Origin of the sequence: Longispora sp. NPDC051575 (assembly GCF_040681875.1) — a bacterium.
Taxonomy (GTDB): Bacteria; Actinomycetota; Actinomycetes; order Mycobacteriales; family Micromonosporaceae; genus Longispora.
Genome location: NZ_JBFAZP010000018.1, coordinates 1 through 55733 on the forward strand (window position 1 = coordinate 1; position 55733 = coordinate 55733).

Annotated in this window: 49 protein-coding genes, 1 pseudogene and 1 riboswitch; of the genes and pseudogenes, 21 read left to right on the top strand and 29 right to left on the bottom strand. The window is 72.5% G+C overall.

Annotated elements, in window-relative coordinates:
* Positions 1-425: 425 nt before the first annotated feature.
* Positions 426-1688, bottom strand: a complete 1263-nt coding sequence (tyrS, locus tag AB0M43_RS36790; RefSeq protein WP_363731844.1) for a tyrosine--tRNA ligase — start codon at positions 1686-1688, stop codon at positions 426-428.
* 178 nt (positions 1689-1866) lie between these two features.
* Here tyrS and AB0M43_RS36795 point away from each other — a divergent pair, with 178 nt between their 5' ends.
* Complete coding sequence (locus AB0M43_RS36795; RefSeq protein WP_363731846.1) at positions 1867-2988, top strand: serine hydrolase domain-containing protein; 1122 nt, start codon at positions 1867-1869, stop codon at positions 2986-2988.
* A gap of 87 nt (positions 2989-3075) precedes the next feature.
* Here the strand turns inward: AB0M43_RS36795 and ssuE are convergent, their stop codons facing one another.
* Positions 3076-3621 carry an NADPH-dependent FMN reductase gene (ssuE, locus tag AB0M43_RS36800; protein WP_363731849.1) on the bottom strand — a complete coding sequence of 182 codons (546 nt, stop codon included), beginning with the start codon at positions 3619-3621 and terminating at the stop codon, positions 3076-3078.
* 724 nt (positions 3622-4345) lie between these two features.
* On the opposite strand from ssuE, the gene AB0M43_RS36805 reads away from it, so the two are divergent.
* The 7 genes from AB0M43_RS36805 to AB0M43_RS36835 are packed head-to-tail and all read left to right on the top strand — an operon-like array spanning position 4346 to position 13981.
* The gene (locus tag AB0M43_RS36805) at positions 4346-4684 is read left to right on the top strand and encodes a hypothetical protein (protein WP_363731851.1); all 339 of its coding nucleotides are present in this window, start codon (positions 4346-4348) and stop codon (positions 4682-4684) included.
* Complete coding sequence (locus tag AB0M43_RS36810; protein WP_363731853.1) at positions 4681-5628, top strand: hypothetical protein; 948 nt, start codon at positions 4681-4683, stop codon at positions 5626-5628. The genes AB0M43_RS36805 and AB0M43_RS36810 overlap by 4 nt, the downstream gene beginning before the upstream one ends.
* The gene (locus AB0M43_RS36815) at positions 5625-6599 is read left to right on the top strand and encodes an AAA family ATPase (RefSeq protein ID WP_363731855.1); all 975 of its coding nucleotides are present in this window, start codon (positions 5625-5627) and stop codon (positions 6597-6599) included. The genes AB0M43_RS36810 and AB0M43_RS36815 overlap by 4 nt, the downstream gene beginning before the upstream one ends.
* Before the next feature lie 3 nt (positions 6600-6602).
* Positions 6603-8435: a hypothetical protein gene (locus tag AB0M43_RS36820; protein ID WP_363731857.1), complete on the top strand. Its 1833-nt coding sequence runs from the start codon at positions 6603-6605 to the stop codon at positions 8433-8435.
* Positions 8432-9796, top strand: coding sequence for a hypothetical protein (locus AB0M43_RS36825; RefSeq protein WP_363731859.1), 1365 nt, complete (start codon positions 8432-8434; stop codon positions 9794-9796). The genes AB0M43_RS36820 and AB0M43_RS36825 overlap by 4 nt, the downstream gene beginning before the upstream one ends.
* Positions 9793-13569 (top strand): tetratricopeptide repeat protein, encoded by a 3777-nt coding sequence (locus tag AB0M43_RS36830; protein ID WP_363731862.1) that lies wholly within the window; start codon positions 9793-9795, stop codon positions 13567-13569. The genes AB0M43_RS36825 and AB0M43_RS36830 overlap by 4 nt, the downstream gene beginning before the upstream one ends.
* Complete coding sequence (locus AB0M43_RS36835) at positions 13559-13981, top strand: hypothetical protein (RefSeq protein ID WP_363731863.1); 423 nt, start codon at positions 13559-13561, stop codon at positions 13979-13981. The genes AB0M43_RS36830 and AB0M43_RS36835 overlap by 11 nt, the downstream gene beginning before the upstream one ends.
* Positions 13982-13995: 14 nt before the next feature.
* Here AB0M43_RS36835 and AB0M43_RS36840 read toward each other — a convergent pair whose 3' ends face one another.
* From AB0M43_RS36840 to AB0M43_RS36920, 17 genes are all read right to left on the bottom strand, one after another.
* Entirely contained in the window at positions 13996-14529 is a 534-nt protein-coding gene (locus AB0M43_RS36840) for a GNAT family N-acetyltransferase (protein ID WP_363731865.1), read from the bottom strand.
* Positions 14530-14728: 199 nt separating this feature from the next.
* The gene (gene argH / locus AB0M43_RS36845; protein ID WP_363731867.1) at positions 14729-16165 is read right to left on the bottom strand and encodes an argininosuccinate lyase; all 1437 of its coding nucleotides are present in this window, start codon (positions 16163-16165) and stop codon (positions 14729-14731) included.
* 76 nt (positions 16166-16241) lie between these two features.
* The gene (locus AB0M43_RS36850) at positions 16242-16760 is read right to left on the bottom strand and encodes an arginine repressor (protein WP_363731869.1); all 519 of its coding nucleotides are present in this window, start codon (positions 16758-16760) and stop codon (positions 16242-16244) included.
* Positions 16757-17668, bottom strand: coding sequence for an ornithine carbamoyltransferase (argF, locus tag AB0M43_RS36855; RefSeq protein ID WP_363731947.1), 912 nt, complete (start codon positions 17666-17668; stop codon positions 16757-16759). The genes AB0M43_RS36850 and argF overlap by 4 nt, the downstream gene beginning before the upstream one ends.
* Entirely contained in the window at positions 17665-18783 is a 1119-nt protein-coding gene (locus tag AB0M43_RS36860; RefSeq protein ID WP_363731870.1) for an acetylornithine transaminase, read from the bottom strand. Before AB0M43_RS36860 ends, argF begins: the two co-directional genes overlap by 4 nt.
* Entirely contained in the window at positions 18780-19628 is an 849-nt protein-coding gene (argB, locus tag AB0M43_RS36865) for an acetylglutamate kinase (protein WP_363731873.1), read from the bottom strand. The genes AB0M43_RS36860 and argB overlap by 4 nt, the downstream gene beginning before the upstream one ends.
* On the bottom strand, positions 19625-20779 hold the full coding sequence (gene argJ, locus AB0M43_RS36870) for a bifunctional glutamate N-acetyltransferase/amino-acid acetyltransferase ArgJ (RefSeq protein WP_363731874.1): 1155 nt from the start codon (positions 20777-20779) through the stop codon (positions 19625-19627). Before argJ ends, argB begins: the two co-directional genes overlap by 4 nt.
* Positions 20776-21789 (bottom strand): N-acetyl-gamma-glutamyl-phosphate reductase, encoded by a 1014-nt coding sequence (argC, locus tag AB0M43_RS36875; protein WP_363731876.1) that lies wholly within the window; start codon positions 21787-21789, stop codon positions 20776-20778. Before argC ends, argJ begins: the two co-directional genes overlap by 4 nt.
* A 235-nt stretch (positions 21790-22024) precedes the next feature.
* A complete protein-coding gene (gene pheT / locus AB0M43_RS36880; RefSeq protein WP_363731879.1) occupies positions 22025-24532 on the bottom strand; it encodes a phenylalanine--tRNA ligase subunit beta in 2508 nt (835 codons plus the stop codon).
* Between the two features lies 1 nt (position 24533).
* A complete protein-coding gene (gene pheS / locus AB0M43_RS36885) occupies positions 24534-25595 on the bottom strand; it encodes a phenylalanine--tRNA ligase subunit alpha (protein WP_363731881.1) in 1062 nt (353 codons plus the stop codon).
* A 279-nt stretch (positions 25596-25874) separates the two neighbouring features.
* Positions 25875-26708: an RNA methyltransferase gene (locus tag AB0M43_RS36890; RefSeq protein WP_363731884.1), complete on the bottom strand. Its 834-nt coding sequence runs from the start codon at positions 26706-26708 to the stop codon at positions 25875-25877.
* A gap of 8 nt (positions 26709-26716) precedes the next feature.
* Complete coding sequence (rplT, locus tag AB0M43_RS36895) at positions 26717-27097, bottom strand: 50S ribosomal protein L20 (RefSeq protein WP_363731887.1); 381 nt, start codon at positions 27095-27097, stop codon at positions 26717-26719.
* 65 nt (positions 27098-27162) lie between these two features.
* Complete coding sequence (rpmI, locus tag AB0M43_RS36900) at positions 27163-27357, bottom strand: 50S ribosomal protein L35 (protein WP_363731889.1); 195 nt, start codon at positions 27355-27357, stop codon at positions 27163-27165.
* Between the two features lie 33 nt (positions 27358-27390).
* Positions 27391-28011: a translation initiation factor IF-3 gene (infC, locus tag AB0M43_RS36905; protein ID WP_363731950.1), complete on the bottom strand. Its 621-nt coding sequence runs from the start codon at positions 28009-28011 to the stop codon at positions 27391-27393.
* A gap of 247 nt (positions 28012-28258) precedes the next feature.
* Complete coding sequence (locus AB0M43_RS36910; RefSeq protein WP_363731891.1) at positions 28259-28690, bottom strand: PH domain-containing protein; 432 nt, start codon at positions 28688-28690, stop codon at positions 28259-28261.
* A gap of 122 nt (positions 28691-28812) precedes the next feature.
* Positions 28813-29655, bottom strand: coding sequence for an ATP phosphoribosyltransferase (gene hisG, locus AB0M43_RS36915; protein ID WP_363731893.1), 843 nt, complete (start codon positions 29653-29655; stop codon positions 28813-28815).
* 38 nt (positions 29656-29693) lie between these two features.
* Positions 29694-29957, bottom strand: coding sequence for a phosphoribosyl-ATP diphosphatase (locus AB0M43_RS36920; RefSeq protein ID WP_363731896.1), 264 nt, complete (start codon positions 29955-29957; stop codon positions 29694-29696).
* Positions 29958-30326: 369 nt separating this feature from the next.
* On the opposite strand from AB0M43_RS36920, the gene AB0M43_RS36925 reads away from it, so the two are divergent.
* From AB0M43_RS36925 to AB0M43_RS36940, 4 genes are all read left to right on the top strand, one after another.
* The gene (locus AB0M43_RS36925; RefSeq protein WP_363731899.1) at positions 30327-31874 is read left to right on the top strand and encodes an NAD(P)/FAD-dependent oxidoreductase; all 1548 of its coding nucleotides are present in this window, start codon (positions 30327-30329) and stop codon (positions 31872-31874) included.
* A gap of 127 nt (positions 31875-32001) precedes the next feature.
* The gene (locus tag AB0M43_RS36930) at positions 32002-32199 is read left to right on the top strand and encodes a hypothetical protein (RefSeq protein WP_363731902.1); all 198 of its coding nucleotides are present in this window, start codon (positions 32002-32004) and stop codon (positions 32197-32199) included.
* 64 nt (positions 32200-32263) lie between these two features.
* Complete coding sequence (locus AB0M43_RS36935; RefSeq protein ID WP_363731904.1) at positions 32264-32812, top strand: sigma-70 family RNA polymerase sigma factor; 549 nt, start codon at positions 32264-32266, stop codon at positions 32810-32812.
* Between the two features lie 5 nt (positions 32813-32817).
* Entirely contained in the window at positions 32818-34944 is a 2127-nt protein-coding gene (locus tag AB0M43_RS36940; RefSeq protein WP_363731906.1) for an adenylate/guanylate cyclase domain-containing protein, read from the top strand.
* 173 nt (positions 34945-35117) lie between these two features.
* Here AB0M43_RS36940 and ribH read toward each other — a convergent pair whose 3' ends face one another.
* From ribH to AB0M43_RS36955, 3 genes are read right to left on the bottom strand one after another with little or no spacing between them, the layout of a single operon-like run.
* Positions 35118-35588 carry a 6,7-dimethyl-8-ribityllumazine synthase gene (ribH, locus tag AB0M43_RS36945; protein WP_363731908.1) on the bottom strand — a complete coding sequence of 157 codons (471 nt, stop codon included), beginning with the start codon at positions 35586-35588 and terminating at the stop codon, positions 35118-35120.
* Positions 35588-36811, bottom strand: coding sequence for a bifunctional 3,4-dihydroxy-2-butanone-4-phosphate synthase/GTP cyclohydrolase II (locus AB0M43_RS36950; RefSeq protein WP_363731911.1), 1224 nt, complete (start codon positions 36809-36811; stop codon positions 35588-35590). Before AB0M43_RS36950 ends, ribH begins: the two co-directional genes overlap by 1 nt.
* Entirely contained in the window at positions 36808-37398 is a 591-nt protein-coding gene (locus tag AB0M43_RS36955; protein ID WP_363731952.1) for a riboflavin synthase, read from the bottom strand. Before AB0M43_RS36955 ends, AB0M43_RS36950 begins: the two co-directional genes overlap by 4 nt.
* A gap of 83 nt (positions 37399-37481) precedes the next feature.
* Positions 37482-37610, bottom strand: a riboswitch (FMN riboswitch).
* A 104-nt stretch (positions 37611-37714) separates the two neighbouring features.
* On the opposite strand from AB0M43_RS36955, the gene AB0M43_RS36960 reads away from it, so the two are divergent.
* The 3 genes from AB0M43_RS36960 to AB0M43_RS36970 all read left to right on the top strand — a co-directional run bounded on the left by AB0M43_RS36960 (position 37715) and on the right by AB0M43_RS36970 (position 42242).
* Complete coding sequence (locus tag AB0M43_RS36960) at positions 37715-38488, top strand: ABC transporter permease (RefSeq protein WP_363731914.1); 774 nt, start codon at positions 37715-37717, stop codon at positions 38486-38488.
* Positions 38485-39669 carry an ATP-binding cassette domain-containing protein gene (locus tag AB0M43_RS36965; RefSeq protein WP_363731916.1) on the top strand — a complete coding sequence of 395 codons (1185 nt, stop codon included), beginning with the start codon at positions 38485-38487 and terminating at the stop codon, positions 39667-39669. The genes AB0M43_RS36960 and AB0M43_RS36965 overlap by 4 nt, the downstream gene beginning before the upstream one ends.
* A 308-nt stretch (positions 39670-39977) precedes the next feature.
* Positions 39978-42242, top strand: coding sequence for a family 20 glycosylhydrolase (locus AB0M43_RS36970; protein WP_363731919.1), 2265 nt, complete (start codon positions 39978-39980; stop codon positions 42240-42242).
* Between the two features lie 20 nt (positions 42243-42262).
* On the opposite strand, the gene AB0M43_RS36975 is transcribed toward AB0M43_RS36970, so the two are convergent.
* The 7 genes and pseudogenes from AB0M43_RS36975 to AB0M43_RS37005 form a co-directional block, all read right to left on the bottom strand.
* Positions 42263-42733, bottom strand: a complete 471-nt coding sequence (locus AB0M43_RS36975) for an SRPBCC family protein (protein WP_363731922.1) — start codon at positions 42731-42733, stop codon at positions 42263-42265.
* Between the two features lie 57 nt (positions 42734-42790).
* Positions 42791-43372 carry a GGDEF domain-containing protein gene (locus AB0M43_RS36980; protein WP_363731924.1) on the bottom strand — a complete coding sequence of 194 codons (582 nt, stop codon included), beginning with the start codon at positions 43370-43372 and terminating at the stop codon, positions 42791-42793.
* Positions 43369-44031 carry a ribulose-phosphate 3-epimerase gene (gene rpe / locus AB0M43_RS36985; protein WP_363731927.1) on the bottom strand — a complete coding sequence of 221 codons (663 nt, stop codon included), beginning with the start codon at positions 44029-44031 and terminating at the stop codon, positions 43369-43371. Before rpe ends, AB0M43_RS36980 begins: the two co-directional genes overlap by 4 nt.
* Positions 44032-44098: 67 nt before the next feature.
* Positions 44099-45517, bottom strand: a complete 1419-nt coding sequence (locus tag AB0M43_RS36990; protein ID WP_363731929.1) for a transcription antitermination factor NusB — start codon at positions 45515-45517, stop codon at positions 44099-44101.
* Positions 45445-46395: a methionyl-tRNA formyltransferase gene (gene fmt, locus AB0M43_RS36995; RefSeq protein WP_363731931.1), complete on the bottom strand. Its 951-nt coding sequence runs from the start codon at positions 46393-46395 to the stop codon at positions 45445-45447. The genes AB0M43_RS36990 and fmt overlap by 73 nt, the downstream gene beginning before the upstream one ends.
* 491 nt (positions 46396-46886) lie before the next feature.
* Complete coding sequence (locus AB0M43_RS37000) at positions 46887-48131, bottom strand: MFS transporter (RefSeq protein WP_363731934.1); 1245 nt, start codon at positions 48129-48131, stop codon at positions 46887-46889.
* Positions 48132-48673: 542 nt separating this feature from the next.
* Positions 48674-48916: pseudogene (locus AB0M43_RS37005) on the bottom strand (winged helix-turn-helix domain-containing protein); the annotation flags it as partial.
* Positions 48917-49106: 190 nt separating this feature from the next.
* Here AB0M43_RS37005 and AB0M43_RS37010 point away from each other — a divergent pair.
* From AB0M43_RS37010 to AB0M43_RS37035, 6 genes are read left to right on the top strand one after another with little or no spacing between them, the layout of a single operon-like run.
* A complete protein-coding gene (locus AB0M43_RS37010; RefSeq protein WP_363731937.1) occupies positions 49107-50642 on the top strand; it encodes an amino acid permease in 1536 nt (511 codons plus the stop codon).
* A gap of 43 nt (positions 50643-50685) precedes the next feature.
* Positions 50686-51396 (top strand): FCD domain-containing protein, encoded by a 711-nt coding sequence (locus AB0M43_RS37015; protein WP_363731939.1) that lies wholly within the window; start codon positions 50686-50688, stop codon positions 51394-51396.
* A gap of 17 nt (positions 51397-51413) precedes the next feature.
* Positions 51414-52733, top strand: a complete 1320-nt coding sequence (locus AB0M43_RS37020) for a glutamine synthetase family protein (protein ID WP_363731941.1) — start codon at positions 51414-51416, stop codon at positions 52731-52733.
* Entirely contained in the window at positions 52730-54097 is a 1368-nt protein-coding gene (locus AB0M43_RS37025; protein WP_363731943.1) for an aldehyde dehydrogenase family protein, read from the top strand. The genes AB0M43_RS37020 and AB0M43_RS37025 overlap by 4 nt, the downstream gene beginning before the upstream one ends.
* Positions 54091-54861, top strand: coding sequence for a 3-oxoacyl-ACP reductase (locus AB0M43_RS37030; protein ID WP_363731954.1), 771 nt, complete (start codon positions 54091-54093; stop codon positions 54859-54861). The genes AB0M43_RS37025 and AB0M43_RS37030 overlap by 7 nt, the downstream gene beginning before the upstream one ends.
* On the top strand, positions 54858-55529 hold the full coding sequence (locus tag AB0M43_RS37035) for a gamma-glutamyl-gamma-aminobutyrate hydrolase family protein (protein WP_363731945.1): 672 nt from the start codon (positions 54858-54860) through the stop codon (positions 55527-55529). The genes AB0M43_RS37030 and AB0M43_RS37035 overlap by 4 nt, the downstream gene beginning before the upstream one ends.
* Positions 55530-55733 lie beyond the last annotated feature (204 nt).

The window sequence follows — 55733 nt, forward strand, 5'->3', positions numbered from 1 at the left end:
ACACCAGAACCAAAGTCCCAGTGCCGACGGGGTAAATCATAATTGGCACTAACTTTCCGACACCCTGTTGAGTTCTCAAAGAACAAACACACACCGTCTGACCGCTCTTTCGAGCTGATCTTCTGGGGTTTCTCTAACCTACCAGATCGGTTTCGCGGATCTTCACCAGGGCTTCACCCCGGCGGCCGCACCGCTCTGTCTTGCTCGCTGTACTCTACCCGGTCGGTTTCTGCGGCTCGCACCGCCCCCCACCCGAGCTGCCCGGTCCCGTTGCGCCCCGGTTTGTTCTTTCTTTCCGGTTTGCCCCGTTCCTCGCTGGCAGAGAGAAATTTACGCGACCGTTCACCCCTGGGTCAAATCGGGGGTCCCGAAACGCTCTGACCAGCGAAAAGGGCCCGAGACAGCGCCTCGGGCCCCTCGTACCGCTAGAGGTATTCGACTCCGGCGATCGTCTTCTTGCCGCGGCGGAGGACCAGGAACCTGCCGTGCAGCCTCCGGTCGGCCGGGACGGGGGCGTCGGCGTCGGTCACCCGCTCGTTGTTGATGTACGCGCCGCCCTCGGTCACGGCCCGACGCGCCTCCCCCAGGCTCGCGCACAGCCCGGACTCCTTGAACAGGACGGCCACCGACAGCGTGGGGTCGCCGACCTGCGCCAGACCGGCCTCGGCGAGCGCCGCCCGCATCGTGGTCGGGGCCAGCTCCTCCAGGGCGCCGCGCCCGAACAGCGCCTGGCTGGCGGCGATGGCCTGCTCGGTCTCCGTCTTGCCGTGCACGAGCGTGGTCACCTCGCCGGCCAGCCGCTTCTGGGCGGCCCGCGCGAACGGCTTCTCCGCGGTCTCGGTCTCCAGCCCGGCCAACTCCTCGCGGTCGAGGAACGTGAAGACCTTGAGCAGGTTGACCACGTCGGCGTCGCCCTGGTTGATCCAGAACTGGTAGAAGGCGTACGGGGACATCAGCTCGGGGTCGAGCCAGATGGTGCCGCCCTCGGTCTTGCCGTACTTGGTGCCGTCCGCCTTCGTGATCAGCGGCGTGGCCAGCAGGTGGACGGACTCGCCCGTGACCCGGCGGATCAGGTCGCTGCCCGCCGTCAGGTTGCCCCACTGGTCGCTGCCGCCGGTCTGGAGCCGGCAGCCGTAGCGCTGGAAGAGTTCGAGGTAGTCCATGCCCTGGAGGATCTGGTAGCTGAACTCGGTGAAGCTGATCCCCTCCTCCGACCTCAGCCGGGTGGCCACCGCGTCCTTGGTGATCATCTTGTTGACGCGGAAGTGCTTGCCGATGTCGCGGAGGAAGTCCAGGGTCGACAGGCCGGCGGTCCAGTCGAGGTTGTTCACCATCTTCGCGCCGTACTCGCCGTCGAAGTCGAGGTACGGCTCGATCTGGGTGCGGATCCGCTCCACCCACTCGTGGACGAGCTCCTTGGAGTTCAGCGTGCGCTCGGCGGACTCCTTCGGGTCGCCGATCAGGCCGGTCGAACCGCCGACCAGGGCCAGCGGCCGGTGGCCGGCGAGCTGGAGCCGGCGGAGCACGAGGATCTGGACCAGGTTGCCCATGTGCAGGCTCGGGGCGGTCGGGTCGAACCCGCAGTAATAGGTCATCGGTCCCTTCGCCAGCTCAGCCGTCAACGCGTCCGCGTCGGTCGACTGATGGATGAGGCCCCGCCACTGCAGTTCGTCGAGAACACTGGTCATACCGGAGATTGTCCCCTACGGGGCACTCGGTTTTCCGACCCGGCTCCCTCGTTGGGAAGTCGGGGTGCCCGTCCCTCGGAGGGAGTACCCCCGTGTCGTCCCACGGCCCGATTCGGTAACCCGGCATCTTCGGCAGACTCATCGGGGAAATGCCTCAGATTCGCCGAAGGAGTGGGATATGAGACTTCGAAGAACAGCCTCCGTGGTACTGGTGGCGGCCGTCGTCCTGGCCGTGCCCGTCGCGGCGGACGCGGCCGACGCGCGCCCCGCCCGGCTGAAGGCGGCCCTCGACGCGGTGGTGGCGGCCGGTGCGCCGAGCGCGCAGCTGGAGTTCAGGGACGGCCGGTACACCGAACGCGACGCGAGCGGGGTGGCCGAGCTGGGTCGCAACCGGCCCGCGCCGGAGAACGGCCGGTTCCGGGTCGGCAGTGTGACGAAGACGTTCACCTCGACGGTGGTGCTGCAGCTGGTCGGCGAGAAGAGGGTGCGGCTCGAGGACACGGTGGAGCGGTGGCTGCCGGGGCGGGTGCCGAACGGGGACCACATCACGGTGCGCCAGCTGCTGAACCACACCAGCGGGCTCTACAACTACACCGACGACATCATGTCGGCCGAGGACGTGGTGCGCGACCGGTACAAGTCGTGGACTCCCGACCAGATCGTGGCCACGGCGGTGGCGCACCCGCCGCTGTTCCCGCCGGGGACGTCGTGGTCGTACTCGAACACGAACTACATCCTGGCCGGGCAGATCATCGAGAGGGTGACCGGGCGGTCGTACGCGTCGGAGGTGCAGCGGCGCATCATCGGGCCGGTCGGTCTCCGCGACACCTCGCTGCCGGGGAACCTGCCGTTCATCGTCGGGCCGCACGCGCACGGCTACATCGAGGTCTCCGGGGCGCCGCTGGACATCACGGTGTTCAACCCGTCGATCGGGGGCGCGGCCGGTGAGATCGTGTCCACCCCGACGGACCTGAACAAGTTCTACGCGGCGGTGCTGTCCGGGCGGCTCCTGAAGCCCGCGCAGCTCGCGGAGTTGAAGGCGCCCGCGACGGCCGACGTGCCGTACGGGCTCGGGATCTACGAGCAGCCGCTGCCGTGCGGCATCTCGGTGTGGGGGCACACGGGCGGCATCCCCGGGTACAGCACGTACTCGTTCCAGACCGAGGACTCGTCGAAGCGGCTGACGCTGTCGGAGACCGTGTACAAGGCGGACACCACGCCGGCGGTCGAGCAGTTGCTGGTCACGGCGTTCTGCCCGGCGGGCACGACCGGGCGCGCGCAGGTGCGCTCTTTCGCGTAGGACGAAGGAGGGCCCGCTCCCCCATCGGGGAGCGGGCCCTTTCGTGTGCGCCGCGGACGCGGGGTGCCCGTACCCGGATGATGCCCTTCAGGCGGGGGTGGCGACCGGGAGGCCGGCGAGGAAGGCGGTGACCACGCCGTCGAGGCCGGCCTGTGCGGTCTCCGCGAGCGCGATCGAGCCGTCGGGGGCGGTGGCGATCAGGGTGTCGAGCAGGAAGTAGCCGGGGACGACGTGCGCGGCGCCCATCGAGGTGAGCACGGGCCGCAGGGCGTAGTCGATGGCGAGCACGTGGGCGACGCTGCCGCCGGTGGCCAGGGGCAGGACGGTCTTGCCCGCGAGCGCGTACTGCGGCAGCAGGTCGAGGAGCGCCTTGAGCACCCCGCTGTAGGCGGCCTTGTACACCGGGGTGGCGATGATGATCCCGTCGGCGGCGGCGACGGCCTCCCCGACGGCGAGGATGGCGGGGTGGTGCACGTCCGCGCCGATCAGGGCCTCGGCGGGCAGGTCGCGGACGCCGAGGATCGTGACCTCGTGCCGGCCGGTGTCGGTGAGCCGGGCGGCGAGGTGGTCGAGGACCCGGGCGGTGCGGGAGGTCGGGGACGGCGAACCGGAGATGGCGAGGATGCCGGGCATGAGGGGGCTCCAGGGTGGCGGGGGGCGAACGGGACGACTAGACGCGCGTCGTCGCCGGACAGCCGCTGCTGCACACCCGGAGGAGGTCGATGTGGCGGCGCCGCACGAGGGTTCGACTCCGGTTCATGGGTGGAACGTAGCGGGCCGCCGGGGCCGTGTCCAGATTCCCGTGGGACCTGTCACATCGTTAGCCTATGAAACTAATCGGAATAGTAGGAAAACCAGCTCAGAGCGTTTTCCGGGTACCGGGGCCGCGCGGTTTCGGCGGTCGCGGGCGACCCGGGCGCGGCACGGGGCGTCGGCGGGCCGGTAGCGCCACGGGGTGTGCCCGCCGCCGGCCGCGCCGACCCAGGGCCGATGGCGATCAGGGCCGGGCGGACCGGGCCGGCGGCGGGGCGAGCGGGGCCCGGCGTTCTCCGACTCCGGTCCGGCCGGAAACTCCGCCATTCCGTCGCGCGGGCCCCCATGCCATCGGAGCGGACGCGTATTCCGGGAAAGGTGTACCGGCCGCTCGGAACAAGTACCCGGAAAGCGTGAATGCTCTTCGGATTGTTTATCCCACGAATGGTTCGGAGGCCAGTCCGGAATCTGACTGTGGGATGCGCGCGACTTGTCGTCTCCCACATGCTGAATTTCGTGGATCGCAGGCATCATGGACAATAATGTGGACGCTGTTCGAGAATCCTTCGCACCCATTCTGGTGCCGCACATCCGAGAACACGTGGTGCGTTCGCCCGGTGTGGACGTCGTGAACGACGCGCTGTTGTCCGCGTTCCGCGAACACCCGACCCTGGCCGCGATCGTCCTCGTCGACGAGGACGGCCGCTACATCGGGACCTGCACCCTCCGCACCCTCGAACGCGCCGCCGGAACCGCCGGCGTCACCTCCGAACCGGGCGCCGCCGACCACGCGTCCCAACCCGCCGCGTCGACGGCCTACCGCGCCGTCCGGTTCGCCTGCGGGACCTGCGGCACGACCGCCGTCCGCTCCTTCTACGACGACCGGGACCTCCCGGTGTGCGCGCCCACTGTGGAGCACGGCCCGATGGCGCTGGTCCGGTGAACCTCGACGGCGTCATCGAACCCCCGACCACCCTGGGCTCGGCCCGGTACTTCCGCGTCAGCTACCTGCCCACCTACGCGGCCCTGCTCCTGCTCCTCGTCATCGTCTGGGCCGGCGGCCGCGCCTGGTGGACCACCGACCGGATCAGCTTCAAGGCCGCGTGGAAGACCGCCTCCGGACTCGGCGCCGGCGAGGTCGTCGTCCTGTTCGTCGCGGTGACCCTGGCCGCGCTCGTCCTGTTCCACCTCCAACCGCCGCTCGTCGCCGTCCTGTCCGGCGGGTGGCCCCGCTGGCTGGGCTCCGGCCTGGCGCTGCGCCTGCAACGCCGCCGGTACCGGTCCTGGCGCCGCCGGACGCTCCTCCCCCAGCGGGAAGCGGAACTCACCGACGCCGTCGTCCAACGCGCGGGCCAGGCCGCCGCGCGCCTCCGCCGCCGGTTCCCCCTCGCCGAGCACCTGCTGCGGCCCACCGCGCTGGGCAACGCGCTGGCCGCCGCCACCGACGGCGCGGGCCGCGCGTACGGGATCGACGCCGCCGCCGTCTGGCCCCGGATCTACCCCGTGCTCGGCGACCCGGTGCGCAACCTCGTCGACGACCGGCGCGACGCGCTCGACAGCACCGCGCGGCTCGCCGCCACCCTGACCGTCACCGGCCTCGGCACGGCGCTGCTGCTCGGCTGGTCGGGATGGTGGGCGCTGCTCGCGCTCGCCCCCCTCACCGGCGCGGCCGCCTGCTACGTCGCGGCGGTGCGGGCCGCCGAGGCGTACGGCGAGCTGGTGCACGTCGCGTTCGACCTGCACCGGTTCGAACTGCTCGACGCGCTGCGGGTCCGGATGCCCGATACCGCCGCCGCCCAGCACGCCGCGTTCCGACAACTCAGCGACCTGTGGCGGCAGAACGTGCCCGCCACCCTGGAATACACCGAAGGACGGGTCGCCTCATGACCAAGGCGCTGATCCAGCCCCTGCTCCTGCCGTACTCGATGATCGTCGGCCAGGACGACCTGAAGACCGCCCTGGAGGTCGCGTTCGTCAACCCCATGGTCGGCGGCGTCCTCGCCACCGGCCAGCGCGGCACGGCCAAGTCGACCACCGTGCGGTCGTTCGCGATGATGGCGGCGGGCGAACTGCCCGTCACCCTGCCGATCGGCGCCACCGACGACCGGGTGCTCGGCGGCTGGAACGTGGACAAGCTCATGCAGGGCGAGTCGACCTGGCAGCCCGGCCTGCTGGTGGAGGCGTCGACGAGCGACGGGCGGACCCTCTACGTCGACGAGATCAACCTGCTGGACGACTACCTGGTCAACATCATCCTCGACGTGGCCTCCACGGGCATCCTCAACCTGCAGCGCGAGAACCACAGCGAGGAGAACCAGATCCGCTTCACCCTCGTGGGGACGATGAACCCCGACGAGGGCGGACTGCGCCCCCAGCTCCTGGACCGCTTCGGCCTGGTGGTGCCGATCTCCGCCCTCGAGGACCTCGACGAGCGGGGCCGGATCGTCGAGGCCGTCCTCTGCCTCGAGGAACAGGCCGAGTCCCCGGGTACCGAGAGCGCCGCGCACGTCCGGGTCCGGAAGGCGTGCGCGCTCGACAGCACCCGGCGCGACCAGTTGACGGCCGCCCGGGACACGTTGCCGGCGGTGGTCCCGGGCAAGGCGGCCCTGGTGGCGTGCGTCAAACTCGCGTCCGAGTTCGAGGTCGCCGGCCACCGGGGCGAGATCGTCCTGATCCAGGCCGCCCGGGCCCTCGCGGCGCTGGAGGGACAGCTCCAGGTCGGGGCCGAGCACATCCGCAAGATCAGCAAGCTCGCCCTCGTCCACCGCCGCCCCGGGGGCGAGTCGGGGACGCTCCCGGAGTGGACGGACGAGCACGACGCGCTGGTCAACCGCATTGTCGACGCCTGCGACTGGTGACGGATGTCCTCCCTTCCAGATCCCCTGGAGCGCGGCCTGACGCTGCTCCGGTGTCTGGCGTACGAACCGGCGCTCGGCGGCATCCTCTTCGTGGACCTCGACCCCGCGCTGCTGGTGCCCCTGGCCCGGTGGCTGGCGGGCGGCTCCGCCCTCGGTACGACCGCGCCGCACGTGGTCACCCTGGGCGCGTCGGCGTCGGAGGACGACCTGTGGTCCGGCCAGGCCCCGCGGTTCTCCCGGGACGCCGCGGACACGTCCCCCCGGGGCCTCCTGCGGTGGGAGCCCACGGACCACGCGCCGGTCGTGGTCGTACCCGACCTGGCCCGCGCCGGGCTGGCCACCGTCCGGGCGGCGATCGCGATGATCGGTTCGGACATCCACCCCCATGACCCGGGGCGCACCTCCGGCCGCACGCGGTGGATCGCCGGGTGCGCCCGCGACGACGCCCAACGGCTGTCGGCGCACCTGCTCGACCGGTTCCCCGTCCGGGTCGACGGGGCCCCGATGTCCGCCGAGTGGGTGTCCCGGGCCAACCTGGTCGAGATCAACGACCCGGAAGGGGAAGCCCCGGCGCTCGCTTCCGTGCTGGGGATCCCGGCGGTCACGGGGGTCCCGACCCGGCGGCCGGTACCCGCCGACGGCGTCGCGGCCCGGATCGTGGCCCTGACCGGCACGGTCACCAGCCGCCGCCGCGACCTGGCCCTGGGCCGGGTGGCCCGGGCGCTGGCCACCCACGCGTCGGCCCCGGAGTTCACCGTCCAGGACGTCGACCTGGCCGCCGCGCTGATGGGGCCCGCGTCGGCCGAGCCGCCGCCCCCCGTGCCGGAGCCGACCGTCGTCCACCACCCGCCGGGCGCCGAACAGGGGGACGAGCCCGGCAAGGACCTGGTCCTGGGCTCCGACCCCACGGGCGACACGACGGTCGGCCCCCACGTGGCCGCCGAGGGGACGGGCGCCCGTCGCGAGGCCGCCGAGGCGCTGGGTCCGGAGGCACCGTCGCTGTACCCGGAGGACCAGGCCATGCACCTGCCGCCGGCGTCCTCCCTCCGGTTGCCGGGGCAGAACCGCCTCCTGGCCCGCCGGTTGCGCGGCCAGGCCATCGGGGTGATGCCGTTCCGGGGCGACGTGCGGGACCTGGCCGTGGTCGCCACGCTGCTGGAGGCCGCGAAGTACCAGTCGGTGCGCCGGGCGAACCGGAAGGAGTCCGGCCGCCGCCTGCTGATCAGCCCGGTCGACCTGCGGGTCCGCCGCCGCCAGCCGGAGTCGGGGCGGCTGTTCGTCGTCGTCCTGGACCACACCTGCCCCCGGGGCGAGGGCTGGGCCCAGGTCGTCGCGCCCTACTTCCGGTGGGCGTTCCAGGAGGGCGCGCGGGTGTGCCTGATCGAGTTCGGGCACCGCGACTCCGCCCACGAGCTGTCCGCGACCCGGACCCGCGCCGAGTCGCTGTTCGACCCCCGGGTACTGGCGGCGTTCGAACGCGAACCCGGCCGCGCCAGTCCCCTCGCCCACGCCCTGGACCTCGCGGTGCACGAACTGCGGCGCTTCCTCCGCCGGGGCCGCGCCGCGACGGACGAGGCCGTGGTCGTCGTCGCCACCGACGGCAGGGGGAACGTCCCGCTCGCGGCGAGCCTGAGCGGCCGGTTGTCCGGTCCCGTCGGGCGCGACGGCGTCACCGACGGGCTGCCGCTCGCGATCGCGATCGGGGCCCTGCACCGGACCACGACCGTGGTCGTCACCCCCGACGTCCACCAGCAACGCCACCTGCCCGTCGAACTGGCCGAGGCGATGGACGCGACGGTCGCCGTCGTCCCCGACGAGGAGGACCTGACACCGTGACGCGCGACCAGCTGCACGGCATCCTCGGCGCGGCCGGACCGCCCGGTCCCCGGTCCCCCGTGACGCCGGGCCACCGCGGCCCCGTGCCGGCCCGTCAGCACCGCACCCCGGCCGGCCCGCCCGGTCAGCGCGGCCCCGGCGGAGTCGGCCCGCCCGCCACGGACGCCGACGCGGCGGTGCGGCACGGCAGCGGCGCGCAGTCCTCGGAGACGACCACGGTGGACGGCTTCGACGCGGTCGTGGACAGGAAGCAGGGGCCCGACATCGCCCTGCTGTACGTGACCGCCACCCGGGTGGACGACCGGCCGGCGTTCTCCCTGCGGCTCCGCTGGGGCGACCGGGAGTTCGTGGCCGATCAGGAGATCCACCTCCGGAGGCAGCGACCGCTCCCGGCCCAGCTGACCCTGCCCGCCATCGTGAAGGCCCAGGAGGGGTTCGACGGCAGCTACTGGCGGGACACGTTCGTCGCGCTGCGGCAGTGGTGGATCGGCCAGCAGTACCTCATGCGGTGGCTGCGCGAGATGATGGAGACGAACGAGCGGCCGCACCTCGTCGTCTGGGACAACACCCCCTTCGAGATCCCCTGGGAACTGGCGTACTCCACCGCGCCCGCGCACACCGGGTGGATCGGGACGTTCCTCACGGTCAGCCGGTGGATGTCCGTGCTCGACGGGCGCGATCCCGAGGAGTACTCGGCGGAGCGCAGGTCGGTCGACGGGCGGCTGATGGTGCTGCACGACCCCGACTTCGACAACGAGGCGAACGGTTTCGCGAAGTTCGAGGTGTCCCGCAGGTTCAAGGTGATGGAGGAGCTGCTCGGGTACCTCGACGAGCGCGACGTGGAACGCTTCGGCACGCTCCTGATCCGCTGCCACGGCACGATGGGCGCCGAGCCGGCCACGACGACCCTCGGCGGCCTGGCCATGCACCGGCTCGACGACTACACGGGAAGGGCGATCCGCGAGTTCGGTCCCCTGGTCATCCTCAACGCCTGCGTGTCGGCCAGAACCGTGTTCCCCACCGACAACGACGGCGTCGTGGCGCACAGCTTCACGGAACACTTCCTCCGGTACGGCGCCGCCGGGGTCGTGTCCGTCGTCGGCGAGGTGGACAAGCTCCAGTCCCACGACTTCGTCATCACCCTGCTGAACCTCTCCGCGAAGGACGACGTGGCGCTCGCGCGGCAGTTGCAGCGGCACCGGCAGGCGTACACGGCCCCGCTGCCGCAGTCGTCGGGCGGGCAGAGCAAGGAGGACGAGCAGACCTACCGGCGGTTCTTCCACGCGCACCTCTTCCAGTACTACGGCCACCCGTACACGGTGCTGCGCACCCGACGCCGCCCGGCGGGGGACGCGCCGTGAGCGTGGAGTCGGTGCACCTGACGCCGATCGTCAGCTGGCCGCGCGAGGTCCGGTCGGAGGTGCGGTACTGGGTCACGGTCGACCTCACCTCGTCCGGCGAGCTGGACGAGTGGTCGTACGACCGGGAGGAGTACCCGGTGCACTGCATGCTCGAGGGCGGCCCCACGCTGGACGTGGAGTCCTTCGGCGACACGGCCGTGGTCCTGCACCGGTTCGGCGGCACGTACGGCCCGGTCCGGTTCGTCGTCACCCTCCGGGCGGGCGTGACCCCCGGCGACCGCGACCACGCGCTGAACCTGAGCCTGATCACCGCGGGCGGCGTGACGATCCAGACGATCTCCCTCGGGTACCGGGTGGTGGCCCCGGCCGACGAGCCCGTCGAACCACCCGAACTGGTCACCCACCGGCTGCTGGAGTTCCCGCTGCCCCTCGCGGTCCTGAGGGTGCGCAACGCGTCCCTCGTTCCGGGGGAGGCGGGCTGGCCCCTCGACGCCGAGCCGACCGCCGGCGGGCCCGCGCCGTACGAGCTCGAACCGTACCCGTCGGCACCGGCTCCGCTGCCCGCCGACACCACCCCCAGCCGGCTCCTGATGGCCCGGTGCCAGGTGATGCCGTTCCTCGGGCGGGCCGCGGAGATGCGGGTCCTCTCCCACTGGCTGGAACGCGGGGAGCCGCAGGTCTCCGTCCGGCTGGTGGACGGCGCCGGCGGGCAGGGCAAGACCCGGCTGGCCGCCGAGCTCGCGTACCGGGCCATGGCGCGCGGCTGGACCGTCCTGGCGGCTCGGCACGTGCCCGCCGCCGGGTCGGTCGCCGACCGCCGGGCGGCCGTGGACTCCGACCGGCTGCTCGTGGTCATCGACTACGCCGAACGCTGGCCGCTGGGTGATCTGCTCGCCCTGGTCCGTGACCACCGCGACGCGGCCGGCACGGTGCGCTTCCTGTTCCTCGCCCGGCCGGCCCGGGGCTGGTGGGAGGCGGTGAAGGAGGAACTGACCGCGCTGGGCGTGGCCGCCGCCGACCTGAGGCTGGAACCGTTGGCGGGCACGCACCGGCAGCGGGTCACCATGTTCCGGGAGGCGATGCTGCGGTTCGCGTCGGTCCTCGGCGTCCGCGACCACGACGGCATCCCGGCGCCGGAGGTGTTGCGCGGCGCGGCGTACGGGTCCATCCTCGCGCTCCAGATGCTCGCCCTCGCCACCATCGACGCCCACAGCCGGGGGGTGGCGCTGGGCGCGGGGACCGCCGCCCCGTCGGCGTACCTGTTGGAGAGGGAACGCTCGCACTGGCACACCGACGACCCCCGGCGCACCCCGGCGCACGTCATCGAGAAGGTGGTGCTGGTCGCCACGCTGCTCGGCCCGATGCCGGCCGCCGACGCGGTGACCCTGCTCGGCCGGCTCGGCATCGCCGAACCCGGGGCGGCCCTCGCCGACCACTCCGCGTACTACCCGTCGTTCGACGAGGACGCGGCCCTCGAACCGCTGTATCCCGACCGGCTCGGGGAGGACTTCCTCGCGTCGACCTTCCAGGCCCCCGACGAGCCCCTCCCCGACGAGGGCCCCGCGTGGCAGGACGTGCTCGACATCGTCGGCGACGAGCCCCGGCACGCGCGGACGGCGCTGGCGGTCCTCACGGAGACCGCCCGGCGGTGGCCGCACGTGGTGGCCGGACTCCTCAACCCGCTGCTGGAGGCCCGGCCCTCGGTGGCCATCGCCGCCGGCGGGACCACCCTGGCCGCGCTGGCCGACATCCCCGGCCTCACCCAGCAGGCCCTGGAGGGCGTCGAGTCGCTGTTCCCCGACCACCGCAACGTCGACCTGGACGTGGGCGTGGCCGCCTTCACCCAGCGCGTCGTCACCGCCCGGACGACGACCGCGACCGCCCCCGAGGTCCGCGGCTACCAGCAGCAGGTCCTCGCCCGGCGGATGGCCAACGCCGGTTTTCACCAGAACGCGCTCGAGGCCGCCCACCAGGCCGTCGTCGGCTACCGGCAGATGGCCGCCAAGGACCCCTGGTTCGAGTCCGAACTGGCCCGGGCCCTCGTCAGCCTCGGCGCGGCCCACACCCACCTGGACACGCCCCAGAAGGCCCTGGAGGCGGCGGAGGAGGCCGCCACGATCTACCGGCGGCTGGCCGCCCGCCGCCCGGGGGACTTCGAGGCGTCCCTGGCCGGGGTGCTCAACAACCTGGCGATCGTCCTGGCCGGGTTCGACCGCCAGGACGAGGCCCTCGCGACGGCGCAGGAGGCGGTCGGCATCCGCCGGCGGCTGGCCCACGCCGACCCCGGCCGCTACGAGCCCGAACTCGCCGTGTCGCTCATCAACCTCAGCGCCCGGCTCCGCAAACACGGCCGGTGGCAGCAGGCCCACGACATCGCCCAGGAGTCGGTGGGCGTGTACCGGCGCCTCACCGCGCAGGACCCGGCCGCGTTCGCCCCCGAGTTCGCCACCGCGCTGACCAACCTGAGCGTGTCCCTCACCGACCTCGGCCGGCTGAGCGACGCGCTGCCCACCATCCAGGAGGCGACCCGGCTGTGCCGCCGGCTGGTGGCGACCAACCCGGCCGCGTTCGCGCTGGAACTGGCGACGATCCTGTCGATCCTGGGGGCCACGCTCACCGACCTCGGGCAGGCCGAGCCGGCGGTGGCCGCGTTGCAGGAGGCGACCGACATCCACCGGCGGCTCACGGACTCCGGCCAGTCCGGCGCGAGCGCGGCGTACGCCATCTCCCTGACCAGCCTCGGCAGCGCACTCATCGACGTCGGCCGGTACGACGCGGGGATCCGCAACCTCCAGGAGGCGGTCACGGACCTGCGGCAGCGGACCCATCGGTACCCGGAGGCGCACCGCGCGGCGCTCGCGCTGACCCTGTCCCGGCTCGGGGCGGCGCTCTGGGAGCGCGGCGACCGGGAGGAGGCGCTGTCCCCGGTGCAGCAGGCGGCGGAGCTCTACACGACGCTCACCGACGCGGTGCCGGACCTCTTCGGGTTCCGCCGGGCGTTCGGGCTGAAGAACCTGGCCGCCACGCTCGCGTACCTGGGGCGCTGGCAGGAGGCCGACCGGTACTGCGTCGAGGCCACCCGGTGCTTCGAGGGGCTGGCCGTCGAGGCGCCGCAGACCTTCAACGTGCACCTCGCCGAGACCTGCGCCGACCACAGCCGGGTACTGCGCCGGATGTCGCACCCCGAGGAGGCCGTCACCGTCCTGTCCCGGGCGGTCGACGTCTACCGTCCACTGGCGAGGGCCGACCACGCGCGCTACGGCCACCGTCTGGACCAATATCTGACAGATCTCGCCGGCCTGCTGATGTACCTCGACCGGGACGGGGAGGCGGCGGCCGTGACGGAGGAGGCTACGTCGATCCGGTTGGGCTCCGCCGAACAGGACCCGGTGCCCGGCGCGGACCCGTCCGGTCGGGCACAGCTCATCGCCACCATCGCGAACCTGCTGGTCAACGCCATGGACTCCCCCACCTGGGCCGAGGTCCGGCAGCGGTTCGCCGGCACGCTGCCGCGCGGCGCGCCCGACGCGGAGCGCGCGATGACCATGCTCGACTCGGACGCGAAGAGACTGGCGCGGCTCACCGACGCCCCGTTGCGGGGGTCGCGTCGCGCTGTCAGGTTGGCGTGGTCGACCCGTCTCAAGGACCTCCTTTCTGAGTATCCTGAAATGACGGAGCCGCTGCGAGCCATCGCCACCCACGGGCGCCCGTCTCAGCGGGTCGAGCCCGGCCAGGCTGGGAGCAGACCAGAAGGAGACGTCCGTGGTGAGTGACGAGTGGATCGCCGCAGCCGCGGCCTCCTCCCTGATGTCCGCCGCCGCCACCCAGACCTGGGAGCCGGTCCGGCGGCAGATCGCCGCGCTGTTCACGCACGGCGGCGACCGCGACGAGGGGTCCATCCTCCGCCGCCTGGACGAGAGCGCCTCGGACCTGGAGGCCATCTCCGCCGACCAACGCGACCGGGCCCGGCTCCGGCTCGCCGCCGACTGGCAGGTCCGGATCCGCGACCTCCTCGACACCCATCCCGACCTCGCGGGTCACCTGCGCGACATCATCGACGAGCTGCGGTCGAGTGAACCCCGGCACTGGAACGTCACGGCGGTGACGGTGCACGCCCAGAGCGTCGTGCAGTACGGCGCGGTGTACGGCGACGTGCGCGTCACCCAGCAGACCGAGGCGGAGTAGGGCCCGCTCCCCCGCTACGGCCTCGGGAGGGGCTTGGCCAGGGTCTCGAAGCGCAGGTCGGGGCGCAGCGGGATGCCGAACCGCTCGTCGCCGTACGGGAACGGGCTCAGGACTCCGGTGCGGTGGTAGCCCCGGCGTTCGTACCAGGCGATGAGGTCCTCGCGGATCGAGATCACGGTCATCTCCATGTCCGCGCAGCCCCACACCTCGGCCGCGTGCCGTTCCGCCTCGGCCAGCACCGCGCGGCCGATCCCGCCGCCCTGGAGGGTGGGCCGCACGGAGAACATGCCGAAGTACGCCGCCGGGCCGCGCCGTTGCAGCTCGCAGCACGCGAGGAGTTCGCCGTCGCGCTCGGCGACGAGGACGACCGTCTCCGGGCGGGCCAGGACCTCGGCGACCCAGTCGGGGTCGGTGCGCTGGCCGCCGAGGATGTCGGACTCGGTGGTCCAGCCCTGCCGGCCGGAGTCGCCCCGGTAGGCGGAGTTGACGAGGTCGACGAGGGCGGGCACGTCGGCGGCGGTGGCCGGCCGGAAGGCGGGGGCTGTCACCGGGTCACCCTATCGGGCGCGCGGACCGGCCTCAGTGGTCACCGCCGGGGCGCGGGGATCACGCGCGGCGCGGGGCCACGCGACGGCTCGCGTGGCACTCCGCGAGCCAGGCCGCGGCTCCCGCCGGGAACGCGGACCGGCGCGCACGCCGTCCCCTCCGTGGAGAGGCGACCTGCGCGCCGGTACCCGTCACAGGGTTCTAGCGGGGCACCACGTGGGCCGCGCCCCATTCGCGGAAGGTCTCCAGCCGGTCGGACAGCGCCGACAGCTGCTCGGCGACGGCCCGCGGCCCGGTGGAACCCGGCGTGGTGCGCGCCTCCAGGGCCCCGCGCACGTCGAGCACGGCCCGCACGTCGGCGGTCAGGTGTTCGGAGGTGGCGGTCAGCTCCGCGTCGGTGAGCTCGTCGAGGCCTCGGCCGGTGGGCGCGCACAGGGCCACCAGGGCGCCGGTGATCTCGTGCGCCTCGCGGAACGGGACGTGCCGGCGGACCAGCCAGTCGGCGATCTCGGTGGCCAGGGTGTAGCCCTTCGGGGCTGCGGCGGCGAGCACCTCGGTGTTGACCGTCATCGTGGCGATCATGCCGGTCATGGCGGGCAGCACGAGTTCGAGGGTCTCCACGGCGTCGAAGACGGGCTCCTGGACCTCCTGCATGTCCCGGTCGTAGGTCAGCGGCAGGCCCTTGAGCATGGTGAGCACGTTGACGAGCCCGCCGATCAGCCGGCCGGACTTGCCCCGGGCCAGTTCGGCGATGTCCGCGTTCTTCTTCTGCGGCATGATCGAGGAGCCGGTGGCGAAGGCGTCGTCGAGTTCGACCCAGCCGAACTCCTGCGAGGTCCACAGCACGATCTCCTCGCCGAGCCGGGACAGGTGCACCCCGGCCAGGGCCGCGACGAACAGGAACTCGGCGGCGAAGTCGCGGTCGGCCACGGCGTCCATCGAGTTGGCGGCCGGCGCGGTGAAGCCGAGTTCGCGGGCGACGGCGACCGGGTCCAGCGGCAGGGACGAGCCCGCGAGGGCGCCGGAGCCCAGCGGGCAGATCGCGGCGCGGGTGTCCCAGTCGGTGAGCCGGTCGAGGTCGCGGGCGAACGCCTGCACGTGCGCGAGCAGCTGGTGCCCGAACGACACCGGCTGGGCGTGCTGCAGGTGCGTCATGCCCGGCGCGGGGGTGTCGATGTGCTCGGCGGCCTGGGCGACCAGGGCCCCGCACAGTTCGACGAGGCGGGTGGCGACGCCGCGGGCGTGGTCGCGCAGGTACAGCCGCAGGTCCGTGGCCACCTGGTCGTTGCGGGACCGTCCGGCGCGCAGCTTGCCGCCGAGGGTGCCGAGCCGTTCGATCAGGCCGCGTTCGAGGGCGGTGTGCACGTCCTCGTCGTCGATGGTCGGCCGGAAGTCGCCGGACGCGCAGGCCGCCTCCAGGTCGTCGATGGCGGCGAGCATCGCGCCCAGTTCGTCGGCGTCGAGCAGGTCGGCGCGGGCCAGCACCCGGGCGTGCGCGCGGGACGCGGCCAGGTCGTAGGGGGCCAGGCGCCAGTCGAACTGCACGCTCACGGACAGGCGGGCCAGCGCCTCGGCGGGACCGCCGGTGAACCGGCCGCCCCAGAGGCGGGTGGACTCGGACGTCTGCTGTTCGGTCACAGGGAAAGCCTAACGAGACGGCGGTGGCCGGGCAGGGGCCACGCGGAAAGGAACAAAGAGCACACGACGACGGGTACTAGGTGAGCCGGGCGCTGTCGTCCCCCGGCGCGTCCAGGCCCGCCCAGCCGAGCAGCCGCTTCGCCAGCGCCGCGCCGCCCAGGTCCTCGGGCGCGACGACCAGGATCGTGTCGTCCCCGGCGATGGTGCCGACGATCTCGGGCAGGCCGGAACGGTCGAGCGCGCTGGCCAGGAACTGCGCGGCCCCGGGCGGGGTGCGCAGCACGACCAGGTTCCCGGAGGAGGTGGCGCCGGTGGCCAGTTCGCGCAGGAGCCGGACCAGGCGCGCGGAGGCCTGCTCGGACGGCCGGAGCGCCGGGTTGCCGTCCTCGGGGATCATGTACGCAGCGTGCCCCGAGCCGCCGCGCACCTTCACCGCGCCCATCTCGTCGAGGTCGCGGGACAGGGTCGCCTGGGTGACGACCACCCCGTCGGCGGCGAGGAGTTCGGCGAGTTCGGTCTGCGAGCGCACCTGGTGCTCGCGGATCAGCGCCGCGATCCACGCGTGCCGGGCGGTCTTGGAGATAGCCGTGGTCATCGGTTCACCAGCCAGGAGAGGAGGGCCTGTTGCGCGTACAACCTATTGGTCGCCTGCTCGAAGACCGCACTCGCTGGGCCGTCCATGGCCTCGTCGGTGATCTCCTCGCCCCGGTGGGCGGGGAGGCAGTGCAGGGTGATGACGCCGGGGGCGGCGAGTTTGATGAGTTCCTCGTTGACCTGGTACGGCCAGAACGGGGTGCGCCGGTCCTTGCCGTCGTCCTCCTGGCCCATCGAGGTCCAGGCGTCGGTGGCGAGCACGTCCGCGCCGGCGGCGGCCTCGCGCGCGTCCCGGAACAGGGCCACGGAGCCGCCGGTGGTGGCCGCGATCCGCTCCGCCTTCGCCACGATCTCGGGGTCGGGGTCGAAGCCCTCGGGGGACGCGATCCGCACGTGCGCCCCGGCGGTGGCGCCGGCGAGCAGGTAGGAGTGGGACATGTTGTTGGCCCCGTCGCCCAGGTACACCAGGGTGACGCCCTGGGTCTGGCCGAAGTTCTCCGTGATGGTCAGCAGGTCCGCGAGCAGCTGGCAGGGGTGGAACCCGTCGGTGAGCGCGTTGACCACGGGGACGCTCGCGCCGGCCGCGAGGGCCGCGATCCGTTCGTCGCCGAAGGTGCGGATCACGATCGCGTCGGCGTAGGAGGACAGCACCTTCGCGGCGTCGCCCATCGTCTCGCCCCGGCCGAAGTGGGTGCTGCCGCCGTCCACGATGACCGGGTGCGCGCCGAGCCCGGCGATCCCGGCCTCGAAGGACACCCGGGTGCGCAGCGAGGGCTTCTCGAACACGACGACCACGGTCTTGTCGACCAGGGTCTTCATCCGGAACCGCTTGAGCGAGCCCGCGATGGACAGCACCTCGGCCTGCTCGGCGGGGCTGAGGTCGTCGTCGCGGAGGAAGTGCCGGATCATGACGGCCACGCCTCGATCAGGGCGTCGACCTGGTCCTCGCCGATGTTCAGCGCCGGGGCGAGCCGGATGACGTCGGGCTGCACCGGGTTGACGAGGAAACCCTTGTCCTGGAGCCCCTTCGCGTTGTCGGCCGCGCCGTCGCCGACGACGCCCAGCAGCAGGCCCGCGCCCCGGACCGTGCCCGGCAGGCCGTCGCGGAGCCGCTCCCCCATGGCCTTGGTGTGCTCCAGCAGCCCCTCGGCCTCGATGGTGGCGAGAACCGCGAGCGCGGCGGCGCACGCGATGGGGTTACCTCCGAAGGTGCTGCCGTGCCCACCCGGCCCGATGAGCTCGGCGGCACCTCCGAAGGCGATCGTGGCCCCGATGGGCAGTCCGCCGCCGAGCGCCTTGGCGAGGGTGATCACGTCGGGCGCGACGCCCTCGGCCTGGCAGGCGAACCAGTGGCCGGTCCGGCCGATGCCGGTCTGGATCTCGTCGACGACGAGCAGCGCGCCGTGCCGGGCGGTGATCTCCCGGGCGGCGGCCAGGTACCCGGCGGGCGGGACGACCACGCCCATCTCGCCCTGGATGGGCTCCAGGATCAGCATGGCGGTGTCGGGACCGACGGCGGCTTCCAGGGCCGCCACGGAGCCGTAGGGCACGTGCGTGACGTGTCCGGGCAGCGGCCGGAACGGGTCGGACTTGGCCGGCTGGCCGGTGAGGGCGAGCGCGCCCATCGTCCGGCCGTGGAACGCGCCCACGGTGGCGACGACGCCGGTGCGGCCGGTCTTCCGGGACAGCTTGAACGCGGCCTCGTTGGCCTCCGCGCCGGAGTTGGCGAAGTAGACGGCGCCCTGCCGGCCGGTGAGCGCGAGGAGCTTCTCGGCGAGTTCGACGGCGGTGGGGTGCGCGTACAGGTTGGAGACGTGCCCGAGCGTGCGGATCTGCCGGGACACGGCCTCCACGACGGCCGGGTGCGCGTGGCCGAGGGCGTTGACGGCGATCCCGCCGACGAAGTCCACATAGGTGCGGCCGTCCTCGGCGGTGAGCACGGAGCCCGCGCCGGAGACGAGGCCGAGGGACGGGCCGCCGTACGTACCCATGATGGCGGTGTTGAACCGGTCCACGAGAGTCATGACTGCACCACCATGGTTCCGCTGCCTTCCGAGGTGAGGAGTTCGAGGAGGATCGAGTGCGGGGCGCGGCCGTCGATGACGTGCGCCTCGGGCACCCCGGCGCGCACGGCCCGCAGGCAGGCCTCCATCTTCGGCAGCATGCCGGTCTCCAGCGTCGGGAGCAGCTTCTCCAGCTGGTCGGCCGTGAGCTGGCGGATCAGGCTGGCGCGGTCGGGCCAGTCGGCGTAGAGACCCTCGACGTCGGTCATCATGACGAGCTTGCGGGCGTCGAGCGCGGCGGCCAGGGCCCCGGCGGCGGTGTCGGCGTTGAGGTTGTGCACCACGCCGTCCGCGTCGGGGGCGAGGGTGGAGATGACGGGGATCCGGCCGACGCCGAGCGCGTCGAACACCCAGTCGGGGTTGACCTCGGCGACGTCGCCGACGAGGCCGAGCGCGGGGTCGCGGCAGACGGCGGTGAGCAGCCCGCCGTCCTCGCCGGAGCCGCCGACGGCCAGCGGGCCGTGCGCGTTGATCAGGCCGACGATCTCCCGGTTGACCTGGCCGACGAGCACCATCCGGGCCACGTCGAGCACCTCGGGGGTGGTGACCCGCAGGCCGTCGCGGAACTCCGTGGCGATGTTGAGCCGCTTGAGCATGGCCGAGATCTGCGGGCCGCCGCCGTGCACGACGACGGGCCGCAGCCCGGCCTGGCGCAGCAGCACCATGTCGGCCGCGAACGACGCCTGCAGCAGCGGGTCGACCATGGCGTTGCCGCCGTACTTGACCACCACCACCGCGTCCCGCAGCCGCCCGAGCCAGGGCAGCGCCTCGGCGAGGACGGCCGCCTTGGTGTCCCGGGGGATCATGACGAGTAGGCCGAGTTCTCGTGCACGTACGCCACGGACAGGTCGTTGGTCAGGACCGTGGCCCGCGCGTCGCCGGCCCCGAGGTCGACGGTGATGGTGATGGCCCGCCCCGACAGGTCGACCTTGGACCGGTCCTCGGCCGCCGCGCCGTTCCGGCAGATCCACACGCCGTTCATGGCGACGTCGAGGCTGTCGGCGTCGAACAGGGCGTCGGTGGTGCCGATCGCGGCGAGCACCCGGCCCCAGTTGGGGTCGTTGCCGTACAGCGCGCACTTGAGCAGGTTGTTGCGCGCGATGGACCGGCCGACGGTGACCGCGTCGTCCTCGGAGTCGGCGCCCTGCACGTCGATCGTGATGTCCTTCGTGGACCCCTCGGCGTCGGACAGCAGCTGCGCGGCCAGGTCGGCGCACGCGGCCGTCACGGCGACGGTGAGTTCCTCGACGGTCGGCTGGATGCCGGAGGCCCCCGAGGCCATCAGCAGCACGGTGTCGTTGGTCGACATGCAACCGTCGGAGTCGAGCCGGTCGAACGTGACCCGGGTGGCCTCCCGCAGCGCCTCGTCGAGGTCGGAGGAGCCGACGACCGCGTCGGTGGTGAGCACGACGAGCATGGTGGCCAGGGACGGGGCGAGCATGCCGGCGCCCTTGGCCATCCCGCCGACCGTGTACCCGTCGCCGGTGACGGTGACCGTCTTCGGCTTCGTGTCGGTGGTCATGATGGCCTCGGCGGCCTGCGCCCCGCCGTCGCGGGCGAGCGCCCGGGCGGCGCGGTCCAGGCCGGGGAGCAGCTTGTCCATCGGCAGGTGCTCGCCGATCAGGCCGGTGGAGCACACGACGACGTCGCCGGCGCCCATGCCGCCGAGCAGGGCCGCGACCCGTTCGGCGGTGGCGTGGGTGTCCTGGAAGCCCTTGGGGCCGGTGCAGGCGTTGGCCCCGCCGGAGTTGAGCACGACGGCGCGGGCCATCCGGGCCTTGAGGACCTGCTGGCTCCACAGCACCGGCGCGGCCTTGACCCGGTTGGCGGTGAACACGGCGGCGGCGGTGGCGTCGGGCCCGTCGTTGACGACGAGGGCCAGGTCGGCGGCTCCGGCGGCCTTGAGGCCGGCGGCGACGCCAGCGGCCCGGAAGCCCTTCGGCGCGGTAACCGTCATGGAGCTACTCCGTTGATCGGGAGACCGGTGGTCTCGGGCAGGCCGAGCATGAGGTTGGCGCACTGCACGGCCTGGCCGGCGGCGCCCTTGCCGAGGTTGTCGAGCGCGGAGGTGACGATGATCCGGCCGGAGTCCAGGTCCACGACGGCCTGGAGGTGCACGGAGTTGCTGCCGTAGGTCGCGGCCGTGTGCGGCTGCTGCCCCTTGGGCCGGACAAAGACGAAAGCCTCGTCCTGGTACGCCGCCAGCAGCACCGCCCGGACCTCGTCCTCGCTGACCCGGTGCATCGGCTTCGCGGTCACGGTCGCGAGGATGCCCCGGGGCATCGGGGCCAGGATCGGGGTCATGGACAGGCTGCGCGCGCCGGTGGCCTGCTTGATCTCGGGCACGTGCTGGTGCGCCCCGACCTTGTACCCGGTCAGGTCGCCCATCACCTCGCTGCCGAGCAGGTGCTTCTTCGCGGCGGTCCCCGCGCCGGACGTGCCGGAGGCGGCCACCACCACGACGTCGTCGGGGCTGGCGGTCCCGCTGGCGAGCAGCGGGTCGAGGGCCAGGATGATCGTGGCCGCGTAGCAGCCGGTGGCCGCGACCCGGTTCGACGCGCCGATCAGGCTCCGCTGGCCGGGCAGCTCCGGCAGCCCGTACGTCCAGGCGCCGGCGTGCGGGCCGCCGTAGTAGGCGGCCCACTGGGCGGGGTCGGTGAGCCGGTGGTCCGCGCCGAGGTCGACGACCTTGACGTCGGCCGGCAGCTGGGCGGCGAGCGCGCCGGACTGGCCGTGCGGCAGGGCGAGGAACACCAGGTCCGCGCCGGCGAGCGACTCGGCGGTGGTGGGGGCGAGCACCCGGTCGGCGAGGGTGGCCAGGTGCGGGTGCACCTCGGTTACCGTCGAACCGGCGGTGCCGTGCCCGGTGATCGCGGCCAGCTCGAACTCGGGGTGGCTGGCGAGCAGGCGCAGCAGCTCACCGCCGGCGTACCCACTCGCGCCGGCCACGGCGACCCGGAACCCCACGACCCATCACCTCCCGCATGTCTATGCAGAGAACCGTATCACAATACGGAGGACTGCATAATGTGACGGGGCACTCAGTACGGCGCAGAGTGCCCGGGGGTGGCCTCCCTCCAGCTTCCTCCGGGGAGGGCGGGCGGGCAGGCGTACCCGTCGAAAGGCCCTCGCGGGTTTCGGCCCCGGACAGGCCGATGGCCCGGTACCCCGATGACAGGGGTTCCGGGCCATCGGCGGAGTGCTACGCGCCCCGCAGGACCGCCCCGTGCCGCCGGACCGCCTCGGCCACCGCCGCGTCGCGCACCGCCACCGACTCCTCGCCGGTCAGGGTCCGGTCCAGCGCCCGCAGGGTCAGCTTGTAGGCCAGCGACTTGCGCCCCTCGCCCAACTGCTCCCCCTCGAACACGTCGAACAGTCGCAGCGACTCCAGCAGCTCCCCGGCACCGGCGGTCAACGCCTCGCCCAGGTCCGCCGCCGGCACCGCGTTCTCCACGACCAGGGCGACATCGATCAGAGCCGGCGGGTACGTCGACACGGTCGGCGCCCCCGGAGCCCCCGGCAACGGCAGCGCGTCGAGCTCCAGCTCCATCGCGCAGGTCCGCTTCGGCAGCTCCAGCGCCGCGCACACCGCCGGGTGCAGCTCACCGGCGTGCCCGACGAGCGTGTCCCCGACATACAGCGCGGCACACCGCCCCGGGTGCCACGGCGCGTACTGCGCCGCGCGCACCGTCACCGGCGCGCCCGCCGCGTCCGCGACGATCCGGGCGGCCTCGACCGCGTCCGCCCAGTTCCCGGCACGGCCCTTGCCCCACCAGCCGGTCGGCTCGACCTCGCCGCTGAGCACGGCCGCGACCCGCCACGGCTGGGCCGGCAGCAGGGCGTCGACGGCGGCGAGCTCCTCGGCCGACGGCCGGGCACCCACCCCCAGCTCCGGCGAGGGCCGACCGGCGGCGGCCGACGGGTGGAACACCCGGCCGACCTCGAACAGCGCCAGGTCCCGGTTGCCCCGGCCCAGGTTGCGGGTCAGCGCCGCCAGCAGCGGGGGCAGCAGCGTGGTCCGCATCAGCGGCTCCTCGTCGCTGATCGGGTTGCGCAGCGCCACCGCGGACCGGCGCGGGTCGTCGGCGTCCAGCCCGAACGCCTCGGCGAAGTCCGCACCGACGAACGGGTAGTTCTGCACCTCCACGTACCCGGCCTCGGCCAGGGTCCGGCCCACGGAACGGCGGCGGCGCTGCTCGGCGCTGAGCCCCCGGCCCCCGGGCGGCGCGCTGGGCAGCACGCTGGCGACCTGGTCGTACCCGTGCAGCCGGACGACCTCCTCGGTCAGGTCCGCCGGGTCGGTCAGGTCCGGGCGCCAGCTCGGCGGGACGACCCGCAGCGCGCTGTTGTCCTCGACCGCGCAGCCGACCTGTTCGAGCAGCCGGACGACCGCCGCGCGGGTGTAGTCCACTCCGGACACCCGGTTGGGCAGGTCGGCGGCCATCGTGATCGGGGCGCGGGGCAGCAGGTGGTCCACGTCGCCGATCGCCTCGTCGGGCACCCCGCCGCCGTACTCCACCAGCAGCGACACCGCCCGCTCGATCGCGACCAGGGGCAGCTGCGGGTCCACGCCGCGCTCGAAGCGCTTGGACGCCTCGCTCGGCAGCTTGTGCCGGCGGGCCGCCCGGGCCACCGTCACCGGGTCCCAGTGCGCGGCCTCGAACAGCACGTTCACCGTCGCGTCCGACACCTCGGTCGACGCGCCGCCCATGATCGCGGCCAGCGAGACCACGCCACCGGCGCTGTCACCCGCGAGCGGGCTGGGCAGGCCGGAGTCGGCGATCACCAGGTCCTCGGCGTCGAGCTTGCGGGTCACCCCGTCCAGGGTCACCAGGGTCTCCCCCGGCATCGCCCGGCGCACGACGAGGCCGCCCCGGACGCTGTCGGCGTCGAAGGCGTGCATCGGCTGCCCGAGGTCCATCATCACGTAGTTGGTGATGTCCACCGCGAGCGAGATCGGCCGGACACCCGCGTGCACCAGCCGGGTCGTCAGCCACCCCGGCGACGGCCGGGTCGGGTCCACCCCGCGCACCACCCGGGTGCCGAACCGGTCGCAGCCCACCGTGTCGCGCACCGTCACCGACACCGGCTCGCCGCGCCCGCCGGGGGCCTTCGCCAGGCCCGGGTCGCGGAAGTCCACGCCCAGCGCGCCGGCCAGCTCCCGGGCGATGCCCCGGGCCGAGAAGCAGTAGCCCCGGTCCGGGGTGATCGCCAGCTCGACGACGACCTCGTCCAGGCCGACGACCGGCCGGGCGTCCTGGCCGATCCTGTCCGCCAGGTCGGGCGACAGCACGATGATGCCGTCGTGGTCGTCGCCCAGCCCCAGTTCGCGGGCGGAGCAGATCATGCCGTGCGACATCCGGCCGTACGTCTTGCGCGCGCCCACGGCGAAGTCGCCCGGCAGCACGCCGCCCGGCCGGATCACCACGACGAGGTCGCCCTCGGCGAAGTTGCGCGCGCCGCACACGATGCTGGTGGGCTCGGCCTCGCCGACGTCGACCATGCAGTACCGGATGGGCTTCTTGAACTCGGTCAGTTCCTCGATCGACAGCACCCGGGCCACGACCAGCGGCCCCTGGACCGCCGCGCCCAGGTCGGACAGCTCCTCGACCTCCAGGCCCACGCTGACGAGGGCCTTCTCCAGCTCGTCGGCGGTGATGCCCGCCGGGATGTCGGCGTGCTCGCGCAGCCACGACAGCGAGATCCGCATGTCAGACCTCCATTCCGTAGGCGCGGGTGAACCGGACGTCGCCCTCGATCATGTGCCGCATGTCGGCGATCCCCGAGCGGAACATCAGGGTGCGCTCGATGCCCATGCCGAACGCGAAGCCCGAGTACACCTCGGGGTCGATGCCGCAGGACCGCAGCACCCGGGGGTTGACCATGCCGCAGCCGCCCCACTCGACCCAGCGCGGGCCGTCGCGGTGCTGCGGGAACCACAGGTCCATCTCGGCGGACGGCTCGGTGAACGGGAAGTACGACGGCCGCAGCCGGGTCCGCGCCTCGGGACCGAACATCGCGCGCGCGAAGTGGTCCAGCGTCCCCTTCAGGTGCGCCATCGTGATGCCCTTGTCCACGACCAGACCCTCGAACTGCGAGAACACCGGGGTGTGCGTCGCGTCGAGCTCGTCGGTGCGGTAGGTGCGCCCCGGGGCCACGATGTAGATCGGCGGCTCCTGGCCGAGCATCGTGCGGATCTGCACGCTGGACGTGTGCGGACGCAGGATCAGCTCGGGCGCGTCCACGTGGAACGTGTCCATCATCGTGCGCGCCGGGTGGTCCTTGTGGATGTTCAGCGCGTCGAAGCCGAACCAGGTGTGCTCGACGTCGGGCCCCTCGGCCACCTCGAAGCCCATCCCGACGAACAGGTCCTGGACCCGCTCGGACAGGGTGGTCAGCGGGTGCCGGGCCCCGCGCGGCCGCCGGTCGTACGGCAGCGTCACGTCCACGGTCTCCTCGACCAGGGCGCGGCGGTCCCGCTCGGCGACCAGCTCGACCTCCCGCGCCTCGTACGCGGCCTTCACGGCCTGGGCGGCGGCGTTGACCCGCTTGCCCGCGTCGGACTTGGCGGCCGGCGGCAGGGCGCCGATCTCCCGGCGGGCCAGCGAGACCGGGGACCGGTCACCGAGGTGCAGGTGCTTGCCCGCCGCCAGCGCGTCGAGGTCACCCGCCTCCGCGAACGCCTTCTCCGCCGAGGCGACGGCCTCGGCGAGCGCGGCCGGATCGAGCAGGGCGACCTGCTTGGGGTCGTAAGGATCATTGCGGTAGGTCATGACACTCCCAGAAGACTGCGACGGAAGGAGTCTAGGCGGGTACCGCGCCGGGCTTGGAGCCGGCGGGGCGGGGCGGGCCGGGGCGCATCGTGCTCCGGGTCACACCCCGGGCCGGGTCCCTGGTCGGGGATCGTCCCGCGTCGGGTCGGGGCACGGCACGCCCGGGCGGCACCCGGAAACGGCCTGGAGGGGTCGCGCGGCTGGGCCGCAGCCCGCCGATGTCAGGGGAGGTCCGGGACTACGCCCGGAGCCCGCGCACGGCGGGCCGGCTAAACAGGTTCATGAAGCGGCCTCCTTCCGGCGCTGGTGACTCGCTGAAGCATACAGACACACCGCCGCGGCGGCAGCCAGGTTCAGGCTCTCCGCCCGGCCGTGCACGGGCACCCGGACCCGGGCGTCGGCGGCCTCCAGGAGTTCCGGGGGCAGGCCGTGCGCCTCGCTGCCGAACAGCCAGGCGGTGGGCGCCGCCAGCCGGCCACCGTCGGCCAGGTCGTCGAGGTTCTCCGCGCCGTAGCCGGTGGTGGCGAACACCTGGAGCCCGGCGGCCTGGAGCGCGGTGACGGCCTCCAGCGGGGAGCAGCCCCGGACCACGTCGACGTGGAACAGGCTGCCGGCCGTGGAGCGGACGCACTTGCCGTTGTACGGGTCCACGCTCGCGTCCGTGAACAGCACCGCCCCGGCGCCGGCCGCGTCGGCGGTCCGCAGCACGGTACCCGCGTTGCCGGGGTCGCGGATCTCGGCGAGGACGGCGACGAGCCGGGGGGCGGGGTCGAGCGCGGCGGCGAGCGGGACGTCGACGTAGGAGCAGACGGCCACGACGCCCTGGGGCTGCACGGTCTCGGTGAGGGAGGCCAGGCCGGCGTCGGTGACGAGGGAGACCCGGGTGCCGGGCAGGTCGCCGCCCGGGGCGGCGTCGAGCCCGAGCCGCTCCAGCCCGGCGGCGGTGCCGAACAGCTCCACGACCACCCCGGCCGTGAGCGCCTCGCGCACCGCCTGCGGCCCCTCGGCGAGGAACTGCCGCACACCGTCGGCGTGCCGGCGGCGGAGCAGTTTGCGGGCAGCAGTAACCCGGGGGGTCCGCTCAGTGAACGGAGTCCCCCCGGGTGTCGTCATGCTGGTGATCAGGCGGCCTTGGCGGCCTGCTGGGTCGGCGACGCCGCCCGGGCGACCTCGACGATGGCCGAGAACGCGACCGCGTCGTGCACGGCGATGTCGGCGAGGACCTTGCGGTCGACCTCGACACCGGCGAGGCGCATGCCCTCGATGAAGCGGTTGTAGGTCATCCCGTTCGCGCGCACGGCGGCGTTGATACGGGTGATCCACAGCTTGCGGAACTCGCCCTTGCGCTTCCGGCGGTCCCGGTAGGCGTAGGTCATCGAGTGGAGCATCTGCTCCTTGGCCTTGCGGTACAGCCGGGACCGCTGACCGCGGTAACCCTTCGCACCCTCAAGGATCGTACGACGCTTCTTGTGGGCGTTGACCGCCCTCTTAACGCGTGCCACGGGTCTACAAACTCCTCATGTTGCGGGCCCTCGCGTCGGCGAGGGGTGGGTAAGACGGTGAAGGGTTAGCGACCCAGCAGCTTCTTGACGCGCGGGAGGTCGGCCTTGGAGACCTCGACCGAGCGCGACAGGTCACGGGTCTCCTTGGAGGACTTGACCTCCAGCCGGTGACGGAGGCCGGCCTGCTGGCGCATGATCTTGCCGCTGCCGGTCACCTTCACTCGCTTACCCATGCCGCTGTGGCTCTTCTGCTTCGGCATCGATGTTCTCCCCTGGTGCTTAAAGAAAGATGGTTATTCGGTCGGCGTCGCGTCGGCTGTGGGGGCCTCGGCCTCGACCGGGGCGTCCACACCGAGCTCGTCGGTCTCGTCCTCGGAGCCCGACTTGATGGCGGCTGCCTTCACCGCGCGGTGCGGCGCGATAACCATGATCATGTTCCGCCCGTCCTGCTTAGGGGCGGATTCGACAAAACCCTGGTCCGTGATCTCCTCGGCGAGCTTGCGCAGCAGCCGGAAACCCAATTCCGGACGGCTCTGCTCACGGCCGCGGAACATGATGGTGACCTTGACCTTGTCTCCGGCCTTCAGGAACCTCACGACGTGACCCTTCTTGGTCTCGTAGTCGTGAATGTCGATCTTCGGGCGGAGCTTCATCTCCTTGATGACGGTCTGCTGCTGGTTCCGCCGAGCCTCACGCGCCTTCAGCGCGGCCTCGTACTTGAACTTGCCGTAGTCCATGAGCTTGCACACGGGTGGGCGAGCCATGGGTGCGACCTCGACCAGATCCAGGTCGACATCCGAAGCCAGCTGCAGTGCCTGCTCCAGCGGGACAATGCCCACCTGCTCACCCTGCGGACCGACCAAACGGACCTCTCGTGCGCGGATCTGCTCGTTAACGCGGACGTCGGCGCTGATGGGGCCTCCTCGAATCCATACCTAGTCAAGAGCGTCGGCCGCCAAACGCGAAAAGCCCCAGCGCATGCTGGGGCCCCACTGCCGATCGTGTGTCCATGGGAGGACACGAAAGTTAACCCCCAACTGTGGGGGCTATCTCTCTGACCGGACCCGGACGCCGTGGGCGACTCGGGTGGGAGCGGGGCTCCGCTTTGACTGCCGGCCGCTCGATCTACGGAGAACGAGAGGGACGGCGTGGTCGACTGAGCTAGCGTACCAGAGCGGCGGAGTGCAGTGCGCGCAGGCCACGGACCGCCTCGACGGCCCGGCCCTTGTCGGCGGCCTGCACCGCCATGATCGCGACCACCTCGTCGTCGACCAGCTCCAGGCTCGCCCACGGGTTGCCCTGGTCGAACCGGATCTCCCGGACCAGGTCCCACGGCAGCTCGTAGGAGCCGAAGAGGTTGCGGATCCGGATGCCCTCGGCGTCGGCCCGCACCCGGGGCCGGGTGAACCACAGGATCGCCACCGCGCCGAGCAGGCCCAGGACGATCATGGCCACCTGGTCGCCGACCCCGAACACGGCGACGCCCTCGCTCTGGCCGCGCAACCCGACCGCGACGACGGTGAAGATGACGGCCACCGCGACGGCGGCCGTCCAGCAGACGAACTTGACGCGGTAGGGCTGGGCGGTGATCACGGGACCGACCCTACAGCCCGGAACGCGGGGCACGGCGGTGGCATCGGCGGGGCCCCGGATGTCCGGCACCGGGCCGGGCGGCCGGCCCCGCGGTCAGAGCCGACCAGGCCGCCGGCCCGCGGTCAGAGCCGGCAGGCGTGGATGCTGGTCACCAGGATGCCCCGGGCCCCCAGCTCGTACAGCTCGTCCATGATCCGGTGCGAGTCGGCCAGCAGGACCATCGCCTGCACGGCCACCCAGCCCTCCCGGTGCAGCGGCGAGATCGTCGGCGACTCGATGCCCGGGGTGAGCGCGCACGCGTCCTCGAGCATGTCGGCGCGCACGTCGTAGGCGAGCATCACGTACCGGCGGGCGACGAGGACGCCCTGGAGGCGGCGGAGCAGCTGGGCGGTACCCCCGTTGGAGGCCGCGCCGTCCCGGCGGATCAGGATCGCCGTGCTCTCCAGCAGCGGCTCCCCGAACACCTCCAGGCCGGCCTGGCGCAGGGTGGCGCCGGTGGACACCACGTCGGCGATGACGTCGGCCACGCCGAGGCCGATCGCGTTCTCCACGGCGCCGTCGAGCCGGATCACCGTGGCGGTCTCGCCCTTGGCGTCCAGGTCGCGCTGGACCAGCTCCGGGTAGGAGGTGGCGATCCGCTGGCCGCCGAGCTGGGGCTTGGCGCCGATCCGGGTCGCGTACCGGAACGTGGAGCGGCCGAAGCCGAGGTCCAGCAGTTCCTCCGCGCCCGCGCCGGCCCCGTTGTCGCGGACCAGGTCCCGGCCGGTGATGCCGAGGTCGAGGTCGCCGGAGCTGACGTAGGTGGCGATGTCGCGGGGGCGCAGGTAGAAGAACTCGACGTCGTTGGCGACGTCCAGGCAGGTCAGGTCGCGTTCGGCGGGGCGCTGGCGGTAGCCGGCCTCGCGGAGCATCTCTTGGGCGGGGGCGGAGAGGCCACCCTTGTTGGGCAGGGCGATACGCAGCATTACAGAGTCCTTTGTCCGATTATGTACGGGGGAAAGGCTCAGAGATGTCGGTACACGTCCTTCAGCTCCAGGCCACAGGCGAGCATCAGCACCTGGGCGTGGTAGAGCAGCTGGGAGATCTCCTCGGCGGCCCGCTCGGGCCCCTCGTGCTCGGCGGCCATCCAGGACTCGGCGGCCTCCTCGACGACCTTCTTGCCGATCGTATGCACGCCGGCGTCCAGGGCGGCCACGGTCCCCGAGCCGGGGGTCCGGGCTGCGGCGGTCGCCGACAACTCCACGAACAGCTCCTCGAAGGTCTTCACCCGCCCGATTCTGCCAGCCGGCCGCCGCGCCCGCCGAGCGCCCCGCGCGCCGCCACATCCCGGGACACGACACCCCCTCGACCCCGAAGATCCACTTTCCGGGTACCGGTGGAGCCGCGCCCGCCTCCCCGCGCCCCCGACCGGGGCCGGACGGCCGTACCCCGCAGGTGACGCGTTCCCTGGTCAGGCGGTCGGGAGCCGTGCCGCCCGGCAGCCGCGGGAACCCGTACCCGTCGAGGCGGTCGCGCAATTCGGCCCGGGGTCCGGCCACCCGGCGCCGCTCCCGGACCCCGGACCCGGCCCCGCCCGGGAAAGTTGATCGAGGCGCAGCCCGGGCGCGCGGGGCCCGTTCGCCGTAATCTCGGTCACATGAACTCGCGTGCGGATGTCGTCATCGTCGGTTCGGGGCACAACGGGCTGGTCGCGGCGGTGATCCTCGCCCGGGCGGGGCTCGACGTCGTGGTCTGCGAGGCCGCGGCGGTGATCGGCGGGGCCACCCGGACCGAGCACCCGTTCCCGAAGGTGCCGGGCCTGGGCCACTCCACGGGGTCGTACCTGCTGGGCCTGATGCCCCCCGAGCTGCTGCACTCCCTGGACCTGCGCATCCCCACCCTGCGCCGCGAGCCGCACTACTTCCTCCCGACCCCGGGCGGCCCGGGGTCGCCGTACCTGCTGTTCGGGTCGGACGCCGCGCGGACGCGTACCCAGATGGCCGAGTTCTTCTCCCCCGCCGACGTGGCCGCCGACGAGGCGATGCAGGCGGAGCTGGCGCTGCTCCGCGAGGACCTGGCCCCGGCGTGGCTGGCCGAGCCCGGCTCGGTGGAGGAGACCGCCGAGCGCTACGTCCGCCCAGAACTGCGCGAGGTGTTCGTGAACCTGGTCCGGGGCTCGGTCGCCGACCACCTGGACCGCTTCGGCTTCGCCTCCGAGCTGCTGGTGTCGATGTACGCGGTCACCGACGGCCTCTCCGGCCTCAACGCCGGCCCCGACGACCCGGGCACGGGACACAACTTCCTGGTGCACAACATGTGCCGGCTGCCCGGCGCCGACGGCACGTGGATGATCGCGGCCGGCGGGATGGGCTCGGTGTCGCGGACGTTCGCGGAGGCGGCCGTGCGCGCGGGCGCCACGATCCGGACCGACGCGCGGGTCGCGAAGGTCGACACGGTCGGCGGCTCCGTGCGCGGGGTGGTGCTCGCCAACGGGGAGGAGATCGCGGCGTCGGTGGTGCTGGGCGCGTGCGACCCGTACCAGTTGATGACGCTCGCGGAGCTGCCCGTCGACCTGAGCATGCATATGGAGTCGGTGCGCCGGACCGGCACGACGCTCAAGGTGAACCTTGCGCTGCGCGACCTGCCGACGTTCGACTGCCTGCCGGAGGGCGAGCGCAGCCCGTTCGGCTCGACGATCCACCTGCTGCCCGGCTCCGACGGCTCGGGTTCCCCGATGGCGGAGCTGCGCCGGATGTGGGCGGACGTGCAGGCGGGCAAGCTGCCGGACGAGCCGACCATCGAGTGGTACGTGCACACCACCGTCGACCCGTCGCTCCAGGACGCCGACGGCCACCACTCCTCGGCCCTGTTCGTCCAGTCGGTGCCGTACTCCCCCGTCGACCCCGACTGGGACTCCTACGTGACCCACCTGCTGTCGATCTGCGACCGGTACGCCCCGGGCACGTCCGACCTGGTCGACGACGTGTTCGCGCTGACGCCGCGCGGGATCGAGGAGCACTTCGGGATCACCGGCGGGCACATCCACCACGTGGACAACACGGTGTCCTTCAGCGACCGGATGCCGTACGCGACGGGCGTCCCGGGCCTGTACGCCGGCAGCGCCGGATGCCATCCGGCGGGGAGTGTGATCGGGGCGGCGGGGCACAACGCGGCGAAGCGGATCCTGCGCGACCTGGGCCGCTAGCCCGGATCTGTGAGGTGGCCGAGCCGCGCTGGCCCGTTGCCCGCGTCCACACCAGACCCCACGGGTCCGCGCCGAGTTTCGACCGGCTGGCATTGCACAGAGTCGGATCCGTATCGCACATAGGTGCATGAGGTCGCAGCGCGAGGCGCAGTCGAAGAGCGGGATGTCCGGCACAGTCGCCGTGTTCAACTCGGTGGTGGTGGGCCTGGGCGGCCTGTACGCGAGTACCCGGTCGCTGACGGTGGTGGCCGTGGTCGGTGTCATAGCCGTGGCGATGGTGTACCTGGCGCGCCGGATCCACCGGCGAGGACGGAACGAGCTTTGAGGACCTCTTGCACGCCCGGCCGACGCCAGGGCACTACCTCGTAGACGAAGGGGGTGCGGGCGGCTTGGGTACCATCCACGACGGCTTTGACGAGCTCTACCGCCAGTTCTTCCCTCAACTGGTGGCGTACCTGGTGAAGATCGGGATGGGGCACGAGGCGGAGGACGCAGCACAGGAGACCATGGGCTTGGTATACCTGGGTTGGGACACTCTGGACCACCCGACGCGATGGGCCTATCGGGTCGCCTCCCGCACCGCGAGCCGCGCGCTACACCGCCGACGCGTCGGGCAGGACAAGGTGGCATTGTCGGTGGAGGGCGGCTGGTGCCCGATCGCGGACCCCGAACCCGACGGGGTCCTCGTCAAGGAATCGGAGCAGGAGTTGCTCGACCTCCTGCGGACGCTGCCCGTGCAACAGCGCAAGGTCATGGCCCTCCACCTCGACGGGCACCCTGACGAGGAGATCGCCGCGATCCTGCAGGTACGGACAGGAACAGTGCGGTCCCATCGCAGACATGCCCTCAACAGCCTGAGAACCTCGTTCACGGCGGCACATCGACCGGCTGGTGAACAGAACGAAGAAGGATCCGGCCCCGAAGAGAGGCGATCATGAACGGTATGGCTGACGACGCCTCGACGGAACTTCTCGCGTTCCTGCACACCACCAATACGGAGATCAACCACACGGTCGCTGACAGTCTTGACGTCGAAACCGGTCTCCGGTTCATCGGCCGTGTCAACGAGCGGGTCAAGCTGCGTCAACTACTCGACGAACAGCGGCTCGTGACGTTGGTGGGCACCGGCGGAGCCGGCAAGACACGGCTCGCCGCCGCCGTGGCCTCGGACCTCAATGGCTACTACCCGGACGGGATCTGGTCGGCGGACCTCGCCCCGGTAACCGATCCGGCGTTGATCGCGGTGGGGGTGGCCGGCGCGTTCGGACTGCGGCCCGAGCCCGGACGGCCGATGCCCGACACCCTCGTGCGACACCTGGGCGGACTCACCTGCCTCCTGGTCCTGGACACCTGCGACCACCAACTCCCCGCGCTGGCCCCGCTGATCACCCGGATGCTCGAGGGCTGCCCCGGCCTGACGATCCTCGCCACCAGCCGTGAACCTCTCGGCCTGGCCGAGGAGGCCGTACTGCGGATCCTGTCGTTGTCCGTGACCGAGGCGTCGGACGGTAGTCCGTCCGACGCTGTCGCGTTGCTGCTCGACCGGGCCGCGGCGGCCCGGGGTGGGCGCCGCGCCGACCCCGCCGAGTTGCCGCACTTCGACCGGATCGCCCGCCGACTCGACGGCCTGCCCCTCGCCCTGGAACTCGCCGCCGCCCGGCTCCGGCTCCTGTCGGCCGGCCAACTCGCGGACCGGATCGAGGGTCTGCTGCTGCCGGAGCCCGGTGACTCGCCCATCCAGCACGAGGCTCTCACCACGACCGTGTCCTGGTCGTACAAGACCCTCGGGCCGAAGTCATCGAGACTGCTGCGGTGCCTGTCGGTGTTCGCCGGCTCCGTCGACCTGGAAGCCATCGCGTGGATGTTCGACGCCGACCCGCTCGACTCCCTGGCCGTATTGGTCGACAAGTCCCTGGTACAGGCCACGTCAACCGCCGCAGGGACCACCTACCGGATGCTCGATCCGATCCGGGCCTACGGCCAGCACAGGCTCGCCCAGGCCGGTGAGGAACAAGATGTCAGGGAGCGGCATGTCGACTGGTGCCTCAACGCCGCCGAACGCGCCGGCCGCGACGCCGAGGGCCGCCCCGTCACCCTGTCCCTGTACAGCCTCGACTTCCTCGTGGTGGAGCTGCGAGCCGCCCTGCGATGGTGCGCCACCGATGGTGAGCTAAGGAAAGGACTGCAACTGGTCGGAGTACTCGACCAGTGGTGGCGAGAGCGCGGACTGGCGCGGGAGGCCCGGGTCTGGCTCTACCGGCTCTATGAGCGGATGAACGTCACCGACGCGCGGGTGCCCAGCACAGAGTTGGCGATGGCGTATCACGCCCATGCCGCGCACGCCGGGGCCGACGGCGAGTTCGCCGAGGCCCTGCGGTTCTCCCAGCGCGCAGAGGCCGCCGCCCGCCAGGCCGGCGACCCCGGGCTACTCGTGCGGGTACTCGCCGGCCGAACCGCCCCGCTCGTCGATGTCGGCCTGTCCGCCGAGGCCGAACGCGGCTGCTGGGCGACCCTGCGGCTGGCCGCCGAACTGGACGTCGAGGCCGACGCGCTGTTCGCCGTGTTCCACCTGGCACAGCTCCTCTGGCGGCGTGGCGAACTGGACGAGGCGGTCGCCCTGCTGACGCAGGCACGGCCGCTGGAGGATGCCCTGTCCGCCGTACGCGGCCGACGCACCGTGGACATGCTCCTCGGCGTCGTCGCATTGGATCGTGGCGACCTGGTGGCTTCCCACAGGCACCTCCGGGTGGCCCTGCGCTCCCGGGTGAAGTACGGCTTCGAAGCCCGCGCCGTGGATACCCTCAATGCCATCGGGGTGCTCTGTCGCCTGAGCGGGCAGCCGGAAACCGCAGCTGTGCTGTTCGGCGCGTCAGAGGCCCAGCGCCGCAGGCTGAGCCACTGGGGGGCCGCCTACACCGCCTACTGGGCGGAGCAGGAGATCCAGGCCAGAGCGCATCTCGGCGAACGCCGGTACGAACAGCTCCATTCCGAAGGCGCCGCGCTGACAATGAACGAGGCTGTCACGCTGGCCCTTTCCGTCGAGCCGACGTTCGCTGGCGCCCCCTCCTGAGTCGAACCTTGCCGAACGCGTTCGCCGCCCGCGCGAGGGTTCACTCGTCGTGCGAGCCGAGACCCAGCCATACTGTCCACGGTCTCGGCGTTTCGGAGACCGAAAGCCGCCGAGACAGGTCCCACACGCGAAGGTGCCGCCGACCGGATTCCGGTCGGCGGCACCTGTCGCGGCTAGGAGAGCTTGCGCAGCGTCAGGGCCGCGTCCAGCACCGCCACCGTCGTCGACCAGCCCTTGTCCTCCGAGGAGTCCGGCAACCCGGCCCGGTCGACGGCCTGTTCGAGGGTGTCCACGGTGAGCACCCCGTGCCCGACCGGGGTGTGCGCGTCGAGCGCCACCCGGGTCAGGCCCCCGGTCACCGAGTCGCACACGTAGTCGAAGTGCGCGGTGTCGCCGCGGACGACGACGCCGAGGGCGACCACCGCGTCGTAGTGCCGGGCGAGGGCCTGGGCGACGACCGGCAGTTCGACGGACCCGGCGACCCGGTGCACCGCGACCTCGGTGACGCCGCATGCCTTCGCCGCAGCCTCCGCCCGGGCCACGAGCTGGTCGGTCAGGTCGCCGTGCCAGCGGGCGGCCACGATGCCGAGCCGCAGCCCGGTGGCGTCCACGTTCCCGAGGGCGTCGGCCCCGAAGCCGGCCATCAGACGGTCTCCTTCGGTTCGAGGTCGAGGAGGTGGCCCATCCGGTCGCGCTTCGTCGTCAGGTACGTGCGGTTCTCGGCGGTGACCCGGCTGGGCATGGGCACCCGGCCGATGATCTCCAGGCCGTAGCCCTCCAGTCCGGCGCGCTTGGCCGGGTTGTTGGTGAGCAGCCGCATCGACTTGACGCCCAGGTCGGCGAGGATCTGCGCGCCGGTGCCGTAGTCGCGGCCGTCGGCGGGCAGGCCCAGGTCCAGGTTCGCGTCCACGGTGTCGCGGCCGAGGTCCTGCAGCTGGTACGCCTGGAGCTTGTGCAGCAGGCCGATCCCGCGCCCCTCGTGACCCCGGACGTACAGCACGATCCCCCGGCCCTCCTCGGCGACCAGGCCGAGCGCGGCGTGCAGCTGCGGGCCGCAGTCGCAGCGCAGCGAGTCGAACACGTCGCCGGTGAGGCACTCGGAGTGCACCCGGACCAGCACGTCCTCGCCGTCGCCGATGTCGCCGTAGACGAGGGCGATGTGCTCGGCGGTGGGGTGGTCGGCCACCTCGTACCCGATGGCCCGGAACTCGCCCATCGGGAGCGGGAGGCGGGCGTCGGCCGCGCGGACCACCTGCTTCTCCGTGCGCCGCCGGTAGGCGATCAGGTCCGCGATCGAGATCAGCAGCAGGCCGTGGTCCTCGGAGAACTTCCGCAGGTCGGGCAGGCGCATCATCGTGCCGTCGTCGTTGACCAGCTCGCAGAGCACCCCGGCGGGGCGCAGCCCGGCCAGCACGGCGAGGTCGATGGCGGCCTCGGTGTGCCCGGGACGGCGCAGGACGCCGCCGGCCTTGGCGCGCAGCGGCACCACGTGGCCGGGGCGGGACAGGTCCGACGGGACCGTGTCCGCCGAGGCCAGCAGCCGGATGGTGTGCGCCCGGTCGGCGGCGGAGATGCCGGTGGAGACGTTCTCGCGGGCGTCCACGGTCACCGTGTACGCCGTGCCGCGCCGGTCCTGGTTGGTGTGGTACATCGGCGGCAGTTCGAGCCGGTCGGCCTCGGCCTCGGTGAGCGGCGCGCAGATGTAGCCGGAGGTGTAGCGGACCGTGAAGGCCAGCAGTTCGGGGGTCGCGAGCTCGGCGGCGAAGATCAGGTCGCCCTCGTTCTCGCGGTCCTCGTCGTCCACCACCACCACGGGCTTCCCGGCGGCGATGGCCACGAGGGCGTCCTCGATCGTTGCGAAGGTCATGAGGTCCTCACCAGCTTCTCGACGTACTTGGCGATCACATCGATCTCGAGGTTGACCTGCTCGCCGACGGCCTTGCGGCCCAGCGTGGTCACGTCGACCGTGGTCGGGATGAGGCTGACGGTGAAGCTGTCGTCGTCGATCACGGCGACGGTCAGCGAGATGCCGTCGACGGTGATCGAGCCCTTCTCCACGACGTACCGGTTCAGGTCGGCCGGCAGCGTGATCCGGACGTCCTCCTGCATCTCGCCGGGCGTCCTGGACAGGATCGTGCCGACCCCGTCGACGTGGCCCTGCACGAGGTGCCCGCCGAGGCGGGTGGAGAGGGTGGCCGCGCGCTCCAGGTTGACCCGGTCGCCGACACTGATGGCGCCCAGCGAGCTGCGGTCGAAGGATTCCTTCATGACATCTGCGGTGAACGAGTCGCGCTCGACCGTGACGACGGTCAGGCACACGCCGTTGACGGCGATCGAGTCGCCGTGCCCCGCGTCGGAGGTGACTTTCGGTCCCCGGACGGTGAGGACGGCGCCCGCGCCGTGCCACTCCAGGGCCGTGATTTCGCCGAGTTCCTCGACGATTCCCGTGAACATCTGATCCATACCCCTTGTGAAATAGGGGCGCAGGGGCACGGGACGCCCGGGAACGCGGAAGCGCACGGACGGACCCTGCCTCCGCGCGCTGAACTCCCATCCGGACTTTCACCGTCGGCCCCGAGATTTCATCGGGTCAACCGGTCACTGGCTGTGACCGGGTCGCGGGCTCTCACCGCCGGTTCGGAATTGCACCGACCCCGCCAGCGCGTGGTGGGTTCTTCGGCCAGTCTGACACGGCCGGAACGCTTCGCGGTATCGCGAGAATGCGGGGAGACAGACCTCACATCGGACGGGTACGGGTACCGTGGGCCCCGTGAGGTCCAAGGTGCCGATTGTCCTGTTGATCCCGGCTCTGCTGGGTCTAGGGCTTCTCGTGCTGCCGCTGGTCGGCCTGCTGGTCCGCGCGCCGTGGGCCACCCTCGGCCCGCGCCTGGCCGAGCCGACCGTGCTCGCCGCGCTCCGGCTGTCCCTGGTCACCGCCAGTATCGCGACCGTGGTGTCCCTGCTCCTGGGCGTGCCGCTCGCGTGGCTGCTGGCCCGGGTCGAGTTCCCCGGCCGGCGGCTGGTCCGGGCGCTCGTCACCCTGCCGCTCGTGTTGCCGCCCGTCGTCGGGGGCGTCGCGCTGCTCCTGGTGTTCGGGCGCAACGGGCTGCTCGGGGGCGCGCTGGAGTCGGTCGGGATCACACTGCCGTTCAGTACGGCCGGGGTGGTGCTCGCCGAGACGTTCGTGGCGATGCCGTTCCTGGTGATCGCCGTGGAGGGCGCGCTGCGGGGCGCCGACCGCAGGTACGAGGACGCGGCCGCCACGCTCGGCGCGAGCCGGTTCACCACGTTCCGCCGGGTGACGCTGCCGATGATCGGGCCGGGGATCGCCGCCGGGGCGGTGCTGTGCTGGGCCCGGGCGCTGGGCGAGTTCGGCGCGACGATCACGTTCGCGGGCAACTTCCCGGGGCGGACCCAGACCATGCCGCTGGCGGTGTACCTGGCCCTGGAGACCGACCCGGCCGCCGCGATCACCCTGAGCCTGCTGCTGCTCGCCGTCAGCGTCGTGCTGCTCGCGCTGCTGCGGGAGAGGTGGGTGTCGTGAGCGGGTTGCGGGCGCGGTTGCGGGTGCGGCTGGTGGATGTCGAGCTGGACCTCGCCGCCGGGGAGACCGTCGCCCTGCTCGGGCCGAACGGGGCCGGCAAGTCCACCGTGCTGCGCGCCCTCGCCGGGTTGCTGCCGGCCGGCGGGGAGATCACGGTGGGCGGGGAACGGATCGAGGGGCTGGCCCCGGAGTACCGGAGAATCGGGTTGGTCTTTCAGGACTACCTGCTCTTCCCGCACCTGTCCGCCGTGGACAACGTCGCGTTCGGGCCCCGGTGCGCGGGCATGTCCCGGGCCCGGGCCCGCGAGCTGGCCACGGACTGGCTGGAACGGGTCGGGCTCGGCGGACAGCTGCGGTCGCGGCCCGGACAGCTGTCCGGCGGGCAGGCCCAACGGGTCGCGCTCGCCCGGGCGCTGGCCACCGGGCCCCGGCTGCTGCTCCTCGACGAACCCCTCGCCGCGCTCGACGTGCGCAGCCGGCTGGAGATCCGGGCCGAGCTACGCCGGCACCTGGCCGCGTTCGCCGGGGCGGCGCTGCTCGTCACGCACGACCCGCTCGACGCGATGACCCTCGCCGACCGGATCCTGATCATCGAGGACGGCCGGATCACCCAGGAGGGCAGCCCGGTGGAGATCACCTCGCGGCCGCGTACCGAATACGTGGCCACGCTGGTGGGGCTGAACCTGTACCGGGGGGTGGCCCGGGACGGGGTGGTGGTCGCGCTGGCCCCGGTCGGGGGCACGACCGGGACGCGCGCGAACGGACCGGAGAACGACCGGACCTCCGCCACGGCAGGTTCCCCGGTGAATCGGGCCAGTTCAGAGGCATCGGCTGCCATCGGGACAGGGTCTCCGGCGAACGGCGGCGAGGCGGGGGCTCCGGCGCGCGGTCCGGTGTCCCTGACCGCCGGCGAGGCGCTCACCGGGGACGTGTTCGTGGCGTTCCCGCCGTCGGCCGTGGCGCTGTTCCGGGACCGGCCCGACGGCAGCCCCCGCAACGTGTGGCCCGGGCGGGTGGCGGCCGTGGACCAGCACGGGGACAAGGTGCGGGTCCGGCTCGACGGGGAGCTGCCGGTCGCGGCGGACGTGACGGCGGCGGCGCTCGCCGCGTTGGAGCTGGAGCCGGGGACGCCGGTGTGGGCCGCGGTGAAGGCCACCGAGACCCACATCTACCCGGCCTGACCGACCCGGCCCACGGGTCGGGGCCGGGTCCCGGACCCGGTGGCGGGGTGCCCCGGCCGGACCCCGGCGCGCGGGGGTTCCGTCGTTCCGGTCCACTGCGGAATGCGGCTACTTTGCCGGAACTTTCACCGAGCGCGTTGATGTGCGTGCAATGCGCAACCGTCCTGCGCACCCTCCCGCCCCGCCGCACGAGACATGCTCACATCCTGCGCGTTCGGTGATTGATTCATCCACACCCTTGAGTGTGCGTGAGCGTGCTCATATCCTGCCCGGAACACGCACGAACACGCACGTTCCTGGGAGGACACATGAAAGCTCTCCGATGGGCGCTGGGCGGGATGCTGGTGGCCCTGGCCCTGCCGGCCGCCCCCGTCGCCGCCGCCCCCGCGGTCGCCGCCGGTCCACCGCAGACGGTGCCGGCGCTGCGCGAATGGACGGCCGGCACGGGCTCGTACGCGTTCGGGGCCGCGAGCCGGATCACCGTGGACCCCGCCTACGCGGGCCGGCTCGCCGACGAGGCCCAGGTGCTCGCCGACGACCTCAGGGACCTGACCGGGCGGACCGTCGCGGTGGTCACCGGCTCCCCCGCCACCGGGGACCTGCACCTGACCCTGGGCGCGACGGTGCCCGCCGAGGGCTACACCATGACGGTGGGCACGGCGCTGACGGTCCGGGGCTCCGACGACGCCGGCGCGTTCTACGGCACCCGTACCGTGCTGCAACTGCTCAAGCAGTCCACGAGCGTGCCGGTCGGCTCGGCGCGGGACTGGCCGACCAAGGGCGAGCGCGGGCTGATGGTCGACCAGGGCCGCAAGTTCTTCACCGTGGACTGGGTGCGCAAGCACATCAAGGAGCTGGCGTACCTCAAGCTGAACTCGTTCCACTTCCACCTGTCCGACACCTACGGGTTCCGGCTGGAGAGCGCCACGCACCCCGAGCTGACCTCGGCGGCGCACTACTCCCAACAGGACATCCGCGACCTGGTGGCGCTCGGCGAGAAGTACCACATCGCGATCGTGCCCGAGATCGACATGCCCGGGCACATGAACACCACGCTCACCGCGCACCCCGAACTCAAGCTGAGGAGCAAGTCCGGCGTGGTCAGCAACGACTTCATCGACCTGTCCATGGACGCCAGCTACACGCTGATCCGGGACGTGGTCACCGAGTACCTGCCGCTGTTCCCGGGGCCGTACTGGCACATCGGGGCCGACGAGTACGTCACCGACTACTCCCAGTACCCCCAGCTGGGCACCTACGCCAAGGCGCACTACGGCGCGAACGCGACGGCGAAGGACACCTACTACGGCTTCGTGAACTGGACCAACGACCTCGTCCGCGCGGGCGGCAAGACGCTGCGGATGTGGAACGACGGCATCAAGTCCGGCGACGGCACCATCGCGCCGGCCAGCAACATCACGGTCGACTTCTGGTACAACTACGGCCTCAGTCCCCAGGCGCTCCTCGACCGGGGCCACACGGTCGCCAACCAGTCCTGGACCCCGACGTACTACGTGCTCGGCGGCGCGAAGCCCGACACGAGATGGATGTACGAGACCTGGACCCCCGAGCGGTTCGAGGGCAACCAGACCACCAACGCCCCGGCCCGCAACCTGGGCTCCTCGATCCACGTGTGGTGCGACAACCCGAACGCGGAGTCCGAGGACCAGATCGCGGCGGGGATCCGGTTGCCGCTGCGGGCGCTGTCCCAGCAGGTGTGGGGCTCGCCGAAGCTGGTGGCCACCTACGCGCAGTTCACCCCGATCGCCGACCTGGTCGGGCGCGCGCCGGGCTGGCCGTCCTCCGGCACCCCCGGCAACCTGGCGCTGGGCCGGCCGGTGACCGCGTCGTCCACGGAGACCGCGAACTTCCCGGCGACCTACGCCGTCGACGGCGACCCGGGCACGCGGTGGGCGTCCGGCTACTCCGACGCCTCGTGGATCCGGGTCGACCTCGGCAGCAGCCAGCCGGTCAGCCGGGTCGTCCTGCGCTGGGAGGCCGCGTACGGGAAGGCGTACAAGATCCAGACGTCGAACGACGACGCCACCTGGACCACGGTCAACACGACCACCAACTCCGACGGCGGGGTCGACGACCTCGCGGTCACCGGCTCCGGCCGCTACGTCCGGATGCAGGGCACCACCCGCGCGACCACCTGGGGCTACTCCCTCTTCGAGTTCGAGGTGTACGGCGCGGCGGGCGGCACGTACACGATCGCGACCGGCGGCAAGGCCCTGGACAACCCGGGCAGCTCGGGGGCGGCCGGCACCCGGCTGATCACCTGGGCCGCGCACGGCGGGACGAACCAGCAGTGGAGGGCCACCCCGCAGGCCGACGGCACGGTCACCCTGACCAACGGGGCCTCGGGGCTGTGCGCGGACGTCAGCGGCACCGCCGTCGTCCAGAACCCCTGCTCGGGGGGTACGGGTCAGAAGTGGAGGATCACCGGGGCGGTCGTCGCCACCCCGGGCGGGCTGGTCCTCACCACGGCGTCCACCGCCGACAACGCCGTGGTGTCGGTGGCCGCCGACACGGGTTCGGCGTTGCAGCGGTGGACGCTGACCGCCGTGTGACCGCCCGCACGCCCTGACGGTCAGGCCAGGGCGTGCGCCAGGTTGCGCAGCGTGGCGCGCATCCCGGCCCGGTTCCGCTCCGCGCGGTCCGGGGCCGGGGTGCCGCTGAACAGCAGGCCCAGGGTCGCCACCAGCCGGCCGCGCCAGTCCTCGCGCCGCTGGTCCTCCCAGAACTCGGTGACCTCGGTGCCGCCGGGGACGGCCGCGAGCCGGTAGCCCCAGCGGGCGACGGGCAGGCCGAAGGTGGACACGTCGAAGGCGTACTCCCGGCCCGGGGTCGCCGCCACCACCCGGCAGTTGGTGAACCAGACGAAGGCGGCGCGGCGGTTCCAGCCGGTGAACCGGTCGCCGACCCGCTGGCCCCGGCCCCACACCGAGAAGCACTCGGGGCTGAACGCGGCCATCCGGCGCGGGTCGCCCACCAGGTCGTAGACGTCGGCGGCCGGGGCGGCGATCACGAGCTTCTCGCTGAGGGTGAGTACGCGGTCCATGGGGGCACTCTAGAGGGTGCGCGGGGCCGCCAGTACCCCTGGAGAAACCGCTCTCTCCTAGAGCCGGCGGCGGTCCACGGCCACGTGCGAACCGGGCGCGCTCTTCGCCACCGACTTCATCTCCGTGGCCACGGCGACCACCTCGGCGGGGTCGCGGAACCGGCGGTCCCCGGAGACGGCCACGCCCACCGACAGCGTCGCCAGGTCCCACTCGTGCTTCACGCCCCGGCGGTCGACGCTGACCAGGTAGCCGCGCGCGGCGTGCTCGGGGTCGTACAGCGCCGGCACCCGGCGTTCGAACTCGCCGATCACGCCCTCGACCAGGGCGGACACCCGCTCGGGCGGGCAGATCAGCACGAAGTCGTCGCCGCCGACGTGGCCGAGGAACCACGGTTCGGCGCCCACGGCGGTCCGCAGCACCGCCGCGAGCAGCAGGATCAGTTCGTCGCCCCGGACGAAACCGTAGGCGTCGTTGACGCTCTTGAACCGGTCGATGTCCACATAACACACCGCGAAGGGGGCGCCGCCGTCGATCCGGCGGCTGATCTCCCGCCGGATGCGGGTGTTGCCGGGCAGCCCCGTCAGCGGGGACGCCTCGCGCAACTCCCGGAGCCTGCTCCGGCGGACGATTCGGATCACGGCGTCGGCGCCGCCAGGGCACGCAGGCGCTGCACGGCGGCGGCGCGGTCGGCGCAGTCGTAGACGGCGGTGCCCGCGACGAACGCGTCGGCCCCGGCCTCGGCGGCGGCGCCGATCGTGCTCTCCTTGATGCCGCCGTCCACCTCGATCCGGATGTTCAGATGCCCGGAGTTGACGTGCTTGCGGGCCACCCGGACCTTGTCCAGCAGCTCGGGCATGAACGACTGGCCGCCGAACCCGGCCTTGATCGTCATGATCAGCAGGGTGTCGAAGTGCGGCAGCAGTTCGAGGTACGGCTCGACCGGGGTGTCGCGGTCGATCGCGAGCCCGGCCAGCGCGCCGGCCGCCCGGATGTCGCGCGCGACGGCCGCCGGGTCCGTGGTCGCCTCCGCGTGGAAGGTGACGTTGTACGCGCCGGCCTCCGCGTAGCCCGGGGCCCACCGGTCCGGGTTGTCGATCATCAGGTGGCAGTCGAGCGGCAGGGTCGTCGCGGCGAGCAGGCTCTTGACAACCGGCAAACCAAATGTCAGATTTGGTACGAAATGGTTGTCCATCACATCGACGTGCGCCCAGTCGGCCGCGCCCTCGATGGCGCGTACCTCGTCGGCGAGGTGGGCGAAGTCCGCAGACAGAATGCTGGGCGCGATGATGTACGACACGACGCACAGTCTACGGAGAGTTCACACGATGTATTCGGTGAGTAAGATCACCGAATACCTCTGATCCCTAGCCCACCCTGCGCAGAAGCGCCAGGAACATGGCATCCGTCCCGTGCCGGTGCGGCCACAGCTGCACCGTCGGCCCGTCGCCCAGCCCCGGCATCCCGGCCGGCAGGAACTCCCGCGCGTCCAGCAGCTCCAGCGGGATCTTGGACTTGCGCAGCGTCTCCATCACGGTCATCCGGGTCTCGGTGACATGCGGCGAACACGTGACATACCCGATGATCCCGCCGACCCGGACCGCGCGCACGGCGGCGGCCAGGAGCTCGCGCTGCAACTTCGTCAACGGCGGCAGATCCGACGGCAGCCGGCGCCACCGGGCCTCCGGGCGGCGGCGCAGCGCGCCCAGCCCCGTGCACGGCGCGTCCACCAGCACCCGGTCGAAGCCCTGCTCCACCAGGTCCGGATCGTGCCCGACCGTGCGGCCGTCGGCGTGCTTGACGTACACCGGCAGGCCCCGGGTGGCCTTCGCGACCAGCTCGGCGCGGTGCGCGGTGACCTCGACGGCGAGCACGTCGGCACCCCGCTGCGCCCCGAACGCGCCCAGCAGGCCCGCCTTGCCGCCCGGACCCGCGCACAGGTCCAGCCAGCGGTCGTCCTGGCCCTGGACCGGCACGTTCACCACGGCGGTGGCGACCAGCTGGCTGCCCTCGTCCTGCACGTGCGAGCGGCCCTTGTGGATCGAGGACAGCGCGCCCGGGTCGCCGCCGGCCAACGTCACCGCGTACGGCGACCACTGCCCGGCCGACCCGCCCGACTCGGCCATCAGCTCTTCCCGGGTGATCTGCCCGGGCCGCGCCGCCAGGTGCACCGGCGGGCGCACGTTGTCGGCCTCCAGCAGGGCCGTGATCTCCGCGGCGTCCTTGCCCAGCGCGTCGGTGAACGCCCGCACGATCCACTCCGGGTGCGCGGTCCGCGCCGCCAGGTTGCCCGCCGGGTTCTCGGTCGCGTCCGGCGCGACCGTGGTCAGCCAGTCTTCCAGGGTGTGCTCGGAGATCCGGCGCATGATCGCGTTGGCGAACTTCGCCGCCCCGTCGTTGACGGTCTCCCGGACCAGGGTCACCGTCGTGTCCACCGCCGCGTGCGGGGGGACCCGGGTGTAGAGCAGCTGGTAGGCGCCCATCCGCAGCGCGTCGCGCACCGCCGAGTCGGGTTCGCGGTCGACGTTGCGGTCGATGATCCGGTCCAGGGTGCCCAGGCTGCGCAGGGTGCCGTAGGTCAGCTCGGTGGCGAACGCCGCGTCCAGACCGGACAGCTGGCGCTCGCGGAGCAGACCCGGCAGCGCCAGGTTCGCGTACGCGTCGTTGTCGGAGACGGCGCGGATGACCTGGAAGGCGACGAACCGGGGCGCGTCTACCGGGAGGTTGGGGCGCTTGGCGGGCCCCCGAGCCTCTCCCCCGCCTCGATCCGGACGCCCCGCGCCCACGCGCCGGCCTCCATCGCCTTCTTGCCCTGGGCCCTGACCTCGCCGAGTAGTACTGATGTCGTTCCCGTCCCTACGTACACATTGTTCTTCTGAACTGAGATCTCGCCCGGGGCCAGCGGCTCCCCGGCGACGGTCACCGGCGCGAGCTTGATCCGCTCGCCCCGGAAGGTGGTCCACGCGCCCGGCGCGGGGGTGCAGGCCCGGATCCGGCGGTCGACGGCGAACGCCGGCTCCGACCAGACCACGCCCGCGTCCTCCACGGTGATCTTCGGGGCCAGGCTGACCCCGTCGCCCGGCTGCGGCACGGCGCGCAACGCGTCGGCGGCGATCCCGTGCAGCACCTGGACCAGCAGCTCCCCGCCCGAGAGCGCGAGCCGGCCGAGCAGGTCGCCGGAGGTGTCCTTCGGCCGGATCGTCTCGGTGAGGGTGCCGAAGACCGGCCCGGTGTCCAGGCCCGCCTCCAGCTGGAACACGCACGCGCCGGTCACCTCGTCGCCGTGCCAGACGGCGTGCTGGACCGGGGCCGCGCCGCGCCAGGCCGGCAGCAGGGAGAAGTGCAGGTTGATCCAGCCCCGGGCCGGGATGTCGAGGGCCACCTGGGGCACCAGCGCGCCGTACGCGACGACCGGCACGCAGTCGGGGGCCAGGGCCCTGAGGCGCTCCAGGAACTCCGGTTCGCGCGGCTTCGCGGGGGTGAGCACCTCGATGCCGCGCTCGTCGGCCCACGCGCCCACGGGTGAGCGGTGCAGCTTCTTGCCCCGGCCGGCGGGGGCGTCCGGGCGGGTCAGCACGGCGAGGATCTCGTGCTGGCCGTCGGCGGCGATCGCGTCGAGGGCGGGCACGGCGACCTCGGGGGTACCGGCGAACACGAGCCGCACCGTCGACCACTCCCCACCGCTCCGCTGTTTTGGACCGACCCAGTCTACGGGTCGGGGCGGGTGGGCCGGGCGTGGACGCCCCGCCCGGGGCCGCCGGGTGTCCGGGTCTCCTCGGGGGCGTCCGAGGCCGGGGTCTCCGGGTGGTGGTCACGCCCGAGCCGGCCAGGTGGTGGTCGTGTCCGGGCCGCCCGAGAGGTGGTCACGCCCGGGCCGTCCGGGTGGCGGTCGCGCCCGGGCCGTCCGGGTGGCGGTCGCGCCTGGGGCCTCCGGAGTGGCGGCCGTGCCCGTGCCCGGCCAGGTTGCCGCCTTGCCCTCCCCGGTTGGCGCCGTGCTCTGCCGGGTGGCGGCCGCACGGGGGTCTGCCCCGGGTCGGGTGGTTCCGGCCCGGGAGCCCCGAGTCCCCCGGGCCGGGAGCCATCCGACTCCGCCCTGTTATCGGAACGGGGCCCGTTTCCGGTTCCCGGGCCGTCCGCCGCTCCCGACGCGGGCCGTCAGCGACTGGCGACCAGCTCCGGTTCCGGCGCGGCGGCCGGCGCCCGGTCGATGCCCCGCCACGTCGGGAACACCAACGGACACACGGTCACCAGCCCGTACAGCACCCCGGTCGCGATCAGCGCCCACCGCAGCCCGACCGCCGACACCAGCCCCCCGCCGAGCAGGCTGCCCAGCGGGATCCCCGCCGACGCCACCGCCCCGACCAGCCCGAACACCCGGGCCTGCATCGCCTCGGGCACCCGCTCGTACAGGATCGCGGACATGATCGGGTTCACGGTCGACATGGCCACCCCGGCGGCGAACCCGACGATCACCACGGGCCAGATCCCGCCGCCGAAGGCCATGGACAGGAACCGGGTGCCGCCGCCGACCAGGAAGCACACGGCGAAGGTGAGGTAGCGGGGCAGCCGGGGGGCCAGGGCCACGTACCCCAGGTTGCCCAGGACCGCGCCCAGGGCGAAGGAGCCGCCGACGAAGCCGAGCGCGTACGGGTCGTGCAGGACGTCGTGCGCCCACACCGGGGTGTAGACCGCCGCGAACGCCTGGTCGAACAGGTTCGTGGCGAGCACCATCAGCGACAGGGCCAGCACGAGCCGGTCGCCGCGCAGGTAGGTGACGCCGCCGCGCAGGGCCCGCAGGTACGGTTCGCGGTCGGCCGGTTCCGCCGGGGCCGCGTCGACCCGGACGAACAGGGCCACGAGCAGCGCGCAGACCACGAACGAGGCGGCGTCGACGTAGAGCACCTCGGCGGCGCCGATCCAGCCGACCAGCACCCCGGCCATGGGCAGGCCGAGGAGCCCGGACAGCCGGTGCACCCCGTCCTGGATGGTGGCGGCCCGGGTGGTCTCGACCCCGGAGGCCGCGATGGCCCGGGGCACGATCGCGCTCTTGGCGGTGTCGCCGAGCCCGCGCAGGGTGCCGGCGACGGCGACCAGGGCGAGGAACACCGGAAAACTCAGGGCGTCCGCGTGGTACAGCGCCGGGAGGGCCGCGACGGCCGCCCCGCTGGCCAGGTCGGTGACGATGCTGACCCGGCGGGCGCCCCAGTGGTCGATCCACGGCCCGCCGAACAGGCCGGCGAGCACGAACGGGGCCATCTCGGCGGCGGCCACGACCCCGGCCTTCGTGGCGCTGCCGGTGGTGACGAGCACGAACCACGGGATCGCGATGAAGGTCATCAGGCTGCCGATCCGGGACACGGACCGGGCGACGAGGATGCCGGCGAACGGGAACCGCCTCATCGGGCGCCGTCCCCGGACCCGTCGTCGCCGGCCCCGGCAGTATCGTTCCGGGCCTCGCCGGACCCGGGGGACGCTGCCGGAGCCGTGCCCCCGGTGCCGGGATCCCCCGCACGGTCCGGCGACACCTCGCCGCCCAGGGGCCGCGCCAGGTGGCCCCCGGCAGGGTCCGCGCCGGCACCGGGGGAACCTTCCGCCGGCCGGTGCGGGACCGGGCCCTGGTCGGGGGCGTAGCCCGGCTCGGGCAGCACGTACCACTGCACGACCGTGGGGGCGGTCCCCTCGGGCCCGGCGACCCCGGGCTCCGTCCGCCGGTACTTCGCCAGCAGCCCGAACATCTCCGCCTTGAGCTCGGAGGCCTGCTCCGGGCTGAGCTGCAGCCGGGTGTCCGACATCGTCCACGCCGCCTTCCACTCCTCCGGCAGCGTGGTCATGGCGTCGAGGAACCGGCCGACCCGCACCGAGTAGGACGCGGCGACGGCGCGCAGGTAGCCCTCCGCCTCGGCGAGGGTGACGCCGGAGTCCTTGTCGAGGGTGGTGGTCGGGTGCGCGGCGCGCCACCAGCGCTCGCGGCCGGCGCCCTGCTCGGGGTCCTCCTCCACGAACCCGTACTCGGCGAGTTGGCGCAGGTGGTAGCTGGTCGCGCCGCTGGACTGGCCGAGGCGCTCGGCGAGCCGGGTCGCGGTGGACCGGCCGTCGATGCGCAGCAGCTCCAGGAGGCGGACGCGCAGGGGGTGGGCGAGGCCGCGCAGCAGGCGGGGGTCCAGCACCACGGGATCGTCGGTCATGACGCAAAGGTAGCTATGCAAAGACTCCTTTGCAACCACTTCTTTGGGTACCGGGGCCGCCCGCCCCGACCCTCGACTGTTTCCCCGACGTTAAAAGGTATGGGTCAGGTGACTTTTTAGCCGTCCAGATATTGACTTTGATCTTCACTGGGCGAAGCATCTCCCCACATACCTGTGAGGAGGAGCACACATGAGTTCGGATGAGGAAAGGCTCGCTCAGCTCGGCTACAAACAGGAGTTGCACCGGGGACTGTCCGGTTTCTCCAACTTCGCCGTCTCGTTCTCGATCATCTCGGTGCTGGCGGGCTGTCTGACCTCGTACGGGATCGCCATGAAGGCCGGCGGCCCGATGTCGATCACGCTCGGCTGGCTGCTGGTCGGCGGCGGCGTGATCCTGGTGGCGCTGTCGATGGCCGAGGTCTGCTCGGCGTACCCGACGGCCGGCGCCCTGTACTGGTGGACCCACGCCCTGGCCAAGCGCAACAAGTCCGCCTGGTCCTGGTTCGTCGGCTGGTTCAACTTCGTCGGCGAGTTCGCGGTGACCGCCGCGATCGACTACGGCGCGGCGATGACCACGGCGGCGTTCCTGAGCCTGACCCTGGGCTGGACGGTCACGCTGCCGGGCACGTTCGCCCTGTTCCTGGTGATCATCATTGCCCACGGCCTGCTCAACACGTTCGGGGTGAGCCTGGTCCGGCTGCTCAGCGACATCAGCGCGTGGTGGCACATCGTCGGGGTGGCCGTGATCGTCGGGGTGCTCGTCTTCGCCCCCGACCAGCACAAGTCGCTCGGGGACGTGTTCACCGAGACGTACAACGCCACCGGGTGGACGGGGCCGTTCGCCGCGGTCTACGCGTTCCTGATGGGACTGTTGATGGCGCAGTACACCTTCACCGGGTACGACGCCAGCGCGCACGTCGCCGAGGAGACCAAGGACGCGGCCCGCACCGCCCCGCGCGGCATCGTCAGCTCCGTGGTCGTCTCCCTGGTCGCCGGTTTCGTGCTGCTGGTGGCCGTGACCGCCGCGATCCAGGACTACGAGAAGGAGCTGGCCAGCCCGACCGGCTTCCCGCCCGCGCAGATCTTCATCGACGCGGCCGGGGACAACCTGGGCCGGGCGCTGCTGTTCATCGTGCTGGTCGCCCAGTTCTTCTGCGGCATGGCGTCGGTGACGGCGAACTCCCGGATGGCGTACGCGTTCGCCCGCGACGGCGCGCTGCCCGGTTCGCGGCTGTGGAAGAAGGTGAACGCGCGCACCGGTACCCCCACGAACTCGATCTGGCTCTGTGTGGGTTGCTCGGTCGTGCTGCTGCTCCCCGCGATCTGGAGTTTCACGGCCTACCTGGCCGCGACCTCGGTGGCCGTGATCGGGCTGTACATCTCCTACATCACGCCGGTGTTCCTGCGGCTGCGGATGAAGGACTTCCCGGTCGGCCCGTGGAACCTGGGCCGGTGGAGCAAGCCGATCGGCTGGCTGGCGGTGGCGTGGACGGCGTTCATCGTGGTGCTGTTCGTCCTCCCGCCGTACTACCCGATCACGGTCGACACGTTCAACTACGCGCCGGTCACGGTGCTGATCGTGCTCGGCGGGGCGGCCCTGTGGTGGTTCGCCAGCGCGCGCCGCTGGTTCACCGGCCCCCGGACCAACGTCGATCTGGCGCACGCCCCGGAGCCCGGGAAGCGGACGGCCGGGGTCGGCGAGCACGACGGCGGGCGGTCCGGGTAGCCAAGGCCGGCCATCCCGCCGGTGACTAGGTGAGAATGGGCGCGTGACAGATGGAATGTGGCGACCGGTCCGCGGCGGCAACGCCTTCGAGCTGACCGTGGAACGGCTCGCCCAGGCGATCCGGCTCGGGGTGGTGCCCGCCGGCGAGCGGCTGCCCCCCGAGCGGGAGCTGGCCGAGAAACTGCGGGTCAGCCGGGTGACGCTCCGGGAGGCGATCGGGGCGCTGCGCGAGGCGGGGCTCCTGGAGTCCCGCCGGGGCCGGGCCGGGGGCACGTTCGTCCTGTACGCCGGGGACCTCCCGCACGAGGACGCGGCGACCCTGGCCCGCTCGATGGGCTCGGACCTCACCGACGCGCTGGACTTCCGCTGGGTGATCGAGCCGGGGGCCGCCGCCCTGGCCGCCGGCCGCACCCTGCCGGCCTCCGACCGCCAGCACCTGGTGGGCTGCCTGGCGGTGTCGCGGTCGCGGGACCCGGTCGGCCGGCGGATCGCCGACTCCCGGCTGCACCTGGCCATCGCCGCCGCCAGCGGCTCCCCGTCGCTCGCCGCGGCGGTGGCCGACGTGCAGCTCACCCTGGACCGGCTGCTGGCCGCCATCCCGGTGCTGCGCCGCAACCTCGACCACTCCGACGACCAGCACACCCGGATCGTGGAGGCCATCCTCGCCGGGGACGCCGTCAAGGCGCGCGAGGAGATGGCCGAGCACTGCGAAGGAACATCCGCCCTCCTGAGGGGCTTTTTGGATCGCGATTAGACCATTAAGGTGAACGCATGGAGCTCGACGAACTGAGAGCACTGGTCGCCAGTGGCGAGATCGACACCGTCGTGGTGGCGGTCGTCGACATGCAGGGGCGACTCCAGGGCAAGCGATTCCACGCCCCCTTCTTCCTCGCGGACACCGTCCCGAACGGCGCGGAGGGCTGCGCGTACCTGCTGGCCGTCGACGTCGAGATGAACACCGTCGACGGCTACGAGATGTCCTCCTGGTCCACGGGCTACGGCGACTTCGCCATGGTCCCCGACTTCTCCACCCTGCGCCGCACCCCGTGGCAGCCCGGCACCGCGCTGGTCATCGCCGACCTGGCCAACCACGACGGCACCCCCGTCGCGGCCAGCCCCCGGCAGATCCTGCGCCGCCAGCTCGACCGGCTGCGCGACGCGGGCTACACCGCCTTCGCGGGTACCGAGCTGGAGTTCGTGCTCTACCTCGACACCTACGAGGAGGCCTGGCGGCGCGGGTACCGCGACCTGAGCCCGGCTAATCTCTACAATGTGGACTATTCCCTGCTCGGCACCGCGCGGGTCGAGCCGCTGCTGCGCCGGATCCGCAACGAGATGTACGGCGCGGGCCTGATCCCGGAGAGCGCCAAGGGCGAGTGCAACCTCGGCCAGCACGAGATCGCGTTCCGGTACGCCGACGCGCTCACCGCCGCCGACGGGCACTCCGTGTACAAGAACGGGGCCAAGGAGATCGCCGCGCAGGAGGGCATGGCGCTCACCTTCATGGCCAAGCCCAACGAGCGCGAGGGCAACTCCTGCCACATCCACTTCTCGCTCCGCGACCTCGACGACCGGCCCGTGATGACCGAGGTGATCGACCGGGTCAACGCCGGCCTGCTGGCCACGATGCGCGAGTTCTCGGTGCTGTACGCGCCGAACATCAACAGCTACAAGCGCTACCAGCCGGGCAGCTTCGCCCCGACCGCGCTGCGCTGGGGCCGCGACAACCGGACCTGCGCGCTGCGGGTCGTCGGCCACGGGCCCTCGCTGCGGGTGGAGAACCGGGTGCCGGGGGCCGACGTGAACCCGTACCTGGCGATCGCGGCCCTGATCGCGGGCGCGCTGCACGGGCTGTCCGGGGACGCGCCGGTGCAGGAGGAGTTCGTCGGCAACGCCTACGACTCCGACTCCCCCACCGTGCCGGCGAACCTGCGCGACGCGCTCGGGCTGTGGGAGGGCTCGACGCTGGCCAGGGACGCGTTCGGCGCCGACGTCGTGGCGCACTACGCCAACACCGCCCGGGTGGAGCTGGCCGCGTACGACGCGGCGGTCACCGACTGGGAGCTGAAGAGGGGATTCGAGCGGCTGTGACCGACCAGTACCAGATCATCAATCCGGCCACGGAGCAGCGGATCGCGGCCGTCCCGGCGACGACCGTCGAGGAGGCCGACGCCGCGATCGTCCGCGCGCACGGGGCCTTCGGGTCCTGGCGGCACGTGTCCCCGGCCGACCGGGCCCGGCTGTTGCGCCGGTTCGCGGGCCTCGTCGACGACCACGTCGAGGAGCTGGCCCAGCTGGAGGTCGCCAACGCCGGGCACACCATCGGCAACGCCCGGTGGGAGGCCTGCAACGTCCGCGACGTGCTGCACTACTACGCGGGCGCGCCGGAGCGGCTGTTCGGCCGGCAGATCCCGGTGCCCGGCGGGCTGGACGTCACGTTCGCCGAGCCCCTGGGCGTGGTCGGGATCATCGTGCCGTGGAACTTCCCGATGCCGGTCGCCGCGTGGGGGTTCGCCCCGGCCCTGGCGGCGGGCAACACCGTGGTGCTCAAGCCGGCCGAGTGGACGCCGCTGACGGCGCTGCGCCTGGCCGGGCTGGCGCTGGAGGCCGGCATTCCGGAGGGGGTGTTCACCGTGCTGCCCGGCGACGGGCCGGTCGTCGGCCAGCGCTTCGTCACCCACCCGCTGGTCCGGAAGATCTGCTTCACCGGGTCCACCCGGGTCGGCAAGCAGATCATGGCCGGGTGCGCCGACCAGGTCAAACGGGTCACCCTGGAGCTGGGCGGCAAGAACGCGAACATCGTCTTCGCGGACTCCGACCTGGCGAAGGCCGCCGCGACCGCGCCCTACGCCGTGTTCGACAACGCCGGGCAGGACTGCTGCGCCCGGTCCCGGATCCTCGTGCAGGCCTCGGTCTACGACGAGTTCATGGCGCACTTCGAGACGGCCGTGCGGGGCGTGCGGGTGCTCGACCCGACGGACCCGTCCTCCGAGGTGGGGCCCCTGGTCTCCGCCGCGCACCACGCGCGTGTCTCGTCCTACGTGTCCGGCGCGAAGGTCGCCTTCCAGGGCTCCGTGCCCGACGGGCCCGGGTTCTGGTTCCCGCCGACCGTGCTGGAGACCGCCGGCCCGTCGGATGTCGCCTGGCGCGAGGAGGTGTTCGGCCCCGTCGTGTCCGTGCTGCCGTTCACCGACGAGGCCGACGCGGTCCGGCTCGCCAACGACACCGAGTACGGCCTCGCCGGCTCGATCTGGACCCGCGACGTCGGCCGGGCGCTGCGGGTGGCGCGCGCCGTCGACGCCGGCAACCTGAGCGTCAACTCCCACTCGTCCGTGCGGTACTGGACACCGTTCGGCGGCGCGAAACAGTCAGGATTCGGCCGTGAGCTGGGGCCCGACGCCCTGGCCGCGTTCACCGATGTCAAGAACGTCTTCATCAGTACGGAGGAATCATGACTCGTCTGCAGGGCAGGGTGGCCGTCATCACCGGCGCCGGGAGCGGCATCGGGCTGGCCACGGCCCGCCGGTTCGCCGAGGAGGGCGCCCGGGTCGTCGCGGTGGACATCTCCGCCGACGCCGGTGAGGCCGCCGCGAAGGAGGTCGGCGGCATCTTCAAGGTCCTCGACGTCACCGACGAGGCGGGTACCCGCGACATGTTCGCCGAGGTCGTCGCCGAGCTGGGGTCGCTGGACATCGTGTTCAACAACGCCGGCATCTCGCCCCCCGACGACGACTCGATCCTCGACACCGGGCTCGACGCCTGGGAGCGGGTGCAGAAGGTCAACCTGACCAGCGTGTTCCTGGGCTGCAAGTACGCGCTGCCGTACATGATCGCCCAGGGCAAGGGTTCCATCATCAACACCGCGTCGTTCGTGGCGCTGATGGGCGCGGCCACCTCGCAGATCTCGTACTCGGCGTCCAAGGGCGGGGTGCTGTCCATGACCCGCGAGCTCGGGGTGCAGTTCGCCCGGCAGGGCATCCGGGTCAACGCGCTGTGCCCCGGACCGGTGAACACCCCGCTGCTCAAGGAGCTGTTCGCCTCCGACCCGGAGCGGGCCGCCCGCCGGCTCATCCACGTGCCGCTCGGCCGGTTCGCGGAGCCGTCGGAGATCGCGGCGGCCGTCGCGTTCCTGGCCAGCGACGACTCCTCGTTCATGACCGCCAACACCTTCGTGGTCGACGGCGGGATCACCGGCGCGTACGTGACGCCCCTGTCATGAGGCCCGTCATCGGCATCACCGCGTACCGGGAACCGGCCAGCTGGTCGGTCTGGTCCGTGCCCGCCGTGCTGATCCCCGCCACGTACGTCGAGTCCGTGGCGGCGGCCGGCGGGCACCCGGTGGTGCTGCCCCCCGACCCGTCCCCGGACATCCTCACCCGGCTCGACGGGCTGATCCTGGCGGGCGGCGCGGACCTGTCCCCCGCCCGGTACGGGGCCGACCCGCACCCGCTGACCGTCACCCGGCCCGACCGCGACGAGAGCGAACTCGCGCTGCTGGCGGCGGCCGGCGACCTGCCCGTACTCGGCGTCTGCCGGGGCATGCAGGTGATGGCCGTGGCCGCCGGGGGCACCCTGTTCCAGCACCTGCCCGACGAGGTGGGGCACACCGACCACCAGCCCGAACCCGGCCGGTACGGATCGCACCCGGTCCGGTTCGCCGCCGGCAGCCTGGCGGAGTCCGTCTACGGGCCCACCGGGAACGTCAACTCCTACCACCACCAGGGGGTGGCCGACCCGGGGACCCTGACGGCCACCGGCTGGTCGGAGGACGGGGTGATCGAGGTGCTGGAGGATCCGGGGCGGGCGTTCCGGCTCGGGGTGCAGTGGCATCCGGAGGAGCTGGGGGACGGGCGGCTGTTCGAGGCGTTGGTGCGCGCGGCCCGGTGACAGGTGCTCGGCACCGGGCGGGGGTGCTGCCGGGGCCGGTGTGAGGTGTCGGGCCACGGCACCGGGTGCCGGTGGCGGGCGGTGCGCGGTGCTCGGCGTCCCGGGCGCGGCCGGCGGGATCGCGGCGGGCGGCGTACCCGGATGAGGGTCTGTGGGGTTGATCGGGCGGGGGGGGCCGGGGGGGCGGGTGGGGCCCGGCCCCCC

Excerpts from the sequence above, each read along its gene's own strand:
- tyrS (WP_363731844.1), bottom strand. The coding sequence starts at position 1,688 with ATGACCAGTGTTCTCGACGAACTGCAGTGGCGGGGCCTCATCCATCAG.
- AB0M43_RS36820 (WP_363731857.1), top strand. The coding sequence starts at position 6,603 with ATGTCCTCCCTTCCAGATCCCCTGGAGCGCGGCCTGACGCTGCTCCGG.
- AB0M43_RS36925 (WP_363731899.1), top strand. The coding sequence starts at position 30,327 with ATGAACTCGCGTGCGGATGTCGTCATCGTCGGTTCGGGGCACAACGGG.
- rpmI (WP_363731889.1), bottom strand. The coding sequence starts at position 27,357 with ATGCCGAAGCAGAAGAGCCACAGCGGCATGGGTAAGCGAGTGAAGGTG.
- pheT (WP_363731879.1), bottom strand. The coding sequence starts at position 24,532 with ATGCGGATCTCGCTGTCGTGGCTGCGCGAGCACGCCGACATCCCGGCG.
- AB0M43_RS36795 (WP_363731846.1), top strand. The coding sequence starts at position 1,867 with ATGAGACTTCGAAGAACAGCCTCCGTGGTACTGGTGGCGGCCGTCGTC.
- AB0M43_RS36815 (WP_363731855.1), top strand. The coding sequence starts at position 5,625 with ATGACCAAGGCGCTGATCCAGCCCCTGCTCCTGCCGTACTCGATGATC.
- AB0M43_RS36930 (WP_363731902.1), top strand. The coding sequence starts at position 32,002 with ATGAGGTCGCAGCGCGAGGCGCAGTCGAAGAGCGGGATGTCCGGCACA.
- argB (WP_363731873.1), bottom strand. The coding sequence starts at position 19,628 with ATGATCCCCCGGGACACCAAGGCGGCCGTCCTCGCCGAGGCGCTGCCC.
- ssuE (WP_363731849.1), bottom strand. The coding sequence starts at position 3,621 with ATGCCCGGCATCCTCGCCATCTCCGGTTCGCCGTCCCCGACCTCCCGC.
- AB0M43_RS36890 (WP_363731884.1), bottom strand. The coding sequence starts at position 26,708 with ATGACGACACCCGGGGGGACTCCGTTCACTGAGCGGACCCCCCGGGTT.
- argF (WP_363731947.1), bottom strand. The coding sequence starts at position 17,668 with ATGATCCGGCACTTCCTCCGCGACGACGACCTCAGCCCCGCCGAGCAG.
- AB0M43_RS37035 (WP_363731945.1), top strand. The coding sequence starts at position 54,858 with ATGAGGCCCGTCATCGGCATCACCGCGTACCGGGAACCGGCCAGCTGG.
- AB0M43_RS36975 (WP_363731922.1), bottom strand. The coding sequence starts at position 42,733 with ATGGACCGCGTACTCACCCTCAGCGAGAAGCTCGTGATCGCCGCCCCG.
- argJ (WP_363731874.1), bottom strand. The coding sequence starts at position 20,779 with ATGACGGTTACCGCGCCGAAGGGCTTCCGGGCCGCTGGCGTCGCCGCC.
- AB0M43_RS36950 (WP_363731911.1), bottom strand. The coding sequence starts at position 36,811 with ATGACCTTCGCAACGATCGAGGACGCCCTCGTGGCCATCGCCGCCGGG.
- AB0M43_RS36860 (WP_363731870.1), bottom strand. The coding sequence starts at position 18,783 with ATGACTCTCGTGGACCGGTTCAACACCGCCATCATGGGTACGTACGGC.
- AB0M43_RS37000 (WP_363731934.1), bottom strand. The coding sequence starts at position 48,131 with ATGAGGCGGTTCCCGTTCGCCGGCATCCTCGTCGCCCGGTCCGTGTCC.
- ribH (WP_363731908.1), bottom strand. The coding sequence starts at position 35,588 with ATGGCCGGCTTCGGGGCCGACGCCCTCGGGAACGTGGACGCCACCGGG.
- pheS (WP_363731881.1), bottom strand. The coding sequence starts at position 25,595 with ATGACCTACCGCAATGATCCTTACGACCCCAAGCAGGTCGCCCTGCTC.
- AB0M43_RS36955 (WP_363731952.1), bottom strand. The coding sequence starts at position 37,398 with ATGTTCACGGGAATCGTCGAGGAACTCGGCGAAATCACGGCCCTGGAG.
- hisG (WP_363731893.1), bottom strand. The coding sequence starts at position 29,655 with ATGCTGCGTATCGCCCTGCCCAACAAGGGTGGCCTCTCCGCCCCCGCC.
- AB0M43_RS37010 (WP_363731937.1), top strand. The coding sequence starts at position 49,107 with ATGAGTTCGGATGAGGAAAGGCTCGCTCAGCTCGGCTACAAACAGGAG.
- AB0M43_RS37020 (WP_363731941.1), top strand. The coding sequence starts at position 51,414 with ATGGAGCTCGACGAACTGAGAGCACTGGTCGCCAGTGGCGAGATCGAC.
- AB0M43_RS36970 (WP_363731919.1), top strand. The coding sequence starts at position 39,978 with ATGAAAGCTCTCCGATGGGCGCTGGGCGGGATGCTGGTGGCCCTGGCC.
- AB0M43_RS36850 (WP_363731869.1), bottom strand. The coding sequence starts at position 16,760 with ATGACCACGGCTATCTCCAAGACCGCCCGGCACGCGTGGATCGCGGCG.
- AB0M43_RS36940 (WP_363731906.1), top strand. The coding sequence starts at position 32,818 with ATGGCTGACGACGCCTCGACGGAACTTCTCGCGTTCCTGCACACCACC.